This window comes from Zafaria sp. Z1313 (genome assembly GCF_050563205.1).
In the GTDB taxonomy this organism is placed as follows: domain Bacteria; phylum Actinomycetota; class Actinomycetes; order Actinomycetales; family Micrococcaceae; genus JAZDCJ01.
On the sequence record NZ_JBNWUK010000005.1, the window covers coordinates 1 to 57,447 of the forward strand.

49 protein-coding genes (1 of these 49 only partly in view) are annotated in these 57,447 nt (G+C 72.0%); 36 read left to right on the forward strand and 13 right to left on the reverse strand.

The annotated features are described in order from the left end of the window. The 5 genes from ACQ3I4_RS06775 to ACQ3I4_RS06795 form a co-directional block, all read left to right on the forward strand. Nucleotides 1-2,199: NPCBM/NEW2 domain-containing protein (locus tag ACQ3I4_RS06775; RefSeq protein WP_430633179.1), on the forward strand; the 2,199-nt coding region annotated here is incomplete at its 5' end. A 171-nt stretch (nt 2,200-2,370) separates the two neighbouring features. Continuing rightward, nucleotides 2,371-3,447 (forward strand): tRNA (adenosine(37)-N6)-threonylcarbamoyltransferase complex transferase subunit TsaD, encoded by a 1,077-nt coding sequence (gene tsaD / locus ACQ3I4_RS06780; RefSeq protein ID WP_430633180.1) that lies wholly within the window; start codon nt 2,371-2,373, stop codon nt 3,445-3,447. Then, nucleotides 3,444-5,249 (forward strand): glycoside hydrolase family 3 N-terminal domain-containing protein, encoded by a 1,806-nt coding sequence (locus tag ACQ3I4_RS06785; RefSeq protein ID WP_430633181.1) that lies wholly within the window; start codon nt 3,444-3,446, stop codon nt 5,247-5,249. The genes tsaD and ACQ3I4_RS06785 overlap by 4 nt, the downstream gene beginning before the upstream one ends. Before the next feature lie 58 nt (nt 5,250-5,307). Beyond that, nucleotides 5,308-6,129 carry a shikimate 5-dehydrogenase gene (locus ACQ3I4_RS06790; protein ID WP_329860467.1) on the forward strand — a complete coding sequence of 274 codons (822 nt, stop codon included), beginning with the start codon at nt 5,308-5,310 and terminating at the stop codon, nt 6,127-6,129. Between the two features lie 317 nt (nt 6,130-6,446). Beyond that, complete coding sequence (locus ACQ3I4_RS06795) at nt 6,447-7,409, forward strand: hypothetical protein (protein WP_329860466.1); 963 nt, start codon at nt 6,447-6,449, stop codon at nt 7,407-7,409. A gap of 647 nt (nt 7,410-8,056) precedes the next feature. Here ACQ3I4_RS06795 and ACQ3I4_RS06800 read toward each other — a convergent pair. Then, complete coding sequence (locus ACQ3I4_RS06800) at nt 8,057-9,298, reverse strand: class I SAM-dependent methyltransferase (protein WP_430633182.1); 1,242 nt, start codon at nt 9,296-9,298, stop codon at nt 8,057-8,059. A 111-nt stretch (nt 9,299-9,409) separates the two neighbouring features. On the opposite strand from ACQ3I4_RS06800, the gene ACQ3I4_RS06805 reads away from it, so the two are divergent. The 14 genes from ACQ3I4_RS06805 (at nt 9,410) to ACQ3I4_RS06870 (ending at nt 28,654) form a co-directional block, all read left to right on the forward strand. Next, nucleotides 9,410-10,006: a hypothetical protein gene (locus ACQ3I4_RS06805; protein ID WP_430633183.1), complete on the forward strand. Its 597-nt coding sequence runs from the start codon at nt 9,410-9,412 to the stop codon at nt 10,004-10,006. Nucleotides 10,007-10,026: 20 nt separating this feature from the next. Continuing rightward, nucleotides 10,027-10,512, forward strand: a complete 486-nt coding sequence (locus ACQ3I4_RS06810) for a hypothetical protein (protein WP_430633184.1) — start codon at nt 10,027-10,029, stop codon at nt 10,510-10,512. Between the two features lie 340 nt (nt 10,513-10,852). Further along, on the forward strand, nt 10,853-11,149 hold the full coding sequence (gene groES, locus ACQ3I4_RS06815; RefSeq protein ID WP_329860459.1) for a co-chaperone GroES: 297 nt from the start codon (nt 10,853-10,855) through the stop codon (nt 11,147-11,149). A gap of 61 nt (nt 11,150-11,210) precedes the next feature. Then, nucleotides 11,211-12,821, forward strand: coding sequence for a chaperonin GroEL (gene groL / locus ACQ3I4_RS06820; RefSeq protein ID WP_329860457.1), 1,611 nt, complete (start codon nt 11,211-11,213; stop codon nt 12,819-12,821). 119 nt (nt 12,822-12,940) lie between these two features. Beyond that, nucleotides 12,941-15,061, forward strand: a complete 2,121-nt coding sequence (locus tag ACQ3I4_RS06825; RefSeq protein WP_329860456.1) for an acyltransferase family protein — start codon at nt 12,941-12,943, stop codon at nt 15,059-15,061. 97 nt (nt 15,062-15,158) lie between these two features. Further along, nucleotides 15,159-16,664 (forward strand): IMP dehydrogenase, encoded by a 1,506-nt coding sequence (gene guaB / locus ACQ3I4_RS06830; RefSeq protein WP_329860455.1) that lies wholly within the window; start codon nt 15,159-15,161, stop codon nt 16,662-16,664. Nucleotides 16,665-16,670: 6 nt separating this feature from the next. Beyond that, entirely contained in the window at nt 16,671-18,002 is a 1,332-nt protein-coding gene (locus tag ACQ3I4_RS06835; RefSeq protein WP_329860454.1) for a DUF4872 domain-containing protein, read from the forward strand. Between the two features lie 75 nt (nt 18,003-18,077). Further along, nucleotides 18,078-19,226: a GuaB3 family IMP dehydrogenase-related protein gene (locus ACQ3I4_RS06840; RefSeq protein ID WP_329860452.1), complete on the forward strand. Its 1,149-nt coding sequence runs from the start codon at nt 18,078-18,080 to the stop codon at nt 19,224-19,226. 4 nt (nt 19,227-19,230) lie between these two features. Then, nucleotides 19,231-21,006 (forward strand): glycerol-3-phosphate dehydrogenase/oxidase, encoded by a 1,776-nt coding sequence (locus ACQ3I4_RS06845; protein WP_329860451.1) that lies wholly within the window; start codon nt 19,231-19,233, stop codon nt 21,004-21,006. A gap of 3 nt (nt 21,007-21,009) precedes the next feature. Beyond that, entirely contained in the window at nt 21,010-21,504 is a 495-nt protein-coding gene (locus ACQ3I4_RS06850) for a PTS sugar transporter subunit IIA (RefSeq protein WP_329860450.1), read from the forward strand. Between the two features lie 58 nt (nt 21,505-21,562). Beyond that, nucleotides 21,563-22,399, forward strand: coding sequence for an SURF1 family protein (locus tag ACQ3I4_RS06855; protein ID WP_430633185.1), 837 nt, complete (start codon nt 21,563-21,565; stop codon nt 22,397-22,399). Next, entirely contained in the window at nt 22,396-22,872 is a 477-nt protein-coding gene (locus ACQ3I4_RS06860; protein WP_430633186.1) for a DUF3817 domain-containing protein, read from the forward strand. The genes ACQ3I4_RS06855 and ACQ3I4_RS06860 overlap by 4 nt, the downstream gene beginning before the upstream one ends. Nucleotides 22,873-22,901: 29 nt before the next feature. Then, nucleotides 22,902-24,488 (forward strand): glutamine-hydrolyzing GMP synthase, encoded by a 1,587-nt coding sequence (gene guaA, locus ACQ3I4_RS06865; RefSeq protein ID WP_430633187.1) that lies wholly within the window; start codon nt 22,902-22,904, stop codon nt 24,486-24,488. A 212-nt stretch (nt 24,489-24,700) separates the two neighbouring features. Then, entirely contained in the window at nt 24,701-28,654 is a 3,954-nt protein-coding gene (locus ACQ3I4_RS06870) for a DUF4011 domain-containing protein (RefSeq protein ID WP_430633188.1), read from the forward strand. 103 nt (nt 28,655-28,757) lie between these two features. On the opposite strand, the gene cpaB is transcribed toward ACQ3I4_RS06870, so the two are convergent. The 3 genes from cpaB to ACQ3I4_RS06885 all read right to left on the reverse strand — a co-directional run bounded on the left by cpaB (nt 28,758) and on the right by ACQ3I4_RS06885 (nt 30,631). Next, entirely contained in the window at nt 28,758-29,468 is a 711-nt protein-coding gene (gene cpaB / locus ACQ3I4_RS06875) for a Flp pilus assembly protein CpaB (protein WP_329860443.1), read from the reverse strand. 114 nt (nt 29,469-29,582) lie between these two features. Continuing rightward, complete coding sequence (locus ACQ3I4_RS06880; protein WP_329860442.1) at nt 29,583-29,900, reverse strand: FmdB family zinc ribbon protein; 318 nt, start codon at nt 29,898-29,900, stop codon at nt 29,583-29,585. 110 nt (nt 29,901-30,010) lie between these two features. Beyond that, complete coding sequence (locus tag ACQ3I4_RS06885) at nt 30,011-30,631, reverse strand: 5-formyltetrahydrofolate cyclo-ligase (protein ID WP_430633244.1); 621 nt, start codon at nt 30,629-30,631, stop codon at nt 30,011-30,013. Between the two features lie 44 nt (nt 30,632-30,675). On the opposite strand from ACQ3I4_RS06885, the gene ACQ3I4_RS06890 reads away from it, so the two are divergent. From ACQ3I4_RS06890 to ACQ3I4_RS06905, 4 genes are all read left to right on the forward strand, one after another. Beyond that, complete coding sequence (locus ACQ3I4_RS06890; RefSeq protein WP_430633189.1) at nt 30,676-31,293, forward strand: GNAT family N-acetyltransferase; 618 nt, start codon at nt 30,676-30,678, stop codon at nt 31,291-31,293. 202 nt (nt 31,294-31,495) lie between these two features. Beyond that, nucleotides 31,496-32,164: a hypothetical protein gene (locus tag ACQ3I4_RS06895; RefSeq protein WP_430633190.1), complete on the forward strand. Its 669-nt coding sequence runs from the start codon at nt 31,496-31,498 to the stop codon at nt 32,162-32,164. 10 nt (nt 32,165-32,174) lie between these two features. Continuing rightward, entirely contained in the window at nt 32,175-33,434 is a 1,260-nt protein-coding gene (locus ACQ3I4_RS06900) for a phosphotransferase (protein WP_430633191.1), read from the forward strand. A 163-nt stretch (nt 33,435-33,597) separates the two neighbouring features. Then, nucleotides 33,598-34,074 carry a hypothetical protein gene (locus ACQ3I4_RS06905; RefSeq protein WP_430633192.1) on the forward strand — a complete coding sequence of 159 codons (477 nt, stop codon included), beginning with the start codon at nt 33,598-33,600 and terminating at the stop codon, nt 34,072-34,074. Nucleotides 34,075-34,168: 94 nt separating this feature from the next. Here ACQ3I4_RS06905 and ACQ3I4_RS06910 read toward each other — a convergent pair whose 3' ends face one another. The 5 genes from ACQ3I4_RS06910 to ACQ3I4_RS06930 all read right to left on the reverse strand — a co-directional run bounded on the left by ACQ3I4_RS06910 (nt 34,169) and on the right by ACQ3I4_RS06930 (nt 39,122). Then, nucleotides 34,169-34,837 (reverse strand): response regulator transcription factor, encoded by a 669-nt coding sequence (locus ACQ3I4_RS06910; protein WP_329860434.1) that lies wholly within the window; start codon nt 34,835-34,837, stop codon nt 34,169-34,171. Further along, the gene (locus ACQ3I4_RS06915; protein WP_329860433.1) at nt 34,815-36,311 is read right to left on the reverse strand and encodes a sensor histidine kinase; all 1,497 of its coding nucleotides are present in this window, start codon (nt 36,309-36,311) and stop codon (nt 34,815-34,817) included. Before ACQ3I4_RS06915 ends, ACQ3I4_RS06910 begins: the two co-directional genes overlap by 23 nt. A gap of 47 nt (nt 36,312-36,358) precedes the next feature. Beyond that, on the reverse strand, nt 36,359-36,760 hold the full coding sequence (locus tag ACQ3I4_RS06920) for a hypothetical protein (protein WP_430633193.1): 402 nt from the start codon (nt 36,758-36,760) through the stop codon (nt 36,359-36,361). 48 nt (nt 36,761-36,808) lie between these two features. Beyond that, nucleotides 36,809-38,569: a tetratricopeptide repeat protein gene (locus tag ACQ3I4_RS06925; protein ID WP_329860430.1), complete on the reverse strand. Its 1,761-nt coding sequence runs from the start codon at nt 38,567-38,569 to the stop codon at nt 36,809-36,811. A gap of 73 nt (nt 38,570-38,642) precedes the next feature. After that, a complete protein-coding gene (locus ACQ3I4_RS06930) occupies nt 38,643-39,122 on the reverse strand; it encodes an Lrp/AsnC family transcriptional regulator (RefSeq protein WP_329860429.1) in 480 nt (159 codons plus the stop codon). A gap of 157 nt (nt 39,123-39,279) precedes the next feature. Between ACQ3I4_RS06930 and ACQ3I4_RS06935 the strand changes: the two genes are divergently transcribed. Then, nucleotides 39,280-40,521 (forward strand): MFS transporter, encoded by a 1,242-nt coding sequence (locus tag ACQ3I4_RS06935; protein ID WP_329860428.1) that lies wholly within the window; start codon nt 39,280-39,282, stop codon nt 40,519-40,521. An 85-nt stretch (nt 40,522-40,606) separates the two neighbouring features. On the opposite strand, the gene ACQ3I4_RS06940 is transcribed toward ACQ3I4_RS06935, so the two are convergent. After that, on the reverse strand, nt 40,607-41,110 hold the full coding sequence (locus ACQ3I4_RS06940; protein WP_329860427.1) for an Lrp/AsnC family transcriptional regulator: 504 nt from the start codon (nt 41,108-41,110) through the stop codon (nt 40,607-40,609). A gap of 69 nt (nt 41,111-41,179) precedes the next feature. Between ACQ3I4_RS06940 and ACQ3I4_RS06945 the strand changes: the two genes are divergently transcribed. The 7 genes from ACQ3I4_RS06945 (at nt 41,180) to ACQ3I4_RS06975 (ending at nt 47,490) form a co-directional block, all read left to right on the forward strand. Then, the gene (locus ACQ3I4_RS06945) at nt 41,180-41,653 is read left to right on the forward strand and encodes an NUDIX hydrolase (RefSeq protein ID WP_430633194.1); all 474 of its coding nucleotides are present in this window, start codon (nt 41,180-41,182) and stop codon (nt 41,651-41,653) included. After that, nucleotides 41,650-42,618: an ABC transporter ATP-binding protein gene (locus ACQ3I4_RS06950; protein WP_430633195.1), complete on the forward strand. Its 969-nt coding sequence runs from the start codon at nt 41,650-41,652 to the stop codon at nt 42,616-42,618. Before ACQ3I4_RS06945 ends, ACQ3I4_RS06950 begins: the two co-directional genes overlap by 4 nt. After that, entirely contained in the window at nt 42,618-43,448 is an 831-nt protein-coding gene (locus ACQ3I4_RS06955; protein ID WP_329860422.1) for an ABC transporter permease, read from the forward strand. The genes ACQ3I4_RS06950 and ACQ3I4_RS06955 overlap by 1 nt, the downstream gene beginning before the upstream one ends. Further along, on the forward strand, nt 43,445-44,128 hold the full coding sequence (locus ACQ3I4_RS06960; protein ID WP_329860420.1) for an ABC transporter permease: 684 nt from the start codon (nt 43,445-43,447) through the stop codon (nt 44,126-44,128). The genes ACQ3I4_RS06955 and ACQ3I4_RS06960 overlap by 4 nt, the downstream gene beginning before the upstream one ends. After that, nucleotides 44,125-45,099, forward strand: a complete 975-nt coding sequence (locus ACQ3I4_RS06965; protein ID WP_430633196.1) for an ABC transporter substrate-binding protein — start codon at nt 44,125-44,127, stop codon at nt 45,097-45,099. The genes ACQ3I4_RS06960 and ACQ3I4_RS06965 overlap by 4 nt, the downstream gene beginning before the upstream one ends. A gap of 181 nt (nt 45,100-45,280) precedes the next feature. Next, nucleotides 45,281-46,501, forward strand: coding sequence for a pyridoxal phosphate-dependent aminotransferase (locus tag ACQ3I4_RS06970; protein ID WP_329860418.1), 1,221 nt, complete (start codon nt 45,281-45,283; stop codon nt 46,499-46,501). 104 nt (nt 46,502-46,605) lie between these two features. Beyond that, the gene (locus ACQ3I4_RS06975) at nt 46,606-47,490 is read left to right on the forward strand and encodes a polyphosphate kinase 2 family protein (protein WP_329860417.1); all 885 of its coding nucleotides are present in this window, start codon (nt 46,606-46,608) and stop codon (nt 47,488-47,490) included. Nucleotides 47,491-47,500: 10 nt separating this feature from the next. Here the strand turns inward: ACQ3I4_RS06975 and ACQ3I4_RS06980 are convergent, their stop codons facing one another. Both ACQ3I4_RS06980 and xseA read right to left on the reverse strand, forming a co-directional pair. Beyond that, on the reverse strand, nt 47,501-47,746 hold the full coding sequence (locus ACQ3I4_RS06980; protein WP_430633197.1) for an exodeoxyribonuclease VII small subunit: 246 nt from the start codon (nt 47,744-47,746) through the stop codon (nt 47,501-47,503). Then, the gene (gene xseA / locus ACQ3I4_RS06985; protein WP_430633198.1) at nt 47,743-49,056 is read right to left on the reverse strand and encodes an exodeoxyribonuclease VII large subunit; all 1,314 of its coding nucleotides are present in this window, start codon (nt 49,054-49,056) and stop codon (nt 47,743-47,745) included. Before xseA ends, ACQ3I4_RS06980 begins: the two co-directional genes overlap by 4 nt. 111 nt (nt 49,057-49,167) lie before the next feature. Here xseA and ACQ3I4_RS06990 point away from each other — a divergent pair, with 111 nt between their 5' ends. The 3 genes from ACQ3I4_RS06990 to ACQ3I4_RS07000 all read left to right on the forward strand — a co-directional run bounded on the left by ACQ3I4_RS06990 (nt 49,168) and on the right by ACQ3I4_RS07000 (nt 52,572). Beyond that, complete coding sequence (locus ACQ3I4_RS06990; protein ID WP_430633199.1) at nt 49,168-50,097, forward strand: hypothetical protein; 930 nt, start codon at nt 49,168-49,170, stop codon at nt 50,095-50,097. 98 nt (nt 50,098-50,195) lie between these two features. After that, a complete protein-coding gene (locus tag ACQ3I4_RS06995) occupies nt 50,196-51,290 on the forward strand; it encodes a 4-hydroxy-3-methylbut-2-enyl diphosphate reductase (protein ID WP_329860409.1) in 1,095 nt (364 codons plus the stop codon). A 79-nt stretch (nt 51,291-51,369) separates the two neighbouring features. Further along, a complete protein-coding gene (locus tag ACQ3I4_RS07000; RefSeq protein WP_329860408.1) occupies nt 51,370-52,572 on the forward strand; it encodes a hypothetical protein in 1,203 nt (400 codons plus the stop codon). A gap of 287 nt (nt 52,573-52,859) precedes the next feature. On the opposite strand, the gene ACQ3I4_RS07005 is transcribed toward ACQ3I4_RS07000, so the two are convergent. After that, nucleotides 52,860-53,969 carry a DNA recombination protein RmuC gene (locus ACQ3I4_RS07005; RefSeq protein ID WP_430633245.1) on the reverse strand — a complete coding sequence of 370 codons (1,110 nt, stop codon included), beginning with the start codon at nt 53,967-53,969 and terminating at the stop codon, nt 52,860-52,862. A gap of 371 nt (nt 53,970-54,340) precedes the next feature. On the opposite strand from ACQ3I4_RS07005, the gene ychF reads away from it, so the two are divergent. Together ychF and ACQ3I4_RS07015 are read left to right on the forward strand one after the other, a co-directional pair. Next, on the forward strand, nt 54,341-55,450 hold the full coding sequence (gene ychF, locus ACQ3I4_RS07010; RefSeq protein WP_329860405.1) for a redox-regulated ATPase YchF: 1,110 nt from the start codon (nt 54,341-54,343) through the stop codon (nt 55,448-55,450). 102 nt (nt 55,451-55,552) lie between these two features. Beyond that, nucleotides 55,553-57,447, forward strand: the 5' portion of a protein-coding gene (locus ACQ3I4_RS07015; RefSeq protein WP_329860403.1) for a hypothetical protein. 1,801 nt of this gene lie beyond the right edge of the window; only the first 1,895 of its 3,696 coding nucleotides appear in the window; it begins with the start codon at nt 55,553-55,555; its stop codon lies beyond the right edge, outside the window.

A 57,447-nucleotide genomic window follows, 5' to 3' on the forward strand; every position in this document is an offset into this window, starting at 1 on the left:
GTGCATGCGGCGAGCTCGGTGTCGGTGCTCCTGGGCGGCCAATGCGCGGTGTTCTCCGCGGTGGTGGGTGTGGACGACGAGGTCGGTTCCAATGGCTCGGTGGTCTTCCGGGTCCTCGGCGACGGGGAGCTGCTGGAGGAGACCGGGGTGTTGACCGGTTCGGATGACGGAGTGGGGCTGTCGGTGGACATCACTGGGGTCGACCGGTTGACGCTCGAGGTCACCAATGCGGGCGACAACGACTGGTGGGACCACGCCTCATGGGGCAGCGCACGCGTCGAGTGCGGCGCCGTCGATCCGACCGATCCGACCGATCCGACGGATCCCACGGACCCGACGGATCCCACGGATCCGACCGACCCGACGGATCCCACGGACCCGGGCGAGCCGGCGGAGTCGGCGTGGGTCTCCGAGCTGGAGCTGATCGACGTGTCCAATGGTTACGGGCCGGTCGAACTGGACCAGTCCAACGGCGACGCCCAGGCCGGCGACGGCGGGCCCATCAGTATCGGGGGCGCCGTCCATGAACGGGGGCTGGGCGTGCATGCGGCGAGCTCGGTGTCGGTGCTCCTGGGCGGCCAATGCGCGGTGTTCTCCGCGGTGGTGGGTGTGGACGACGAGGTCGGTTCCAATGGCTCGGTGGTCTTCCGGGTCCTCGGCGACGGGGAGCTGCTGGAGGAGACCGGGGTGTTGACCGGTTCGGATGACGGAGTGGGGCTGTCGGTGGACATCACCGGGGTCGACCGGTTGACGCTCGAGGTCACCAATGCGGGCGACAACGACTGGTGGGACCACGCCTCATGGGGCAGCGCACGCGTCGACTGCGGCGCCGTCGATCCGACCGATCCGACCGATCCGACCGATCCGACGGATCCCACGGACCCGACGGATCCCACGGATCCGACCGACCCGACGGATCCCACGGATCCGACCGACCCGACGGACCCGACGGATCCCACTGATCCGACGGACCCGACGGACCCGACGGATCCCACTGACCCGACGGATCCCACTGACCCGACGGATCCCACTGATCCGACGGATCCCACTGACCCGACGGATCCCACTGATCCGACGGACCCGACGGACCCGACCGATCCCACTGATCCGACCGAGCCGGGCGACCCCGGTTGGTTCGTCGAGACCTTGGCGCCGGTGGCGACAGGTGCGAACACGCACTCGGTGACAACGGCGGACCTCGACGGCGACGGCGTCCTCGACGTCGTGGCGGCGGTCGCCGGACTCGACGCGGTGGCGGTCGCCCGCGGCAACGGGGACGGGACGTTCGCGGCCCCGACCCGCTACTCGACGGGACCCGGCAGCTTCCCGAAGTACGCCGCGGTCGTGGACCTCGACGGTAACGGGACGCTGGACCTCGTCACGGCCAACCAGGACTCGACCGTCGGCGACGACGTCGCGGTGTTCCTCGGTGCCGGGGACGGCACGTTCGCGGAGGCCGTCACGTACGCGGCCTGCCTGCGCCCGCACGAGGTAGAGGTCGCCGACTTCGACGGGGACGGCGTGCTGGACGTGGCCGTGGCCTGCTGGGGCGGCGACGACGCGGCGCTCCTGCCGGGTCTCGGCGACGGGGAGCTCGGCGAGCCGGCGTTCTTCCCGGCGGGCAACGCGGGACACTCGCTCGTCTCGTCCGATTTCAACCAGGACGGGCAGTTGGACCTGGCGGTGGCGGCCTACGGATCCAACCGGGTGACCGTCCTGTTGAACGATGGGGAAGGAGGCTTCGCGGCCCCCGTCGAGTATTGGTCGGGGCTGGGTCCGCACAACCTGCAGCTCGTCGAGCTCACGGGCGACGGGATTCCGGACCTACTGGTCACGGCGGAGATCGGCAACGTCGTCGGCATCCTGGCGGGCCGCGCGGACGGGACCTTCGCGGACACGGTGTTCCACGACGTCGGACCGCACCCGAAGGCCGCGGCCGTCGCCGACCTGGACGGGGACGGGGTGCTGGACATCGTCACCGCCAACACCCACGGCAACTACCCCAACGGGTCGACGCCGACGAGCCTGACCGTGCTGTTCGGCACCGGCTCGGGCGGCTACGCCGAACCGCTCAGCGCGCCGGTCGGGCTCACGCCCTTCGCGGTCCACGCCGCGGACCTGGACGCGGACGGGGTGCTGGAGCTGCTGACGGCGAACTGGCACTCCGGCGACGTGGCCGTCCTGCGCCAGACACCGTAGGCGCGACGGGCCGCGCGAAGACCTTCCCGGTTCTCCAGGGCCTAGGCCGATGTGGCCCGGCGTGTCCCACCGACACGCCGGGCCGCTGGTCCGGGAACTGGGCAACCTTCCACACCGCCGTGTCGCCGACGAGGAATTCCGGCGTTGTCGCGGCGCCCTAGACTTGAAACCATGACGTCCGCAGCTCCCTTGGTCCTAGGCATCGAATCCTCCTGCGACGAGACCGGCGTCGGCATCGTCCGCGGGACGGAGCTGCTCGCGAACACGGTCAGTTCGTCGATGGACCAGCACGTGCGCTTCGGCGGAGTCATCCCGGAGATCGCCTCGCGCGCGCACCTCGACGCGATCATCCCCACGCTCAGCGAGGCCCTGCGCACCGCAGGGGTCACGCTCGAGGAGGTCGACGCCCTGGCCGTCACCTCCGGCCCCGGCCTGTCCGGCGCGCTCATGGTCGGCGTCGCCGCCGCCAAGGCCCTCGCCCTGGCCACCGGCAAGCCGCTCTACGCGATCAACCACCTCGTCGCCCACGTCGGCGTCGGCGTGCTCGACGGCGGCGAACTGCCCCCCAGGCTCGGGGCCCTGCTCGTCTCCGGCGGCCACACCGAGATCCTCAAGATCAACAGCCTCACGAGCGACGTCGAACTGCTCGGCGCGACCATCGACGACGCGGCGGGCGAGGCGTACGACAAGGTCGCGCGGCTGCTCGGCCTCGGCTACCCGGGCGGGCCCGTGATCGACCGGCTCGCGAAGGAGGGAAACGGCAAGGCCGTCCGCTTCCCGCGCGGGCTCACGCTCCCCAAGTTCGTCGGCACGCCGGAGGCGCCCGGCAAGCACCGCTACGACTTTTCCTTCTCCGGCCTGAAGACCGCCGTGTCCCGGTGCGTCGAGCAGTACGAGGTCCGCGGGCTGGAGATTCCGACGGCGGACATCGCCGCGAGCTTCCAGGAGGCCGTCGTGGACGTGGTCACCTCCAAGGCCGTCACCGCGTGCAGGGAGCACGGCCTGGAGAACCTCCTGCTCGGCGGGGGAGTGGCCGCGAACTCCCGGCTCCGGGAGCTCCTTGCGGCCCGCTGCGCGTCGGCGGGAATCGCCCTGCGCATCCCCAAGCCCAGCCTCTGCACGGACAACGGGGCCATGGTCGCCGCCCTCGCGGCCCGGCTCGTCGCCGACGGAGTGGCCCCCAGCGGGCTCGGCTTCGCGAGCGATTCCGGCCAGCCCGTCCAGCGGATCAGCCTGGCCGCTTCGTGAACCGCCCCTCCACCCCGGCGATGCTGCGCGCCGACACCCCACCTCGCTCCGGCCGGCCGCCGGCGCGGAGGACGCCTCCCGCGATCCTCCGGCTGACGGCGGCCGTCGCCGCGGTGGCACTCCTCGCCTCCTGCACGCCAGCGGTCCCGGAACCGGACGGCTCGAGTCCGGCCCCGGCGTCGTCCTCCACCGCCCCGCCCGAACCCGCGAGGACGAGCTGGGGACCGCTCGAGGACGACGTCGAGGCGGCAGGCAACGCCGTGGCGGCCATGAGCCTGGAGGAGAAGGCCGGGCAGGTCCTCGTGGGGTTCTACTCCGGCGTGGACCCGGCCGCAGAGCTCGAGCGCGCCGCCGAGCTCCACCTCGGAGGCGTCATCATCATGGGCGACAACGTGCCCCTCTCCGCGGGCGGTGCAGCGGGAGGCGGCGCGGCCGGTGAAGGGGCCGAAGGAGGCGCGAGCGGCGTCGACACGGACGAGCTCGCCGAGACCATCGCCGCATTCCAGGACGTGCTGACCACCGGCCGGGACTGGCCCGGGATCGTTGGCGTGGACCAGGAAGGCGGCCTCGTCGCCCGGCTCAAGGCCCCGCTCGTCGAGTGGCCGACGCCCATGGCCTTCGGCGCCGCGGGCGACCCGGCGCTGACCGGCCGCGCGCAGGCCGCGATGGACGCCGAGCTCGCAGCGCTCGGATTCACGATGAACTTCTCGCCCGACGCCGACGTGACGATCGGACCCGCCGACCCCGTGATCGGCGCGCGGTCCTTCTCCTCCGACGCGGACACGGTCGCCGAACACGCCGTGGCCGCCGTCGAGGGCGCCCTGTCCGCGGGCGTGCTGCCCGCCGTCAAGCACTTTCCGGGGCACGGCTCCGTGACCACCGATTCCCATGTGGGCCTGCCCGTCCAGGACGCCACGGCGGAGGAGCTCGCCGCCCGCGACTGGGTGCCGTTCGCCCGCGCGGCCGAGGCCGGGGCGCCGATGGTCATGATGGGGCACATCGCCGTCGCGGACCTCGACCCCGGCGTGCCGTCGTCCTTGTCCGCCGCCAACTACGAGGCCCTGCGCGGACTCGGCTTCGAGGGCGTCGTTGTGACCGATGCCCTGAACATGGGCGCCGTGGAGCAGTCCGCGCCCGGGGGGACGGCGGCCGTCGGGGCGCTCGCCGCGGGTGCCGACCTGTTGCTCATGCCCTCCGACTCCCGGCGGGCCCACGCCGCCGTCGTCGACGCCATCGAAGCCGGAGAGCTCGACGAGGCGCGGCTCGACGAGGCCGCCGTACGCGTCGTCGCGCTCATGATGTGGCAGGAGCGGCTCGCGGGGGACGCCGGCGCCGAAGGCTCGGCGGCCGGGGATTCCTCCGGTGCGTCGTCCGCGGCGCCGGCCTCCCGGACGGCCCACGCCGTCGCCCTCGAAGCCGCCCGCGCCGCGGTGACACAGGTCGAGGGGGAGTGCGGGGCTCCCTTGGTCGGCGAGGCGATCCAGATCGTCGGCGGCCGGGCGGAGGACCGCGACCGCCTCGCCGCCGCGGCCCGCGAGGCCGGTCTGCGCCTTGGGGCGGGCGATGTCGTCACGCTCCTCGGCGCGGGATCGAGCACCGGCAACGGCGACGTCGTCGTCGCGCTCGACGCGCCGTGGGGCCTCGCGCGCTCCACCGGGCGCACCGCGGAGATCGCCCTCTTCGGCCGCTCGCCGGAGTCCTTCACCGCGCTCGTCGAGGTCCTCACCGGTGGGGCGGCGGCCCCGGGCACGCTGCCCGTCGCCGTCGGGGACCACCCGCTCGGCCACAGCACGTGCCCGTGAGCCGGGCCCCGTCGTCGTACTCCGCGGAGCGGGGTCCCCGGACACTAGGCTTGGCACCATGCCCATCCTGAACAAAGACATGACCCTGTGCATCTCGCTGTCGGCGCGCCCCAGCAACAACGGCACGCGCTTCCACAACCACCTCTACGGGCAGCTGGGCCTGAACTGGATCTACAAGGCGTTCGCCCCGACGGACCTCGCGCAGGCGATCGCGGGCGTGCGCGGGCTGGGTATCCGCGGATGCGCCGTCTCCATGCCATATAAGGAGGACGTGATTGCGCTCGTGGACCACCTTGCACCCTCCGCCGCGGCCATCGACTCCGTGAACACGATCGTCAACGACTCCGGAGTGCTCACGGCCCACAACACCGACTACGCCGCCGTGGCGCAGCTCCTGGCCGAGAGCGGGATCGACGTCGACACACCGGTGGCCTTGCGCGGATCGGGCGGGATGGCGAAGGCGACCGTGGCCGCGCTGCGCGACGCCGGGTTCGGGCGCGTGCAGCTCGTGGCCCGCAACGAGGCCGCGGGGCGGGCGCTCGCGGGGCAGTACGGCTTCGAATGGGTCCCCGAGTACGACGCCGGAGCCCGCCTCCTCGTCAACGTCACCCCCGTGGGCATGGACGGGGGATCGGGTGAAGGGCAGTTGTCCTTTACCCGCGCCCAGATCGAGGCCGCCGACGCCGTGTTCGACGTGGTCGCCGTGCCGTCGGAGACGCCGCTCGTCGCGGCCGGCCGCGAGCTGGGCAAGACGGTCATCACGGGAGGGCAGGTCATGACGCTGCAGGCGCTCGAGCAGTTCGTGCTCTACACGGGCATCACGCCGACGCCCGGGCAGATCGCCGAGGCCGAGGCCTTCATGCGCTCCGCGGACGCGTAGGCCCTCTCACTCCTGAAGCATGGGCGGTCCCCAACGCGTAGCCCCGCCCGCTTCGAGCGCGCGGGTAGCCCCCAACGCGTGGGCCCATCTACTCCAGACGGGTGAACGGCGCCCGCGCCTGGGCAGTCCGCAATGCGTTGGCCCGCCCGCTTTGGACGCCTGCAATCCTCAACGCGTGGGCAGTTGGTGCTGTTCGATGGCCGAGGGATCCGCACTATCCGCCCACGCGTTGGCGGGCGGCGCTGAGCGTGGTGTCCGGGCGTGGGCGCCTGTGGATAACGTCGGCGGGATCGCGGGAATCCCGGCACCATGGATCCATGCCCACGCCGAAACGCGTCCCGCTGATTGCGCGCAAGTCCGCGTTCCTGCGGAATGAGGCCTTGGGCAAGGGGGCGAGCCGTTCCCAGCTGCGCGCCGATCGATACGACGTTCCCAGCCGCGGCCTGCGCATCAATACGGAGGCTGAACCTGACGTCCGCGAGTTCTTCGCAGCCTACTCGCAGCTCCACGGCGAGACGTATCTCAGCCATACGAGCGCCGCGGTGGCCTGGGGTATGTGGCTGGAACAGTCGCGGGAAGGCGTCGAGCCCATCCATCTGACCCGGCGGAGCGGAACGGCCGCGGCCCCACGACGGCGTGGAGTCATCGGACATCGCGCCCCGCTGACCGATGCGGATGTCCGGAACGTCTATGGGATGCGCCTGACATCGCCGGCCTGGACATGGACGGACCTCGCTGCCCTGGGGTTCAGCCTTCAAGAGCTGGTCGTTGCCGGAGACTCCCTGTTGCAGCGGGCCGACGGACCCAATCGCGTGGCCGGCCAGCTGGAGCGGCACCCGATGTCGTCGATCACGGAACTGCGGGGCGTGCTGCAACGCCGCAAGAACCTGGGCGGCATCCGTGTTGCTCGGGAAGCTCTCGGACTGCTGCGGGAACGCGTCGACTCCCGGCCGGAATCGATCCTCCGGCAAATCATTGTGAGTGCAGGTTTTCCGGAGCCGATCGTCAATCTACCCGTCCTGCTGCCGGACGGTAGTGAGATCGTGCCCGATCTCCAGTATCCGGTACTGCGGATCGCCATCCAGTACGAAGGCCGGCACCACGGTGAGCTCGACCAGATCGGGAAGGACATCAAGCGCGACTTCGCCTTCGAAGCCCACGGGTGGACCACAGTCAAAGCTGACCGGGCCATCCTGACCGACGCCGGACGTGCCGAGTTCCTGCAGCGGCTGGTCCGCGCTCTCGAGCGTCAGGGTGGACTGGGCGCCGGCAACGCCTGAGGTCCACGCAGTTCGTCGGCACCGAGGTGCCGTGAGTGTCGAGACGCCGAGGTGGCCGGGGCCGAGATGTCGTGATCGCCGAGACGCCGCGATGGCCGGGGCCATGGGGTGTCTCGTGGGTGGAGCCCGCGCACGCCGGGCCGGTAGTCGCTTGTGGCGTGGCCAACGCGTGGGCAGATGATGCCGGCGGCTCGGACTACGGCGGTGCGGCCTGTCCGCCCGGCCAACGCGTGGGCGGATGATGCGGTGTCCAAGGCGTCCCAATCGCAATATTCGCACACGCGTTTCCACGCGCCATGAACTCCGAGACGCCAGGGGTGCGACATGGTGGGGCGCCGTGATCGCCGAGACGCCGAGGTGGCCGGGGCCATGGGGTGTCTCGTGGGTGGAGCCCGCGCACGCCGGGCCGGTGGTTGCTTGGGGCCCGGCCAACGCGTGGGCGGATGATGCGGTGTCCAAGGCGTCCCAATCGCACTATCCGCACACGCGTTTCCGAGCGCCGGGATCTCCGAGACGCCGAGGGGCTGACACGTCGAGGGGCTGACACGTCGAGGGGCCGAGACGCCGAGGGGCTGACACGCCGAGGGGCCGAGACGCCGATCAGGCTGAGACGCCAAGGGGTCGAGACGGCGGGGCGGCAGGGCGCCTCAGACCGGCTCGACCTCGATCGCCACGCGGCGCTCGCCGATCCGTGTCAGCACGAGGGTGGCCTTCTTCCTGTTCTTCTTCCCGCTGCCGGCGAGCAGCACGCGCCGCAGTTCCTCGGGTGTCACGTCCATCCCGCGCTTCTTGATGTCCAGCGCCCCGATCCGCTCCGACTTCACCCATGCGCGCAGGGCCTTGAGGTTGTAGGGGTGCACGGCCAGGACGCGGTAGGCCCGGGCGAACGGGCTCTCGACGCGTTCCGGCGCGCAGAAGTAGGCGATGTGCGGATCCAGCAGGTGTCCGCCGACCCGTTCCAGGGCCTCGGCCACGAGCCCGGCCCGGATCACGGCTCCGTCGGGTTCGTAGAGGAACCCGGCCACGTCGCCGAGGGGGACCTCGCCGCGGGCGGAGGCACCGGCGTCGTACTCCTCGGCGCTCGTCAGCTCCGCGGAGCCGCCGGAACGCACCACGAGGGCCGAGCGCCGCACACCCGGGCGGGCGAGCGGACCGAACCACAAGGCCGCTTCCGTGACGTCGCCGTCGACGGAGACCCATTGGGCCTCGCACCCGCCGGGGACCGACTCGTGCGGCAGCCCCGGCCCCAGCTTCACGCCGACCGCGAGCCCGCGGTCCGCGAGCGCCTCCACGAAGGACAGGGGCGGGCTGAAGGCCTCGGGGTCGAAGATCCGCGCGGTCCCGGACGTCGTGGTGGTGCGCCGTGCCGGGTCCAGCCACACGCCGTCGAAGCCGTCCAGCTCGAACGCCGTCGCGTCGGCGTTGACGACGCGCGCGTTCGGCCAGGGCATGAGGTTCACGGTCGCCGCGGCCGCGGTCACGGGATCCAGCTCGACCGCCGTGACGTCCAGCTCGAGCGAGGCCATGGCCATCGCGTCCGAGCCCAGCCCGCAGCCCAGGTCCGCGACGCGCCGCACGCCCGCCGTCGTGAAGCGCCGCGCGTGCAGGGCCGCGACGTTCAGCCGCGTCGCCTGCTCGAGCCCGGCGCGCGTGAGGATCATGTGCGCGGCGAAGGGACCGAGCTTGGCCGCGGCGAGGGCGCGCATCCGGGCCTGGTGCACGACGGCGGTCGCGAGCTCCGGCGAGTGCCCCTCCTTGCGAAGCCGCAGGTTGAGCGCGAGCGCGGCGTCCTCGGTGGCGGCGGCCCCCTCGGGCAGGCCGTTGAGCAGGGCGAAGCCCTCGGGGGAGAGGACGGGCGCGAGGTCTTCCACGGAGGGTGCGGCAGGCATGGGTTCAACCCTAGCGTCTGGGCGTTGGCCGCCCTGGGGAGTCCTCCCCAGAGCGGGATCCAATCGTTTGACGATGGATTGCCCGGCGGAGGGATCCCGAAGCGGGAGACGATGCATGCGGACCTGACCGAGTTCATGGCGGCGGCCACGATGCGGGCCGTCACCACGGCCTTGTCCTCGGTGTGGAACGACCTCATCGCCTTGCAGGCCGAAGTCGCCGAGACCCGCATCGACAACGCCGTGAACGGGATGGAGTCGGCCGTGCCGGCCTTCGAGCAGGGCGACGAGGCGATGATGGAGAACGCGCAGACGCCGTGCAGCAGTATGTCAACACGATCGTCGGGGACCTGGCGCAGGCGGCCGAGGACTGCTCGTCCGCGCTCGAGGGGATCGACGCGCCGGGCGATGACGACGCCGGAGCCGGCACCGGCCGCCCGGGGCCGGGCGGGACGCCGTGAGCGCCAAGACCGGCCCCGCCTGACCGCGCTCGAGGTACGGGTCGGCGGCTTCCGGCCCAACGTGGTGGTCCGCTCCCGCCCGACCTCCGGTGCGCTTCCGGCCCTCGGTGCGCAGTCCATCGCGGGCGCCTCGGGGCACCATGCGATCGGCCGGATCACGTCCGGGGAGATGAAGGTGCAGGCGACGCACTCCGGCCACGTGTGGCGGACCATGACCCGGGAGATCGGCCTCGCCCTGCAGCTGCACTAGACGGCGGGTACGGTGGGAGCGTGGACCAGGATCCGGCCGTGGGGCCGACGCACGCTCAAGGGGCTTCCGCCCTGCCCTCGGAGGACGACGGCGGGGCCGCCCCCGGTGCGCCGGCCGACGCTGCGGTCGGGGTCGGGGAACCGGACGAGGACGCCGGCCTGCTCGGGCGCTTTCCCGAGGCCGTCGAGGCGACGCGCGCCGAGGACGAGGCCCCCAGCAGCGTGGGGGCGTCCGGAGTGGCGTTCCGCGTGCTGCTCTACGCCGGGATGGCCGTGGGAACGATCGCCGCGCTCGGCCTCGTGGCCGCTGCCCTCCTGCAGGGAATCGTCGCCGGGACGTCGATGCAGGCCGGGATCGACTACCTCGGCTCCGGGATTGACGGCGCTTTGGCCCGTGAACTGCTCGCGGTGCCGCTGGGAGGATTCATCGTGGCCGTCGTCGTCTCGCTCGCGGCGATCTGCGCGGGAGCGTACGGCGTGTTCCGCCAACGCCGGCGTCGCGGCTGACGGGGCCGCGCCGACAGGCGTCGCCCCACCCAGGCAGGACTGGCCCGGCGAACTTCCGAAAGTCGACGAATCGTCGTCCATTGGACGGCGATTCGTCGGATGGCCGCAGTGTGGCGGAGGCGTTTCGGAAAACGCGGAGACGGCGGCCCGTGATGCTTCGTGCGACGGCGTGTTGGCACTCGCCTTGACCGAGTGCCAGCCAGCTCATAGAGTCTTCATTAGCACTCGGCCCGTCCGGGTGCTAAAGCCTGAGGTACTTGCCAGCTGGCACCGCGACGACGGTTGGTCCAACCCAACGGCCCCCTTATCCATTGGTAACTCATGCAAAGGAGCGAGCCGCATGTCGGTCTCCATCAAGCCCCTCGAGGATCGTATTGTCGTTCAGCCGCTCGAGGCCGAACAGACCACCGCATCCGGACTGGTCATTCCCGACACCGCCAAGGAGAAGCCCCAGGAGGGCAAGGTCGTGGCCGTGGGCCCCGGCCGCGTCGACGACAACGGCAACCGCGTGCCGGTCGACGTCGCCGAGGGCGACGTCGTCATCTACTCCAAGTACGGCGGAACCGAGGTCAAGGTCGGCGGCACCGAGTACCTGGTGCTCTCCGCCCGCGACGTGCTGGCCATCGTCGTCAAGTAGTTTCCCCGTGTGAAGCCCCGGCCCCGGCCGGGGCTTCACGCAGTCAGCAAGGAGTTTGAGCATGGCAAAGCAGCTTATTTTCAACGACGACGCCCGCAAGGCGCTCGAGGCCGGCATCGACAAGCTCGCCAACACCGTCAAGGTCACCCTCGGCCCCCGCGGCCGCAACGTGGTCCTGGACAAGAAGTGGGGCGCGCCGACCATCACCAACGACGGCGTGACGATCGCCCGCGAGATCGAGCTCGAGGACGCCTACGAGAACCTCGGCGCGCAGCTGGCCAAGGAAGTCGCCACCAAGACCAACGACGTCGCCGGCGACGGCACCACGACCGCCACCGTCCTGGCCCAGGCCCTCGTCAAGGAAGGCCTCCGCAATGTGGCCGCCGGCGCGGCCCCGGGCGAGATCAAGCGCGGCATCGAGGCCTCCGTCGAGGCCGTCGCGGCCCGCCTGGCCGAGATCGCCCGTCCCGTCGAGGGCAGCGACGTCGCGAACGTCGCCGCGATCTCCGCCCAGAACGACGAGATCGGCGAACTGCTGGCCGAGGCGTTCGGCAAGGTCGGCACCGAGGGTGTCATCACGATCGAGGAATCGAACACGACGCAGACCGAGCTGGCCATCACCGAGGGCATGCAGTTCGACAAGGGCTACCTGTCCCCGCACTTCGTCACCGACCCGGAGCGCCAGGAGGCCGTCCTCGAGGACGCCGTCATCCTGATCAACTCCGGCAAGATCTCCACGGTGGCCGAGTTCCTGCCGCTCCTGGAGAAGGTGCTGCAGGCCGGGAAGCCGCTGTTCATCATCGCGGAGGACATCGAGGGCGAGGCCCTGTCCACCCTGGTCGTGAACAAGCTGCGCGGCACGCTGAACGTCGTGGCCGTGAAGGCCCCGGGCTTCGGCGACCGCCGCAAGGCCATGATGCAGGACATCGCGATCCTGACCGGCGCCCAGGTGGTCTCCCCGGACCTCGGCCTGAAGCTGGACCAGGTCGGCACCGAGGTGCTCGGTTCCGCCCGCCGGATCACCGTGACCAAGGACAACACCACGATCGTGGACGGCAACGGCTCCGCCGAGGACGTCTCCGACCGTGTCGCGCAGCTCAAGGCCGAGTCCGCCAACACGGACTCCGACTGGGACCGCGAGAAGCTGCAGGAGCGCCTCGCCAAGCTCTCCGGCGGCGTCGGAGTCATCAAGGTCGGTGCCGCGACCGAGGTCGAGCTCAAGGAGCGCAAGCACCGCATCGAGGACGCCGTGTCCGCGACGCGTGCCGCGCTCGAGGAGGGCATCGTCGCCGGCGGCGGCACCGCCCTCGTGGACGCCCTGTCCGCGCTCGATACCGATCCGGCCGTCCAGGCGCTCGAGGGCGACGCCGCCGCAGCGGTGGGCATCGTCCGCCGCGCGCTCGTGCAGCCGCTGCGCTGGATCGCCCAGAACGCCGGCTTCGACGGCTACGTCGTGGCCGCCAAGGTCGCCGAGTCGGACGTCAACCACGGCTTCAATGCCAAGACGGGCGTCTACGAGGACCTGCTGGCCGCGGGCATCATCGACCCGGTCAAGGTCACGCGGTCGGCGCTGCGCAATGCCGCCTCGATCGCGGCCCTCGTGCTGACCACGGAGACCCTGGTCTCCGACAAGCCCGAAGAGGACGACGAGCACGCCGGCCACAACCACTAGGAGTGGCCCGGAGCCTCCCAAGATCACCGTTTGGTAACGGAGGCTGGTAGAATGGACGGTTGAGCCGGTTGCATGCCGGTTCGACCGTCCATTCGTCGTCTACGGGAAGACCAGTCAGCATGGCCATCGGCCACCAGGAACGGCTCCGCACGCGGGAGCCGAACACCGGCGCCGCGACCGTCGCAAAGCCGGCCTACCGCCCCGAGGTCCAGGGCCTGCGCGCGTTCGCGGTGCTCATGGTCGTGGTCTACCACGTCTGGCTCGGCCGCGTCTCCGGCGGCGTGGACGTCTTCCTGCTCATCTCGGCCTTCCTGCTCACGGTCTCCTTCACCTACAAGGTCGAGGCCGGCAAGCCGCTCAAGCTCCTCGGCTACTGGCTCAACCGCGCCCGGGGCCTCCTGCCCGCGGCCATCGTCGTGCTCCTCGCGGTCCTCGCCGCGACCGTCTCGCTCCTGCCGCGCACGCGCTGGGAGGACGTCGCAGAGCAGACGTGGTCCAGCCTGTTCTACTACCAGAACTGGACCCTCGCCGACGCGGCGGTGGACTACTACGCCGCCAACCACTCCACCGCGAGCCCCCTGCAGCACTTCTGGTCGTTGTCCATCCAGGGGCAGGTCTTCATCCTCTGGCCGCTGATCCTCGCGGCCGCCGCGCTGGCCTGGGCCGCCCTGCGCCGCCTGCGGCCGACGCTCGGCTTCCGCCCCGTGCTCGCGGCCGCGTTCGGGGCCGTGTTCGCCGCGTCCCTGGCCTACTCCGTCCACGTCACCTACACGAACCAGGCGCTGGCCTACTTCGACACCCGCGCCCGGTTGTGGGAGTTCGCGCTCGGCTCCCTGCTCGTCGTCGTCCTGCCTTGGGCCTCGCGGCTCCCGCAGGCCGTCCGCGTCGTGATGGGGTGGATGGGCCTCGCGGCCATGCTCGCGTGCGGGATCGTGCTCAACGTCCAGGCCGTGTTCCCCGGCTACATCGCGTTGTGGCCCACGCTTGCCGCCGCGCTCATCATCTCCGCCGGCGCCACGGGCCACCGCTTCGGCGTAGACCGCCTGCTCTCCGCCGCCCCGCTCACGCGCCTCGGCGACATCTCCTACGCCCTGTACCTGTGGCACTGGCCCATCCTCGTCATCTACCTCACGGTCGACGGACGCAAGGAGGCCGGCCCGCTCGGCGGCACCGCCGTCATCGCGCTCTCCCTCGCCCTCGCGTGGGCCACGACCCGCGCCATCGAGACCCCGTTCCACGCCTGGCGCTGGCCCACCCAGCGCCGCCGCCGGCTGGGCCTCGTCATCGCCGTCATGATCGGGCTCGTCGCCATGCCGCTCACCGGTTGGCAGACGCGCGTCGACGCGTTCGAGCAGAAGGTCCAGGAGCAGACCCCGCAGGACAACCCCGGGGCGCTCGTGCTCGCCGGCGACTACGAGGAGGCGCCGGACCCCGACGCCGTCGTGCTGCCGCTGCCCAACAAGATGAACGAGCAGTGGGCCAACTTCGGAGGGGACTGCACGGGGGAGTACGCGCTCACCGACCCGCGGATGGAGTACTGCCAGAGCGCCGGCGACCCGGCCACCGCGTCCAAGACCGTCATGGTCGTCGGGGACTCGCACGCCCAGCATTGGACCACGGCGCTGAACGAGATCGCCGCCCAGAACGACTGGGCCTGGATCCTGGTCACGCGCCCCGCATGCCGCTTCGGCGCCGGGAGCGGGGAGCGGGAGGCCGAATGCAACGACTTCAACGCCGCGGCCACGCAGTACGTCCTGGACCACCGCCCGGACGCCGTGCTCACCGTCGCCTCGCTGACCGCCCACCACGGCAACGGCGAGGAGGGTTCCGTGCCCGCGGACAACGAGCGGATCGTCCCCGGCTATCTCGAGGGCGTCGCCCCGTTCCTCGACGCGGGGATCCAGGTCGTCGGCATGCGCGACACCCCGCGCTTCACGTTCAACGTCCCCGAGTGCGTGGACATGAAGGGCCCCGACGCCGAGGCCTGCGCCCACGGCACCGACGAGCTCATGGCCCCGGTGAACCCGCTCGACGAGCTCGAGTCGCAGGTCGACCACGGGCAGCTGCCCGACGAGCTCTCCTTCTTCGACATGACCGACCAGCTCTGCGTCGACGGGACGTGCGCTCCCGTCATCGGCAACGTCCTGGCCTACATGGACGAGTCGCACCTGACCAAGACGTTCGTCGCGACGACGGCCCCGGTGTTCGAGCGCCGGCTCAAGGAGGCGCTGGACTGGTAGGGGCTGTCGCGTTCCCCACATCGCCGGCGCGGAATGGGGTTCGCGGCGCGGGCGTTCTAGGATGTAGTCACTCCTCCCCGTGTGCGAAAGGCCCCCCGTGTCCGAGTTCAATCCCTTTGCCTTCGAAGGCCTCACCTACGACGACGTGCTCCTGCTGCCCGGCCCGACGGACGTGATCCCTTCCGAGGCGGACACGACGACGCGCCTGACCAAGCGCATCAACATCAACATCCCGCTGCTCTCCGCCGCCATGGACACCGTCACCGAGGCCGGCATGGCGATCGCGCTCGCGCGCCAGGGCGGCATCGGCATCATCCACCGCAACCTGTCCATCGACGAGCAGGCCCGCCAGGTGGACCAGGTCAAGCGCAGCGAGTCCGGGATGATCACCGATCCCGTGACGATCGCCCCGGACGCGAGCCTCCGGGACCTCGACGACCTCTGCGGCCACTACCGCGTCTCCGGGCTGCCCGTCGTGGACGAGGACCGCAAGCTGCTCGGCATCATCACGAACCGCGACACCCGGTTCGTGCCGCGCGAGGAGTTCCTGACCACCAAGGTCTACGAGAAGATGACCCCGATGCCGCTCGTCACCGCCCGGGTCGGCGTCTCCCGCGAGGAGGTCATCGATCTGCTCGGCAAGCACCGCATCGAGAAGCTCCCGCTCGTCGACGACGCCGGGATCCTGCAGGGCCTCATCACCGTCAAGGACTTCGACAAGGCGGAGCAGTACCCGCTGGCCACCAAGGACGACGAGGGCCGCCTCCGCGTCGGCGCCGCCGTGGGCTTCTTCGGCGAGGGCTACGACCGCGCGATGGCGCTCGTGGATGCCGGCGTCGACGTCCTCGTCGTGGACACCGCGAACGGCCACAGCCAGGGCGTCCTGGACATGATCGCGCGCCTGAAGAAGGACTCCGCCTCGGCGCACGTCGACATCATCGGCGGGCAGGCGGCGACCCGCGAGGGCGCCCAGGCGCTCGTCGACGCGGGCGCCGACGCCATCAAGGTCGGCGTGGGCCCGGGCTCCATCTGCACCACCCGCATCGTCGCCGGCGTGGGCGTCCCGCAGGTCACCGCGATCTACGAGTCGGCCAAGGCCGCGATCCCCGCGGGCGTGCCGCTCATCGCCGATGGCGGCCTGCAGCACTCCGGCGACATCGGCAAGGCCCTCGTCGCCGGCGCCGACTCCGTGATGCTCGGCTCCCTGCTGGCCGGAACCGCGGAGTCCCCGGGCGACCTGGTCTTCATGAACGGCAAGCAGTTCAAGGCCTACCGTGGCATGGGCTCCCTCGGCGCCATGCAGACGCGCGGCAAGAACACCTCCTACTCCAAGGACCGCTACTTTCAGGCGGACGTGCCGAGCGACGAGAAGCTGATCCCCGAGGGCATCGAGGGCCAGGTCCCGTACCGCGGCCCGCTCTCCGCGGTCGCCCACCAGCTCGTCGGCGGCCTTCGCCAGACCATGTTCTACGTCGGCGGGCGCGACATCGCCGAGCTCAAGGCGAAGGGCAAGTTCGTCCGCATCACCGCGGCCGGGCTCAAGGAGTCCCACCCGCACGACATCATGATGACCGTCGAGGCCCCGAACTACCGGTCGCGGTAGCACTCCATGGCCCAGCCGAAGCAGCTGAAGAAGCTCGCCCGCGAGCGCATGGAGCGCACCGGGGAGAGCTACACCCAGGCCCGTAACGCCCTCCTCGCCGGGAAGCCGGAGCGCGGAGGCCGTCCCGCAGCGGCCGTCGGCCAGGGCGGCGGCCGCGGCGGCCAGCGCACGGCCGGGGACCAGGGAGTCCGGGGGCGGACCCCGGGCGGCACGTCGTCCGACGGCGCCGGACCCGGCGTCCCCGGGGAAGAGGAGCTGCCGGAATACCCGGCCCCGGACAACGTGGTCCAGTACGAATCGGGCCTCTGGCACCGCGTGCTCACCCAGGCCGGGGTGACGGACCCGCACACGGGCGCCCCGTTCAGCGAGGCGATGCTGTCCGGGCTCTCGGGCGGGATCGGCTTTATGGTCTTCACCTTCGAATACGAGCAGACGACGACGGCCACGGTCGTCACCCGCGCGCACCCGGAGCCGTTCGCCCCGACGCTCTTCGCCCGCCTCGGCGTGCCGGTCCGCGAGACCCACACGGCGAGCCGCAAGCAGGCCCTGGACCACTTGGAGGCCGGGCTCGATGCGGGCCGCGCCGTCGTCGTGCGCGTGCTCGAGGGCGCGCTGCCGTGGATCGAGGACGGGGGCGATCCGGCGGAGAGCGAGTCGGTCGACGTCGTCGTCGTGGGGGAGGAGGACGGCTTCCTGGTCGACGACGGCTCCGGCAGCCTGCGCGTCCTCGACGCCACCGAGCTCGCCGACGCGCGCGCGATGCGCAAGAAGGACCGCCACTGGCAGGCGTGGGTGCCCGAGCCCGTGTCGCCGGGAGCGAAGCACCTCCGGGCCGCCGTCCGCGAGGCCGCCGCCCACACCGCGGCCCGCATGTTGGGCGCCGCCGAACTGCCGGGCCTTCCGGCGCACTTCGCGAAGAACTTCGGCGTCGCGGGACTGGACACGTGGGCGGGCAAGCTGCGAGATACCACCACGAAGCGCGGGTGGACGGCCCTGTTCGCCGAGGAGGAGAGGCTGCGCGGCGGGCTCGCCCAGCTCGCCGGCTTCTTCGATTCGGACCGCTTCTGCGGCGCGGGCGGACTGCGCGGCCTGTATGCGGACTTCCTGGAGGAGGCCGCCGTCAGGCCGGGGCTGGAAGCGCTCGGACCCGTCGCCGGACGCTATCGGGACCTCGCCCCGATGTGGGAGGAGCTGTCCGAGCTCGTGGACCCGGACGTCGACGTGGAGGAGCGCTCCGGGCTGTTCGCACGCATGGCGGACCTCGTGGAGCGGATCGCCCGGGCGGAGGAAGCCGCGGCCCGCGAACTGCAGGAGGCCGCGGGAGGGACGGCGGGCTGACCCCGCGACCGGGCGTGACCCCCGGCACGCGGCCCGGGCCCCGGCCTCCGCGGGCGGCGCTGATAGGCTGGCCGGGTGACTTACGAGATTGAAATCGGCCGCGGAAAGCGCGGGAAGCGGGCCTATTCGCTCGACGACGTGGCGGTCGTCCCCAACCGGCGGACGCGCGACCCCCGGGACGTGTCCGTGAACTGGCAGATCGACGCCTACCAGTTCGATTCGCCGATCATCGGCGCGCCCATGGATTCGGTCATGAGCCCGGCGACGGCGATCGCGCTCGGCCGCCTGGGCAGCCTCGGCGTCCTGAACCTCGAGGGCCTCTGGACGCGCTACGAGGATCCGGCCCCCGTGCTGGAGGAGATCGTGGGCCTCGGCGCCGGGCAGGCCCGCGGCGACTTCGACCCCGCGGTCACGGCCCGCCTGCAGGAGCTCTACGCGGCCCCGATCCAGCCGGAGCTCATCACCTCCCGCCTGGCCGAGATCCGCGACGCCGGCGTCACCGTCGCCGGCTCGCTCACCCCGCAGCGCACGCAGGAGCACTACAAGACGGTGCTCGCCGCGGGCGTGGACATCTTCGTCATCCGCGGCACCACGGTCTCCGCCGAGCACGTCTCGCAGAACCAGGAGCCGCTGAACCTCAAGCAGTTCATCTACGAGCTCGACGTCCCGGTCATCGTGGGCGGCGCCGCCGGCTACACGCCCGCGCTGCACCTCATGCGCACGGGCGCGGCGGGCGTGCTCGTCGGCTTCGGCGGCGGGGCCACGGGCACGACGCGCCGCTCGCTCGGCATCCACGTCCCGATGGCGACGGCGATCTCCGACGTCGCCGCGGCGCGCCGGGACTACCTCGACGAGTCCGGGGGCCGCTACGTGCACGTCATCGCGGACGGCGGCCTCGGCACGAGCGGCGACATCGTCAAGGCGATCGCCATGGGCGCGGACGCGGTCATGCTGGGCTCCGCCCTGGCCCGCGCCGAGGAGGCCCCGGGCCGCGGCTGGCACTGGGGCGTCGAGGCGCACCACGACGCCAACCCGCGCGGCGACCGCGTGCACGTCGGCACGGTCGGCCCGCTCGAGGAGGTGCTCAACGGCCCCTCGCACCACACCAACGGCACGTCCAACCTGGTCGGGGCGCTGCGCCGTTCCATGGCCACCACGGGGTACTCCGACCTCAAGGAGTTCCAGCGCGTCGACGTCGTCGTCTCCCCCTACGAGGTGGGCTGAGCCGATGCCGCGCCGGGGAGCCGCCAACACCACGGGGAACGACGCCGGAGCCGCACCCGGCGTGCTCGGGCCCGACTTCCGCCGGACCTCGCTCCAGGAGCTGCGGGAGACGGCCGAGGAGGGCCGCGAGCTCGACCTGCTGATCGTCGGCGGCGGCGTCGTGGGCGCCGGATCCGCGCTCGACGCCGCCACGCGCGGGCTGCGCGTGGGGATCGTCGAGGCCCGCGACTGGGCCTCGGGCACGTCTTCGCGCTCCTCCAAGCTCATCCACGGCGGACTGCGCTACCTGGAGATGCTCGACTTCGCACTGGTCCGCGAGGCCCTGCAGGAGCGCGGCCTGCTGATCGACCGGATCGCCCCGCACCTGGTCCGGCCCGTGCCGTTCCTGTACCCGCTGACCAAGCGCTTCGTCGAACGGCCCTACGTCGGCGCGGGGATCGCGCTCTACGACGCCCTCTCGATGGCCTCCGGGCACAGCCGCGGCGTCCCCATCCACAAGCACTTGAGCCGCCGCGGCACGCTGCGCAGCGCGCCGAGCCTCAAGGACGACGCGTTCGTCGGATCCATCCGCTACTACGACGCGCAGGTGGACGACGCGCGGCTCGTCGTGGACCTCGTCCGCACGGCCGCGCGCTACGGGGCGCTCGCCGCGAACCGGCTCAAGGTCGTCGACTTCCTGCGCGAGGGCGAGCGCGTCGTCGGGGCCCGGCTCGAGGACCAGGAGACGGGCGACGCGTTCGACGTCCGCGCCAAGCAGGTCGTCAACGCCACGGGCGTCTGGACGGACGAGACGCAGGCGATGGTCACGGACCGCGGCCAGCTCAAGGTCCGGGCGTCCAAGGGCATCCACCTCGTGGTCCCGCGCGACCGCTTCCAGTCCACCGTCGGCATGATCCTGCGCACGGAGAAGTCCGTGCTCTTCGTCATCCCGTGGGGACGGCACTGGATCATCGGCACCACGGACACCGAATGGACGCTCGACAAGGCCCACCCGGCGGCCTCGAGCAAGGACATCGACTACCTCCTGGAGCACGTGAACCGCATCCTCAAGCGCCCGCTGACGCGCGAGGACGTCGAGGGCGTCTACGCGGGGCTGCGGCCCCTGCTGGCGGGGGAGAGCGATTCGACCGCGAAGCTCTCCCGCGAGCACGTCGTCGCCCACCCCGTCCCGGGTCTCGTCGTCGTGGCCGGCGGGAAGTACACGACCTACCGGGTCATGGCCAAGGACGCCGTGGACGAGGCCGTGCGCACCATGGACCTCAACGCCCCCGACTCGTGCACGGAGACCATCCCGCTGCTCGGCGCCGAGGGCTACCGGGCCGCCTGGAACAGCCGCCACCGCCTCGCCCGCGCGGCCGGCGTGCATGTGGCCCGCGTGGAGCACCTGCTGCAGCGCTACGGCTCGCTGACCCGCGAGGTGCTGGACCTGATCTCGGCCGACCCGGAGCTCGGGGTCCCGCTGCCCGGGGCGGACGACTACCTGGCCGCCGAGGTCGTCTACGCGACGACCCACGAGGGCGCCCGCCACATCCACGACGTGCTCACGCGGCGCACCCGGATCTCGATCGAGTCCTGGGACCGCGGCATCAAGGCCGCACCCGTGGTCGCGCGCCTCATGGCGCCGCTGCTGGGCTGGTCCGAGGAGCAGACGGAGCGCGAGGTCAAGCACTACACGGCCCGGGTCGAGGCGGAGCGCGCGAGCCAGGAACAGCCCGACGACGTCTCCGCGGACAAGACGCGGATGAACGTCGAGGACATCGTCCCCGTGCGGGAGGCCTGAGCCGTGCCCGGATTCGACGAGCTCACCGCCGCCGGCCAGGAACTGACCGAGCCTGCGCTCGTGGTCCTGGACCTCGAGGCCGCCGACCGCGACGAGGCCACCGCGATCCTGGCCCGCCGCCTCGCCGATGCCGGCCGCATCGACGACTACGAGGGCTTCCTCGAAGAGGTCCGCCGCCGCGAGCACCAGCTGGCCACGGGCCTGCCGGGGGGCGTCGGGATGCCCCACGCGAGGACCCGGCACGCCGCCCAGGTGAGCATCGCCGTCGGAATCACCGCCTACGGGCACTCGCTGGACTTCGGCGCCTCCGACGGACCCGCGACCGTCGTGCTGCTCCTGGCCACGCCCGCCGACAGCTTCTCCCTGCACCTGCAGCTGCTCGCAGCGCTCGCCCGGAGCCTGTCCAAGCAGGGCTTCCGCGAATCCCTGCGCCGGGCGTACGATCCCGAGGTCATCGCCGAGCTGATCAACTCCACCGTGGACTTCGGCGCCGTCTGAGGCCCCGGGCGCCGAGGCGCATTCGGAGTTCTACAGGCAATCGAAGTAGGCTGGTACGGTGCTGCGAACCGCCCTGAAACCCCAGTGGATCCTGGCCCTCGTGGGCGCCCTGGCGGTGGCGAGCGTGTTCGTGCTCCTGAGCCAGTGGCAGTTCGACCGCTCGCGAAGCGAGGCCCCGCCGCCCGTGACCACGACCGAGACGCCCGTCGAGCTCACCGCCCACTTCGAGCCCTTCCGCCCCATGCTCGCCGCGGACGCGGACCAGGTGGTCACCGCGAGCGGCCGCTTCCTGCCGCAGGAGCAGGTGCTCGTCGCCCACCGCATCGACGAGGGCCGCGAGGGGTACTGGGTCGTGGCCCCGTTCTCCGTCGACGACGCCCCCGGGGACGCGGCGATCGCCGTCGTCCGCGGCTGGCAGCCCGATCCGACCCCGCCGGGGCCCGCCCCCGAGGGGGAGCTCGAGGTCACCGGACGCCTGCTGCCCACCGAGGCGCCGCTCGACCAGGCCCCGGTCGACGGCGCCTACGCCTCGCTCTCCGTCGCCCAGCTGATCAATCTCTGGGATGTCGACGCCTACAGCGGATTCCTCGCCGCGTTCGACGTCCGGACCGCCGCCGGCGAGGACGCCGGGGCCGTCGCGACCGGGCTCGACGCCATCGAGATCGGCCCGCAGCCGCAGGAGCGCCAGGTCAACTGGCTCAACGTGTTCTACGGGATCGAGTGGGTCGTCTTCGCCGGGTTCGCCGTGTTCCTCTGGTGGCGCCTCGTCGTGGACGACTACCGGCGCGAGCAGGAAGAGCTCGCCGACGAGGACGAGGACGACCTCGCCGCCACCACCGATCTCGACGCCGACGCCCGCCAATCCACCGATTCCCGATCCGAGGACCAGCAGTGACCCAGCCCAGCCCCGCCCCGCGCCCCGCCGGCAAGAAGCGCCGCTTCGCCGGGACCCCCGCGCAGATCCGTTCCGCCGCCGGCTTCTACAAGGTCCTCGCCTACGCCACGGGCGTGATGCTCCTCCTCGTGGTCGTCGAGATGGTCGCCAAGTACGGCTTCGGGGCCGAGATCGTCGCGGGCGGCACCACGGCCGAGGGTGCGTCGAACGTCCTGGGCTTCCTGCCCGAGGACTCCTTCACCGGCGGGGTCAACCTCTCCTCCGTGGTGCTGATCGTCCACGGCTGGATGTACGTCGTGTACCTGATCGCGGACTTCCGCCTGTGGTCGCTCATGCGCTGGCCGTTCATGCGCTTCATCACGATCGCCCTCGGAGGGGTCGTGCCGCTGCTGTCCTTCTTCATGGAGAGGCGCGTGCACGGCGAAGTCGAGCGCGAGCTGGCCGAGCACCCGCAGGCCGCCAAGCGCTACTAGGCCCCGTCCCGTCGACTAAGGTAGAGCCCGTGACCAACCCAGCTCCCGCCACCGAACACCGCCCCGTCCTGGTCGTCGACTACGGCGCCCAGTACGCGCAGCTGATCGCCCGCCGCGTCCGCGAGGCCCACGTGTACTCGGAGATCGTCCCCCACACCTTCACGACCGAGCAGATCCTGGCCAAGGACCCTGCCGCGATCATCCTCTCCGGAGGCCCCTCCAGCGTCTACGCCGACGGCGCACCGCGCGTCGGCGCCGAGCTGTTCGAGGCCGGAGTTCCCGTCCTCGGCATCTGCTACGGCTTCCAGGCCATGGCCAACGCCCTCGGCGGCACGGTCGCCAAGACGGGCCTGCGCGAGTACGGCGCCACGGACGCGAACTCCACGGGGGACTCCCGGTCCCTGCTCTCCGGCCTGCCCGCGAGCCAGAACGTCTGGATGAGCCACGGCGACTCCGTGCAGGAGGCCCCCGAGGGCTTCGACGTCCTCGCCTCCACCGCCGGCGCACCCGTCGCCGCGTTCGCGAACGAGTCCAAGCGGCTCTTCGGCGTCCAGTGGCACCCCGAGGTCAAGCACTCGGTCTACGGCCAGCGCGTCATCGAGAACTTCCTCTTCAACGGGGCGGGCCTCGAGCCGGACTGGACCACGGGCAACATCGTGGAGGAGCAGGTCGAGCGGATCCGCGAGCAGGTCGGCACCGGCCGTGCCATCTGCGGCCTCTCCGGCGGCGTCGACTCCGCCGTCGCCGCGGCCCTCGTCCAGCGCGCCATCGGCGACCAGCTGACGTGCGTGTTCGTCAACCACGGCCTGCTCCGCGAGGGCGAGGCCGAGCAGGTCGAGCGCGACTTCGTCGCCGCCACGGGCGCCAAGCTGTACGTCGCCGACGAGCAGGAGCGCTTCCTGAACGCCCTCGCCGGCGTCACCGACCCGGAGGAGAAGCGCAAGATCATCGGCCGCGAGTTCATCCGCGCGTTCGAGGCCTCCGAGGCCGCGATCATGGCCGACGCCGCCGAGAGCGGGGAGCCCGTGCGCTTCCTCGTCCAGGGCACGCTGTACCCGGACGTCGTCGAGTCCGGCGGCGGCGAGGGTGCGGCGAACATCAAGAGCCACCACAACGTCGGCGGCCTGCCCGAGGACCTGCAGTTCGAGCTCGTGGAGCCGCTGCGCACCCTCTTCAAGGACGAGGTCCGCGCGGTGGGCGCCCAGTTGGGACTGCCCGCCGAGATCGTCCAGCGCCAGCCGTTCCCGGGCCCCGGCCTGGGCATCCGCATCATCGGCGAGGTCAACGAGGAGCGCCTGGAGCTGCTGCGGAAGGCGGACGCGATCGCCCGCGACGAGCTGACCGCTGCGGGCCTGGACCAGGAGGTCTGGCAGATGCCCGTCGTGCTCCTCGCGGACGTCCGCTCCGTGGGCGTGCAGGGCGACGGCCGCACCTACGGCCACCCGATTGTGCTGCGCCCCGTGTCCTCCGAGGACGCGATGACGGCCGATTGGTCCCGCCTGCCCTACGATCTGCTGGCCCGGATCTCCAACCGGATCACCAACGAGGTCGACGGCGTGAACCGCGTCGTGCTCGACGTGACGAGCAAGCCGCCGGGCACCATCGAATGGGAGTAGGCCCGGCGTCCTGACGCCGGATCGGCCGGGACGACGGCCGCGGGAGGGGAGGGGCGCAGGCTCCTCCCCTCGCCGTTTCCCGGGACGCCGAGCCGATTGCCCGCCCGGGCGAGTGTTTCGTTCGGCCGCTCGAGGCGGCGAGTCCAGTAGTTTAGAGAGTGCGTCCGGCTAGGGCAGGCCCGCGGCGCAAGAGCTAGGAAGGCGGTATTCCCGTGCGAGGGACTCAGGAGGGTGCGTCGGCGCTGGCCGGTTGGCTGGAGAAGCTGGGGCCGGGAGCCGGGACGGACACGCTGCTGCGGTTCGCCGGTTCGCCGTCGAACAGCATCGACATCACGCACGCGCACCCCTCGGGGCTCGCGCAGTTCCTCGCGGGGCGGCGCACGCGGCTGTCCATGCTGCTGCGGGACCAGGACGTCTTCCTCGCCGGCAAGCGCACCGCGCGCGCCCTGCGCGCCAAGATCCAGGAGCTCTCCGAGGACCGCGGGATCGACGTCGGCTACCTCGCGTCCGGCCTCGTCACGTGGCGCGCGACCGTCGACGGCCGTTCCGAGCAGTTCAGCGCGCCCGTGATGCTCGGCCGGATCGCGCTCACCGCGCGCGACGGCCAGGACGACTACGAGCTCCAGCTCACCGGGCGCGCCCAGGTCAATCCGGCGCTCGTGCGGTACTTCGCCGAGGCCCACGGCCTGCGCATCGACGTCGAGGCCCTCGCCGCCGCGGCCTACATGACCGCCCGCTTCGACCCGCGCCAGGCCATGGACACCCTGCGCGAGCAGCTGTCCCCGATCCCGGGAACGGTCGTCGAGCACCGGCTCCTGGCCTCGACGTTCGCCGACCTCGCCGACCCGGCGGACCCGGACCGGCTGGATCCGTCCCACCCCGTCGTCGCCAGCCTCCTGGCCGCCGACGCCGGGGAAGAGGTCGAGGTCCCCGATCCGGGGATCACCGTGCTCAGCAGCGACGAGCGGGACCCGGCCGACGAGATGCTGGTCCTCGACGCCGACGCGAGCCAGCAGGAAGTGCTCGACCTCGTCGAGGCGGGGGAGTCCCTCGTGGTCTCCAGCCCGCCGGGAACGGGCCAGACCCAGACGGCCGTCAACGCGGCCGCCCTCCTGGCCGGGCAGGGCAAGCGCGTCCTCGTGGTCGCGGAGCGCCGCTCGACGGCCGAGGCGTTCACGGAGCGCCTCGACTCGCTACAGCTGGGCAGCCTCGCGCTGCGGATGTCGCCCGAGACCGGGCCGGAGCAGCTGCGCCGCCAGCTCACCGCCGCGATCCTGCGCAACGAGCGGGCCACCGAACCGCAGCTGGAGAAGCTGCACAAGAACCTGGTCTCGCACCGCCACGCCCTCCTGGACCACGTCCGCTCCCTGCACACCACGCGCCAGCGCTGGCGCTGCTCGCCGTATCAGGCCATGCAGGAACTCGCCCGGCTGACCGCCCTCGACCCGGCGCCGTCGACGACGGTGCGGCTGAAGCGCTCCGTGCTCGACAGCATCACCGACCGCCAGGAGACCTCGGCGCGGCTCAAGCGTGCCGCCGAGGTCGGCAGCTTCAGCGTCGAGACGACGCGCAGCCCGTGGTTCGGCGCGCGGCTGCGCAACCGCAAGGACACCGAGGACGCCCTCGGCCTCGCCCGCAGCCTGAGCGGGGACCTGCCCGGCCTGCGCACCACCATGAAGGAAGTGGCAGGGCACTCGGAGATCACCCTCGGCACCACGTTCATCGAGTGGGGGGAGCAGCTCGAGCTCCTCGTCGCGGTGCGGGGCAGCCTGGACAAGTTCGAGCCGGACATCTTCGACCGCTCCGTCGAGGACCTCATCTCCGCGACCGCGACGTCCGCGTGGCGGCGCGACCGCGGCGTCGAGATGTCCTCGATCACGCGCTCTCGCCTCCGCCGCGTCGCCAAGGAGTACGTGCGCCCCGGCGTGCACATCGCCGACCTGCACGCCTCGCTCCAGGACGTCCAGGTCCAGCGCGGGCTGTGGTCCCGCTACGCCACGAGCCAGCGCCACCCGACCGTGCCGACCGGCCTGCTGGAGCTGAACAAGGCCTACCGCGACGCCGACGAGCGCCTGCACCGCCTGGCCGACGCCCTGGCCCGCGTGGACAAGAAGGACGCCCTGCACCGGCTTCCGATCGACACCCTCGTCGAGCGGCTGCAGGCCCTCGTGGCCGACGCCGAGGCGCTCGAGGTCCTGCCCGAGCGGACGCTGCTCCAGGAGCAGCTGCGCAACCAGGGCCTCGAGGAGCTCCTCGTGGACCTCGCCGAGCGCGAGGTCGGCCCCGACGAGGTCGCCGCCGAGCTGGACCTCGCCTGGTGGCAGTCCGCCCTCGAGGCCATGATCAGCGGCGACGACTACCTGGCGATGGCCGACGGCAAGAAGCTGCGCCGGCTCGAGGCCGAGTACCGGCTGGCCGACAACACGCACATCGCCTCCGGCGCCTCGCGCCTGTGCTGGCTCCTGGCCCAGCGGTGGAAGGCCGCGCTGGCCGACCACCGGGCCGCGTCCCGGGAACTGCGTGCCATGCTCAAGGACGGCGAACCGTCCATCGAGGCGCTGTGCGGCCTCGGCGCCCCGCTCGTGACGTCGCTGCTGCCGCTGTGGATCGGATCGCCGCTGCAGATCCCCGCGGCCGTGCCGGCCGAGACGCGCTTCGACGCGGTGATCCTGCTCGATGCGGACGCGCTCTCCCTCCGCGCGGCGATCGGCTCCATCAGCCGTTCCGGGCAGGTCGTGGCGTTCGGCGACGCGCTGCTCGGCGCGCCGCGGTCCTTCCAGGTCTCGGTGGATCCCACCGCGTCGCTGCGTGGGCCGGCGGAACCGGTCTCGACGTTCACCGCGTTGGCCGGGGTCCTGCCGCTGCGCCGCCTCGACACCGTCTACCGCGGGGTCGACGAGGGCCTGACGGAGGCGCTTGGCGATGCCTACTACGAGGGACGGCTGCGCCGGCTCCCCGCCGCGCGGGGCCTCTCCGGGCAGTCGCCGGCGCTGACCGTGGAGTACGTTGCGGACGGCACGGGCCTGCCCGCGGCCGGCGCCGAGGCCGTCGAGACGACGGTCGCCGAGGTCAACCGGGTCGTGGACCTGGTCTTCGCCCACGCGCGCCGCCGCCCCGACCTCTCCCTCGCCGTCGTGGCCGGGAACCAGCGCCACGCGGCCCGGATCGCCGAGGCGATCCAGGTCCAGCTGCCCAACTACCCGTGGGCCGTCGAGTTCTTCCGCGGCTCCGGCGAGAAGTTCCAGGTCTCCTCCGTCGAGCGCGCCCACGGGCTGGTCCGCGACGCGGTCGTGTTCTCGCTCGGCTACGGGCGCACGCCGCACGGCAAGGCCGTGCACGACTTCGGCCCGTTGTCCGGGACGCGCGGCGACGAGCTGTTCGTCACCGCCGTCACCCGCTCCCGGGCCCTGCTCCACCTGGTCACCTCGCTCAAGCCCGAGGACCTCGACCCGGACCGGATCAAGGGAGGCGCGTCGCGCTTCATCGAGCTCGTCGGGCGTGTGCTCTCCGGGTCTTCCGGCGTCTCCGGCGACGGAGAGGCGCTCGGCGATCCACTCGTGGCGGACCTCAAGGCGCGGCTCGAGGAACGCGGCGCGCGCGTGGCGCAGAGCCACCGTGGCGTCCTCGACCTCGCGGCCCAGGCCCCGGACGCCGACGCCGCGGACACCCCGCCGCTCGCGATCGTCTCCGACGGCACGCAGCAGTACCGGTCCATGACCGTGCGCCAGCGCAGCCGCCTGCGCCCGCAGCAGCTCGAGGCCCTCGGCTGGCGCTACGTGCCGCTGTGGACGATCGACGTCTTCAGCGATCCGGGATCGATCGCCGACGCGCTCGCCGCGTCGCTTGACCTCGGCCCGGTGGCGGCCGACGAGCGGGAGGGAGCGGCCGTGTCCGCAGCCGGCAAGACGTCAGCAGCCGTGGACGGGACGTCCCGTGTGGGCCGCCGCGCCGCCACGGGAGGAACCTCGGTGGCGGGGACGACGGAGCCGACCGCGGTCGGATCGACTGCGGGCCCGGTCGGGGACGAATCCCCGCCGATCGGACGACGGGCGGCCGAGAGCGTGTTGCCGCGCCGCGCCGCGGAGGACGATCCCCGCGCGTGGGGGGACTCCTCCGAGGACCGCGACCGCTGGCTGCTGGAGCAGCGACCGCCGCACTGGGGCTGAGCCAGCCCACCGCGACAGCCGAGCCGCAGGCGGGCGCGGGCCCCGGGACCGGGCCGAGACCCTCGGCCCGGACGACGGGAGCCCGGACGACGGCGGCCGGAGGCTACGGCGGGCCCTCCGCGGCCACGAGGACCAGGAAGATCCTCCCGCGCGTTCCGGCGCCGGCGAGCTCAGCTGACTGTTCCCGATCCGCGCCCAGCACCACCATGCCGCCCGTGGAGGCGCCCTGCCCGCCGAGCCAGGCTCCGGCGTCGTTCCCCGTGGGCACCCAGAGCACCGGGACGCGCCGGGCGAGCACCGTGGACTCGACGGGCCGCTCGTAGCCGTTGCCCTCGCTCAGGACCACGTCCACGAGCTGTCCGGGGGAGAGCAGTGCCACCGTCTCGGGGTCGCTCGGGTGCACCGGCACCGCGACCGTTCCCGGACGCGTTCCCGTCAGCAGGCCGGGCCCCACGAGCATCGCCTCCGAGACGGGCGAGCCGGCGGCGAGCGGGACCGCGAGCTGGCTTCCCGCGACCCGCGCGGGATCCGCGATGAGATCCGGCGGCAGCGCGGCCTCGGCCAGCTCGACGAGCTCGACGTCTCCGGCGCCCACGACCGCGCCCGTCGGCAGCTCACGCGCCGCGACGACGACGGGCACCTTCTCGGCGCGCTCCGGGGCCAGCGCCGCGAGGGCGGAGGCGACCGCGAGCGCCGCGAGTGCCGCCGCGAGGGGCCGGCGGTAGACGGAGAGCAGCTCGCGCCATGAGCGACGGTAGGGGACGGGCCCGCGCGGAGCGGAGCGCAGGCCGGCGGGGGCGGGGAGGAACCTCATGCCTCCAGTGAGCCACACCCGAAACGACGGCGGACCGCCCACACCGCGTGGTGTGGACGGTCCGCCGGGACATCGGGGGTGTGGAGGGCGTTCGCCTCCGGGGCGGCCCTGCGGTCAGGAGGCCGCGGAGGCCGCCGCGGGCGCCGGGCTCGAGGACGTGGATCCGCCCGAGGGGGAGGCACCGGTGGACGGGGAGCCGGACGCGGAGGAGGCGGAGTCCGTCGTCGAGGCGGCGGGAGCGGAAGCGCTCGAGCCGCCCCGGGAGTCCGTGCGGTAGAAGCCCGAGCCCTTGAAGACGACGCCGACGCTGTTGAACTTCTTCCGCAGTGAGCCCCGGCACTCGGGGCAGACGGTGAGCGAGTCGTCGCTGAAGGACTGGACGGTCTCGAACTCGTGCGTGCAGTCCTTGCAGGCATAGGCGTAGGTCGGCATGGGTTCCTCCGGAGGCTTTGACGGTCGGACCGGGCGCGCCGCGGGGGAACCACCGGGGTCCTCCAAGGTTGGCACTCGCCGTATCCGAGTGCCAATTCTACACGAGCGTCCTACGCGAGGGGCCCGTCCGGCGGCAGCGGGGGAGCGAACCACGTGAATCCGTCGGCCGTCACGACACCGTCGACCCGGCGGTCCAGCGCGTCCACCTCGAACGAGCCGGCCGGGAGCAGCTCGTGCCGGTAGACGGACGCCAGGAGCACGGGCCGGGCCGGAAGCGCGTCGAGCGAGGCGATGAAGCGGTCGTAGTAGCCCCCGCCCTGGCCCATCCGGGCACCGCTCGAATCCACGAGCTGGGCGGGAACCAGGACGACGTCGGTGCGGGCCATCGAGCGCACGTCCTCCCGCGTGCCGATCGGCTCGTCGATCGGCGCCACGGCGCTGCGGCCCATCGGCACGCCGGGGTGCCAGCGGACCCAGGAGAGGAGGCGTTCCGGCTCGCAGACGGGCACCACCACGGCGAATCCGCGCGCGTGCAGCTCCGCGTTCAGGGGCCCCGTCGGCGGTTCCGCGCCGTAGGAGAGCACGCTCGCCACGCGGCGCCGTGGAGCCGCCTCCTCGAGCCACGGCAGCAGATGGGCCGCGATGCGCGCGGCCTCGGCGTCCCGCGCGGGTGCGCCCAGGACCCTGCGCCGTGCGCGGTAGAGGGTCCGGGCGTCGTCCTTGCTCAGCATGTCCACGAGCCCATCGTAGGCTCGGGCGCGGTTATGCTGGCCCCATGTCACGCGCAGCCCCCTGGTGGCCGGCCGTCCTCGACGGCGGCGACGTGCTGCTGCGCCCGCTGCGCCGCTCGGACCAGGCCGAATGGACGGCCGTGCGGCGGCGGAACCACGACTGGCTCAAGCCCTGGGAGGCCACGCTCCCGAACCCGGACGGCCGGCTCCCGAGCTTTTCCCAGATGGTCCGCTCGCTCAACGGGCAGGCCCGCCTCGCCCAGGCGCTCCCGTGGGTCGTCTGCGTGCGGGAGCCGACCCGCCGTGAGCCTGCGATCGCCGGCCAGGTCACGGTCTCGGGCATCACCTGGGGTTCGGCCCTGGGCGCGTCGATCGGCTACTGGGTCGATGGCGCGCGGGCCGGCAACGGGCTGGCCCCCGACGCCGTCGCCCTGGCCGCCGACTTCTGCTTCGGCACCCTGGGGCTGCACCGGCTGGAGATCAACATCCGTCCGGAGAACGCCCCGAGCCTGCGCGTGGCCGAGAAGCTCGGCTTCCGCAACGAGGGGGTGCGCGAGCGCTTCCTGCACATCGACGGGGCCTGGGCGGACCACCGGACGTTCGCCCTGACGGCCAGCGAGGAGCCCGCCCGGCACCTCCGTGGATGGCGGGAAAACGCCTGATCAGCGGACACACCGGGGACAATCCCGGGCCGCGGCGCGCACGGGACGTAACGTCGTGCGTGTGGATGTGCGAATCGAGAGCTCCGCGGTCCTCGTGGCCATGGTCGGACTGCTGGTCGCGTTCGTCGTCCCCGGACTGCTTCGATCCGCGCCCCCCGCGGAACGGCGCTCCACACGCCCAGCCCGCCCACGGAGGAAGACCATGGCCACCGCAGCACCCCGTCCCGCAGCTGCCCGGACCGCGCCCCTGCGTCTGCGCTACGACCGCCTCGCGGTCGCCGGCGCCGGAGCCGTCTCGCTCCTCGCCTTCCCCGTGACCGGGATCCTCGCGCTCGCGGGCGTCGTCTCCGGCGTCCTCCCCCTCGCCGCCCTCGCCCTGGCCGTCGCGAGCTTCGTCGCCCTGCGCGCGCTCGCCGTCCGCAGCCGCCGACGCCGTTCGCTGGCCCGCATGGAGGCGGCCTTCGCCGAGGCCATGAGCGCTGTGCCCGCGCCGGCGCCGCGGCGCGAAACCGAGCTCTTCGACGCCCAACCGGCCCGTCCGGCCGAGTCCGTGCCGACGCTCACCGAGCTGCGCGCCGAGGCCCGTCGCGTCGCCGCGGGCACCGCGTCCGCCACGTGGGATCCCGTCGAGGTCCCGCGCCCGGCCTACGTCTCCGCCGCGAAGGCCGAGCGCCCGGCCCCCGCCCCGCTGCCCGTCCCGGAGCAGAAGAAGCCGCAGCACGTCACGAGCATCCTCGCCGACACCCGCGTCAAGGTGGCCGAATCGGCCGAGCAGGCCGCGGGCCGCACGGCCGTCGCCACCGTGGCACCCGCCCGTCCGCAGCAGCCGCGCATCAACCTGGATGCCGTGCTGCAGCGCCGCCGCGCCTGATCCCGGGACCGTGGCGGTTCCGGCGCCCCGATCCTCCGGCTGGCCGGAGGACCGCCAGCTCGCGTTCCTCCAGGAACATGCCGCGGAGCTCATCGACGCCGCGCTCGCCCAGGAGCGTCCGGCCCCCGACGGACTGCCGGCCGCCTGCCCCGCCCCGCCGCTCCAGGTCCAGCTCCAGCACCGGCCCGGGGCCGGCATCAGCGCCCTCTACGAGCTGCCGTGGGAACGCGGCGGGGGCTTCATTGGGCTGACCACCGAGCCCGTCGGCCCCGTTCCCGGCACCGTGTCCGTCGAGGTGCCGGCCGGGGAGGAGTCCGACGCCGGATCGCTCACCGTGCACTTGTGGCGCCATCCGGACGATCCGCGGCTTCCGGGACTCGCGCTCGCCGCCTCGCCCGAGCGCGTGGCCGGGCACTGGGGCGCCGAGGGGCGGTTGGAGAAGATCGAGACCGTCACCTACCGGCCGCTGCGCCGCGCCGTGCTGCGGGCGGAGTTCGTCCTCCCCGGCCCCCTCTCCGTGCGCCGGCGCGTCTACCTCAAGGTCATGCGGCCGCCGCTCGCAGCCGAGCTGCACCACCGGCACACGCTCCTGGCCGCGGCGGGCCTGCCCGTTCCGCGCCCGCTCGGGGACCCGGTGCTGGACGTCGTGGCGCTCGGCGAGGCGCCCGGCGTCCCGCTCTCGCGCTCCCTGCTGTCCGACGGGGCGGCCGGCGTGGATCCGGCGGAACTGACCGCGCTCCTGGACGGCCTCCCGCCGGAGGTGCTCGAGCTGCCCCGGCGTCCCGCGTGGTCGGACCGGCTGCGGCACTACGCCTCCGCGGCCGCCGTCGCGCTGCCCGCGCACGAGGAGCGGATCGGCCGCCTCCGTTCCCGGCTCGGGCGGCTGCTCGATTCCACGGACCGCGGACCGGTGGTGCCTTCCCACGGCGACTTCTACGAGGCGAACCTGCTCATGGACGGCTCCCGCGTCTCCGGCCTGCTCGACGTCGACTCGGTGGGGCCCGGCCACCGCGTCGACGACCTCGCGTGCTTCCTGGGCCACCTCGCCGTCCTCCCGGCCGTCGACGCCCGGTATGTGCACGTGCCCGCCGCCGTGGAACGCTTCGGGGCGGCGTTCGAGGACGGCGTCGACCGGCGCGCGCTGTGGACGCGGGCCGCGGCCGTGGCGGTCTCGCTCGTCGCCGGCGCACGCACGCCGGGGACGACGGGGTGGGAGCCCTCGGCCAGGGCCCGCCTCGCCGCGGCCGAAGCGCTGCTCGAGCGCCTCTGATCCGGGGCGTTCCCCGGGACTGCCGCCGCGCGCCGGGCGCCGCGGCTCAGATGAGAGCCTTCTCATCCGGTTCTCCTCTTGCTCTCATTCCCGCTCTCCACACTGGAAGGGAAGCAGAAGCCACCACCGGCCCGCAGGGGCCGGACGGATCACGGAGGACATCATGAAGAACCGCAGTTTCTGGACCATCACCGGGGCGCTCGGTGTCGTCGCCGTCGGAGCCGGGGCCGCCGTGGCCGACACCGACCTCTTCAACGGTACGCAGGACCTCGGGTCCGGCATCCAGGTCGCGCCGGCCGCAGAAGGTGGAACGGCGACGCAGCCCGCCCGCGAGCCCGCCGCCGAGATCACGCCCGCGACCCTGAAGGACAGCGACTTCACGCAGCGCGGCGCCTCCGCCGCCTCGCCGGCCAGCCCCGGCTCCCCGGCCAGCCCGGCCAGCCCCGGCTCCCCGGCCAGCGCGCCGAGCCCGGCCAGCCCGGCCAGCCCCGCGTCCGCCGCGAGCCCCGCCAGCCCGGCGTCGGCGGCGAGCCCGGCCTCGCCTGCGAGCCCCGTCTCCGCAGCAAGCCCCGTGAGCCCGGTGTCCCCGGCCTCGGCAGCCTCAGCCCAGAGCGCCCCCAGCGCAGGCTCCGCCGACTGATCCCCGGACACCCTCCCGCCGCGGCGGCCCGGTTCCTCCCCCCAGGGAACCCGGCCGCCGCGGCCTTCGTGCGTGGGGGAGGAACCCGGCCGCGTCAGGCCTTCGAAGCGAGGCGGTAGCCCATGCCCCGGACCGTCTCGAAGCGGTCGGCACCGAGCTTGTTGCGCAGGTAGCGCACGTAGACGTCCACGACGTTCGAGGCCGGGTCGAAGTCGTAGCCCCAGACCCTCGAGAGCAGCTGCTCCCGGCTGAGCACTTGTCCCGGGTTGCGCAGGAACGCCTCGGCGAGTGCGAACTCCCGGGCGGAGAGGTCCACGCCCTGCCCGTCGGCCTCCACGCGGCGGGAGCGCAGGTCCAGGACCAGGCCCTCGTGCTCGAGCCGGTCTTGTCCGGCCCCGTTGGCCTCGGGGCGCAGGCGCAGCCGGACGCGCGCGAGCAGCTCCTCGAAGCGGAACGGCTTGGCCATGTAGTCGTCGGCGCCGTTCTCGAGGCCCTGCACGGTGTCGTCGACGCTCGAGCGGGCCGTCAGGATGACCACCGGCACGTCATTGTGCCCGGCGCGGATCTGCCGCAGGACCTCGAATCCGTCGAGGTCGGGCAGCCCCAGGTCCAGGACGACGAGCTCGAAGTCCCCGGTCTGTGCCAGGTACAGCCCTTCCTGCCCGGTCTCGGCCACGGTGGGCTGGAAGCCGGCGGAGCGCAGCCCCTTGGATACGAACGAGCTGATGCGCTGCTCGTCCTCAATGATCAGGATCTGGCTCACGGGCCTGCCTTTCGGTCTCCGGTGCGTCGCTGCCGCCTGCGGGCAGGTCCAGGTAGAAGGTCGAACCGACGCCGGGCGTCGACTGCACGCTCACGGTACCGCCGTGCGCTGCGGCGATGGCGTCGACGATGGTCAGGCCGAGGCCGGACCCCTCCGCGCGGCTGCCGTTGGAGCCGCGCGCGAAGCGCAGGAAGATCTCCTCGCGGTCCTCGGGGCGGATGCCCACGCCCTCGTCGCGGACCCAGAGCCGCAGGGTGTCCCCGAGCAGCGCTGAGCCGAGGGCCACGGTGGAGCCATCGGCGGAGAACTTCACCGCGTTCTGGCACAACTGCAGCATGGCCTGGGTGATCCGGCGCGGGTCCAGCTGCACGGTGCCGTGGCCGCGCTGCTCCACGATCCAGCGCCGCTCGCCGAGGGCCGCGGCCTTGTCCACGACGTCGTCGAGCAGGTGGTCCAGCTCCACCGTGCCGTGTTGGACGAAGTCGGCGCGGTCGGACTTCGCGAGCGTCACGAGGTCCTCCACGAGCAGCCCCATGCGGTCCAGTTCGTCGAGCGCGATCGCCCGGCTCTGGGCCACGTCCTCGGGATCGTTGTTGTCCTGAAGCTCGAGGTGGCCCTGGATGATGGTGATCGGGGTGCGCAGTTCGTGCCCGACGTCGTCGAGCAGCTGGCGCTGGGAGCCGAGCGCGGCCTGGAGCCGGTCCAGCATGTGGTTGAAGGTCCGGGACAGGTCGGCGAGGTCGTCCGTTCCGGAAACCGTCAGCCGCCGGTCGAGGTCGTGCTCCGTGATGTTCTCGGCGGTGGTGCGCAGCTGCCGCAGCGGCTGCAGCAGGCGCGAGACCAGGAAGCCGCCGAGCAGGGTCGCGAGCATCAGCGCGGCGATCCCGGCGCCGAAGAACACGGCGTAGGACTGGTTGAGCTCGGCGAGCTCGGCTTCGGAGTCGTAGGCGAGGACGAACAGCATGGGAGCCTCGTCGCCCTCGAGCTGGACGGGCAGCACGACCAGCCGGTAGTTCGTGGCGGTCGTGGTGAGGTTGTGCAGCGTCACGCGCTCGGGAGCCCCGGCGCCGATGACGGCGTCGACGAGCTGCCGGTCCTGCTCGAGCCGCAGCGACACGGACTCGGGGGCCTGCCAGCGCACGCCCGTGGGGTTCAGCGCCATGAGCCCCTCGTTGGCGGCGGGCAGCGTGCGCTGCATCGCGAGGTAGACGAGGTCCTCCGCGAGCGTGAACGGCTGCCCGGTCTCCGGTGAGACGCCGCCCTCGGCGAGTACGCGGAACTCGCGGACGGAGCGGGCGAGGGAGTCGTCGATGCGCGCCGCGACCTGGCTGCGCTGGAGGCCGTAGGAGGTGGCCCCGGCGACGACGAGCGTCAGGAGCGCCAGCAGGATCATGGACGTCAGCAACCGCGCCCCCACCGAGCCGCGGACGAGCATCGAATCGCCCCGGCCCCTGCTCCGCGCGCGCTCAGGCATCGGTCCCCGCGCATCCCCGGCGGGAGGACGGGCCCTGCTGGGGCCGGTCAATCGTCGTCATCGTCATCGTCATCGTCATCGTCATCGTCGTCGTCATCATCGTCGTCGTACTCGACCGGCGGCGCGGGCCGCACGGGGACGGCGGTGCGCGGGGGCGCCGGGCGCTGGGTCGTCGGTGCGGGCGTGGGAGGGGCCGAGCTCGAGGGCGACGGCGAGGGGTCCGGGGTGCCGGAGCCGGTGGCGGAGGACGACGGGGCCGGTGCCTCGGTGGACGACGGCTCCGACGGGCTGCCGTTGCCTCCCCCGGCGGGGGCGCCGCTGTGGTTGACCGCGGGGCCGAGGTCCACGGGACGGGGATCGGCGAGCGTGCTGCCCAGGATGAAGCCGACCGCGAGGACGGCGACGGCCACGATGGCGGTCAGGTAGGGCTGGATGCTGCGCGGGGCCATGGACATCATTAAACGCACCGCACATGAGATGAAGATGAGAAGCGCACGCTAGGCCTCCGGCCCGTCCCCGGGGGCTTCCACTCCGGCGTCCCGCAGCGCCTGCTCCGCGGCCTCCCGTGCCTCGCGCGCCTGGACGGGCAGGCCCATGGCGGCGAGGACGTCGGCCAGACCGCGCTGCGCCGCGTAGACGTGGGCCACGCTCTCGTGGTGCTCGGCGGCCGTCAGCCGGTACAGGCGCACGGCCTCGTCGTTACGTCCCGTTCCGCCGAGCACGTGCGCGGCGAACAGCTCGGCATTGCCCGAGGCGTCCGGGTCCCCGGCCTCCTTGAACAGGTCCGCGGCCTCGAGCGCCGCGGCGACGGCCTCCGTCCCGTGCCCCAGAGCCCACAGGCTGCGCGCCCGGGTGTCGCGGAAGTCGGCCGCGTGCCATTGCGCCCCGTGGGCGTCGGCGAGCATCACGGCCTCCTCGAGGGCCGCGAGCCCGTCGGCGTCCCCGGTCTCGCAGAGTCCGTGGCCCAGGGCGTGCAGCGCCTGCGGAAGAGCCCCGGGATCGTCCTCGCCCGCGCGGCGGGCCAGGCCCACGGCGCGCTCGAACGAGGCCAGCGCGTCCCGCACGTCGCCGTCGCGGGAGACCAGGGTCCCGGCGGTCAGGGCCGCGCGGGAGGCCTCGCCCTCCTCGCCGTTGCGCTCGAAGAGCCGCTCCGCCCGTGCCCAGGCCTCGAGCGCCTCGGCGCCGCGCTCCTGGTGGCGCAGGCAGTGTCCGAGCGACATCAGGGCCCGGGCCTGGTCCGCCGGGCGGTTGACGGCCTCGAGCGAACCGGCGAGCGAGGAGAGGACCTCCTCGGCCAGCAGGAACTCCTCGGCCTCCAGCAGCTGGTTGCCCAGGGCCAGACGCACGGCCCACGTCTCGTCGAACTCGCCGCGCTCCGCCTGCTCCACGGCGATCCGCCACGCCAGCACGGCCGCCTCGGTGTCCCCGGACTGCGAGGCCAGGTTGGCCACGAGGGCCGCCGCGGAGACCGCGCCCTTGCGCACGCCGGCCCCCGCGTACAGTTCGAGCGCGCGCACGGCGCAGCCCTCCGCCTCGAGCTCGTGCCCGAGCTCGGAGTGCGCCGTGGCCTTGACCATCCACACCGCCCCGCGCATGGCCCGGTTCGCCTCGAGCCGCAGCAGCTGCTCGGCCGAGCGCAAGGCGTCGGAGGGCCGGCCCTGCTTGGCGTAGCCGTGGGCCAGGTACAGCAGGGCACCGGCCTGGCTCTCGGTGCGGCCGCCGGCCGCGTAGGCATCGACGCAGTCCTCGAGTTCCGCGGCCGCCTCCGGGTCGCCGCGCTCGAAGCGGACGACGGCGAGCGGCAGCCTCACGTCGGCCAGCACCTCGGGAGGGGCCCCCGCGGCCTGGTGCGTGGCCAGGGCCGCCTGCAGCAGCGGCAGCTCCGGTTCCTCGGGCTCGCGGAAGAGCAAGGGGCCGAGGTCTGCCTCGAGGTCGGCCTGGGCGTGGCGTCCCGCGCCCCGGAGGAGACCGAGCCGGCGCTGCGCGGCGGCGGTGGCCCCGGCGTCGTCCCCGTCCATGTGCCGTACCGAGGCCGCGATGCCCCACAAGGCCAGCACGGTGTCCAGGATGCCGGGATCCGGTGTCCCGGGGTGCCGGGCGAGGCCCGCCTCCGCGGCCGCGACCGCGCCGGCGTGGTCCTCCGCGTAGGCGCGTTCGTAGGCGAGCTCGAGCCAGCCCCGCGCGGACTCCGGAGCGGAGAGCGGGTGCGGCGGAGGCGAGGACAGGATGCCGTTCAGGCGACCGGCCAGTGCGGACACTACGGGGCGCCTCCTCAAGGATCGCGCGGTGGTCGCGGGGAGCGGAGGGCTCCCCGCGGGACGTTTTTCCAGCCTACTGCCTGCCCCCGTCAATCAGCTGGCGCAGGAGCGGGCGGGCCCGGTAGGGGATGTGCTCGCTGAGCGCGAGCGAGGTCTCCGTGCGGATCACGCCGCGCAACCGCAGGATCTGCCGCAGCACGGTCTGCAGGTGGTGGGTGTCCCGCGCCGCGACCCGGCACCAGATGTCGCCGCGACCCGAGATCTCGTGGACCTCCAGGACCTGTTCGATCCCGCGCAGCGAGGCGACGACGCCGTCGAGCTCCCGATGGGCGACCTCGATCGTGATGAACGCCAGGACGTCGAAGCCCAGGACGGCGAGGTCCACGTCGCGTCCGCCGTCGCGCAGCACTCCCGCGCGCTCGAGGCGGCGCAGCCGGGACTGCACGGTGTTCCGGGCCACGCCGAGCGCGGCGGCCAGCTCGCCGATCTGTGCGCGCGGCTCGGCCAGCAGGGCCAGCAGCAGGCGCAGTTCGAGGTCGTCCCACGTGCTCATCGTGATTCCCCTTGCGTCACATTCGGTGCCGATTCTGATCACCATGATCAATCCTGCCATGCAGTGCGCCGCATCGTCGTCAAGCGAAGCGCACACTGGACGTTGTCGCGCGCACGGAGGATCCCGGGCGCGGGCGAGCCACCGAGGAGGACCCACCATGACGGTGATCAACGAACTGCGCATGCGCGCCGCGGAGCAGCCCGCCGAGCGCGGCGCCTGGGACGCAGGCGTCCGCACGCGCCTCGTGCTCACCGGCACCGTGATGGCCCTGCTGCTCATCGGCGCCAACCTCGCCACGCCCGTCTACCCGCTCCTGCAGGCCCGGCTCGGGCTCGGCCCGCTCGCCGTGACGCTCGCCTTCTCCTCCTACGTCCTGGCGCTCATCGCCGGCCTGGTCCTCTACGGGCACTGGTCCGATCACATCGGACGGCGGGCGGCCCTCGTCCTCGCCGTGCTCGGAGGCATCGCCGGCGGGCTCGTCTTCGCGTTCGCACCCTCCCTCGAGGCCCTCGTGGCCGGGCGCGTGCTGCAGGGCGCCGCCGTCGCCCTCGCCACGGGCGCCAGCAGCGCCGCCTTGCGCGAGCTGCTGCCGCGCCACCCCGAGTGGGCGGGCCGGCTGACCCTGCTCGCCTCGGCCGGCGGCGTCGCCGCAGGCCCCGTGGCCGGCGGGCTGCTCAGCCAGTTCCCCGCCCCGACCACGACCCCGTTCCTCGTCCATTCCGCCGTCCTCGCGGCCGTGCTGGCGCCGCTGTGGCTGCTGCGCGCCCGCCCCGCGCTCGAGCCGGCCCCCGGGCGGGCCGCCCCGCGCGTGCTGCGCCCGCGCCGGCTCGTGCTCTCCGCCGAGGCCCGCCCCCAGTTCTGGACGGCCGCCGTCACCGGCTTCCTCAGCTTCGCGCTCTTCGGCTTCAGCCTCTCGCTGGCCCCCGGATACTTCGCCGCGCTGTTCGGGATCGAGGCACGGCCCGCGACGGGCCTGCTCGCCGCGCTCGTGCTCGCCGCCTCCGCGGCCAGCCAGCTGCTCGGCACCGCCCACCGGCGGCTGCTGCCCGCCGCCCTCGTGCTCATGGGGCTCGGGACCGTGCTGATCGCGCTCGCCGGAGCGCTCGCCTCGCTGCCGCTGCTCATCGCGGCCAGCCTCCTCGCCGGCGCCGCCCAGGGGGCCGCGTTCCGGGCCGCGTTCAACGACGTCGCAGCGGCCGTACCGGCCCGCCAGCACGCGCAGGTCGTCAGCACGGTGTACGTCGTGACGTACCTCGGCAGCGCGCTGCCCGTCCTGGGGCTGGGCCTCGCCGCCGGGATCGTGGGGCTGCCGTCCGCCGTGGCCTGGTTCGCCGGCGCCATCGGGGCCGGATGCCTCGCCACCGCGGCGGCCGTCGCGTGGCGCCGCCGCGGGCGGTAGCATCCGGCCGGTAGACCTCGTTCGGTAGCGCACGGCCGGTGGTGCCCGGCCGGTGGTGCCCGGCCGGTGGTGCTCGGCCGCCGAGCTACTCGCCGGAGGGCCCGGACAGCGGCCCGTCCTGGCCCTTGACGTGGTCGAACACGAGCGTCGTCTCGGTATGCCCCACGGCCGCATCGGTGGCCAGGTTGTCCAGGACCCAGTCGCGCAGGGCCTCGGTCGAGCCCACGGCCACGTGGAGCAGGTAGTCCGTGGCTCCGGAGACGTGGAACATCGAGAGCACCTCCGGCAGGCGCGGCATCTTCGTGGTGAAGCGGTCGATCTCCACGCGGTCGTGGATGCGCAGCTTCACGGCGATGAGCGCCTGGACGCTGCGGCCGACGGCGGGCAGGGAGACCTCGGCGTGGTAGCCGCCGATCACGCCGCGCTCGACGAGCAGCCGCGTGCGCAGCAGGGCGGTCGACGGCGCGATCCCGGCCCGCTGGGCGAGCGCCGCGTTGCTGATGCGCGCGTCGGCCATGAGCTCGGCGAGGATGCGGCGGTCGACGGCGTCGAGCGGGACCGGGGCCGGGGGCTGGTGCGGGGCAGGCATGGGGATATTCCACCACAGCCCGGTCCGCTGCGCCCCCGGGCGTCGGTACCGGCGGGTACGCTGTCGTCCATGACTGGGAAACCACCGTCTTCCCGGCGGGCCTTCGATACGCGGCTGGCCGCGTACTGCGTCGTGGTCCGCGACGGCTCGATTCTCCTGGCCCTGTGGGACATGCGCTCCACGCGCCCGGAGTTCGCACCGCGCTGGACGCTGCCCGGCGGCGGCGTGGAGCTCGGCGAGTCGATCGAGGACGGGGCGGTGCGCGAGGTGGCGGAGGAGACGGGGTACGAGGTCCGGCTCACGGGCCTGCTCGGCGTCGACTCGGGCCACGTGCCGGCCGCAGCGCGGCTCGGGCGCGAGGGGCGCCCGCTGCAGACCGTGGCCGTGATGTACTCGGCCCAGATCGTCGGCGGAGGGCTGCGGCACGAGGTCGGCGGGACGACGAGCGAGGCCGCGTGGTTCCCGCTCGAGGAGCTGTCGCGGCTCGAGCGCACCTCACGCGTGGACCAGGCCATCGCCCTCTACGAGGGGGCCCGCGGATGATCCGCTTCACGGACGTGGAAAAGCGGTACGACGCCGGTGCCCCCGCCGTCTCGGGCCTCACCCTCGAGGTCCCGGCGGGTCGGACGACGGTCTTCGTCGGGCCGTCCGGCTGCGGCAAGACGACCTCGCTGCGGATGATCAACCGCATGGTGGACCCCACCTCGGGCACGATCGAGGTCGATGGCCGGGACGTGTCGCGGACGGCCCCGCACGAGCTGCGCCGCTCGATGGGCTACGTCATGCAGCAGGGCGGGCTCATGCCGCACCGCACGGTCGCGGACAACGTGGCCACCGTGCCGCGCCTGCTGGGCGCGTCGAAGGGCGAGACGCGCAGGGCCGCGGCGGGCCTGCTGGAACGCGTGGGCCTGGACCCGGCGCTCGGGGCCCGCTATCCGGCCCAGCTCTCCGGCGGCCAGCAGCAGCGTGTCGGCGTGGCCCGGGCGCTCGCCGCGGACCCGCCGATCCTGCTCATGGACGAGCCGTTCAGCGCCGTCGACCCGGTGGTCCGCGCCGAGCTGCAGGCGGAGCTGCTGCGGCTACAGCGGGAACTGTCCAAGACGATCGTGTTCGTCACCCACGACATCGACGAGGCCACCCTGCTCGGCGACCTCGTCGCGGTCTTCGGGGCCGGGGGAGTGCTGCACCAGTTCGCCCCGCCGGAGCAGATCCTCTCGGCGCCCGCGGACGGGTTCACGGCCCGCTTCGTGGGCCGGGACCGCGGCTTCCGGGCGCTCGCGTTCCGCGGCGCGGAGGAGCTGACGCTGCGGCCCGTCTCCGGGTACGACGCCGGGGCGCTCGCCCGGGTGCCGCGCCTCGCGCGCGGCGCGTCCCTGCGTTCCGTCCTCGACGCCCTGCTCGCCGAGCCCGCCCGGATCGCCGTCGTCGAGGATGCCGCCGGGCGCCCCGCCGGCGTCGCGACCCTGGCCGACGTCGCAGCGGCGCTCGACGCGGAGGCCGGCCGCTGATGCAGTGGCTCGGCCGGAACTGGGACCGCGTCGCGGAGCTCTCCGCGGCGCACCTGGCGCAGGCGGTGATCCCGCTCCTGCTCGCCGCGCTCGTCTCCATCCCCGTGGCGCGGATGATCCGCTCCGACGGGACGCGCCGCCGCCGCGCGGCCCGCAGCACCGTCATCCAGTTGAGCGGGCTGCTCTACACGATCCCCTCGCTCGCGCTCTTCGTGGCGCTGCCCGCGGTCCTCGGCACGCGGATCCTGGACCCCCTGAACATCATCGTGGCGCTCACGCTCTACGCGATCGCGCTCCTGGTCCGCAGCGCCGCCGACGCGCTCGAATCCGTGGACCCGGCGATCCTCCGCGCCGCCGACGCCCTGGGCTACCGGCCCGTGCGCCGTTTCCTCGCCGTCGACCTGCCGCTGTCCCTGCCCGTGCTGTTCCCCGCCCTGCGCGTCGTCTCCGTCAGCAACATCTCTCTCGTCAGCGTCGGCGCGCTCATCGGCATCGAGAACCTCGGGACGTTGTTCATGGAAGGGCTGCGGAGGAACTACCCGGAGCTCATCGTCGTCGGGATCGCGGCCACCCTGGTCCTCGCCCTGGCCATGGACCTCGTCCTCGTAGCGCTGCAGCGGCTCCTCACGCCCTGGGCCCGCGCCCGCAGCGGCCCCGGGCCGGGGGCCGCGACCGCCGCGACCGCCTCGGTCATGCCCGGCGCGACCGCCTCGGGAGTCTCCCGCGCGACGGTGGCGGGGATTCCAGGTGCGGAGGGGGCACCAGGCGGCCCCGGCGTGCCCGGCGACCCCGCCGCGCCGGGCGGACGGCGGACGGGGCCCGCGGCATGAGCCCGTGGGCGCAGTTCCTCGACTGGCTCGCGAAGCCCGGGACCCTCAGCGGTCCCGGGAGCATCGGCGCGCGCGTCGCCGAGCACCTCGCCTACACGGGCCTCGCGCTCGCCCTGTCCCTCGCCATCGCCGTGCCGATCGGCCTCTACGTGGGCCACACGGGCCGCGGCCGCGTCGCCGTCGTCGCGCTCGCCGGCATGCTCCGCGCCCTGCCGACCCTCGGCATGGTGACCCTTTTCATCCTGCTGTCCGGCACGCTGGGGATCATGCCGCCGATCTGGGCGCTCGTGCTCCTCGCGGTCCCGCCGCTGCTGGCCGGGACGGCCGCCGGGATCGCAGCGGTGCCGCATGCAGTCGTCGACGGCGCCCGCGCCATGGGCCTGACGGAAACCCAGGTGCTGTTCCGCGTCGAGGTCCCCAACGCGCTTCCCGTGCTCATGGGTGCGCTGCGCCTCGCCGTGCTGCAGATCATCGCGACCGTCGCCGTCGTCGCCGTCATCAACCTCGGCGGCCTGGGCCGCTTCCTCATGGACGGGCTCGCCGTGCGCGACTACGGACAAGTGCTCGGGGGTGCCCTCGTCATCGCCGTTTTGGCTATGGTGGTGGATGCAGTGCTGGCTGCGATCCAGCGGCTGGCCGTGTCGCCAGGACTGGCCACCACCACAGGAGGAAGAGCATGAACCGCAACGTACACCACGGACCCGCCACGGGGGCCGGGCGCCGGCGCCGTACCCTGCTCGCCGGCGCCTCCGCGCTCGCCCTCGCGTTCACGCTCGGGGCCTGCAGCGGCGGCGACCCCCTCGAGGGCGACGGCCCCCAGGCCACGGGCTCCGGCGTCGACCGGCCGCTCGTGATCGGATCCGCCGACTTCACCGAGAGCCAGATCATCGCCGAGCTCTATGCCGGCGCGCTCAACGCCGCGGACATCGAGGCGACGACCACGCCGGGCATCGGCGCGCGCGAGGCCTACGTCGGCGCCGTCCAGGACGGCAGCGCGGACGTCGTCCCGGACTACTCGGGCAACCTGCTGCTCTTCTTCGACGCATCCGCCACGGCCGTCGCCGCGGACGAGATCATCGACGCGCTCGGCGGCGCCCTCCCCGAGGGCCTCGGCGTCCTCGAGGCGTCCTCCGCCGAGGACAAGGACGCGCTCGTCGTCACCCAGGCCACCGCCGAACGGTACGGACTGACCTCCATCGAGGACCTCGCCGCGGTGTGCGACGAGCTGGTCTTCGGGGCCCCGCCGGAGTTCCAGGAACGCGCCTACGGCCTGCCCGGCCTCGCCGAGAAGTACTCCTGCACCCCCAAGTCCTTCGAGCCGATCGCCGACGGCGGCGGCCCGCTGACCGTGCAGGCGCTCATCAGCGACCAGGTCCAGGTCGCGGACATCTTCACGACGAGCCCCTCGATCGCCGAGAACGCGCTCGTGGTCCTCGAGGACCCGAAGAACAACTTCATCGCCCAGCAGGTCCTGCCGCTCGTGAACACGGAGGTCATCGGGCAGGAGGCCGCCGACGTGCTGAACAACGTCTCGCGCCAGCTGAGCACCGAGGACCTCCTCGGGCTGAACTCGGCCGTGTCCGGCGACGCCAAGCTCGAGCCCGCCGAGGCCGCCGAGGAGTGGCTGCGGGAGAAGGGCTTCATCCAGTAGCCCGACGGCGGCCGGCGCCACGAGCGCGCCGGCCGCCCCTGCGTCGTACCCCGCCCCGGAGCCGAGCTCCCGGGGGCCGTCCGGGACTCGTCCCTTGGCACGGGCGCCGTCCGCCCGCCCCGGCGTGTCGCATTCGCCACAGCTCTCCGGCGCCCCCGGGACGCTGTGAGAAGCTAGGGGGATGCCCCAGTACAAGCAGTCCTCCAAGCTCCACAACGTGCTCTACGACATCCGTGGACCCGTGCTGGAGCACGCCCAGCGCATGGAGGCCGAGGGCCACCGCATCCTGAAGCTGAACATCGGCAACCCCGCCCCGTTCGGCTTCGAGGCGCCCGACGCGATCCTCGTGGACATGATCCGGAACCTCCCGCACTCCCAGGGCTACTCCGACTCCCGCGGCATCCTCTCAGCCCGCACCGCCGTCTCGCAGTACTACCAGACGCGCGGCATCCAGACGATCGGCGTCGACGACGTCTACCTGGGCAACGGCGTCTCCGAGCTCATCACGCTGAGCCTGAACGCGCTGCTGAACAACGGCGACGAGGTCCTCATCCCCGCGCCCGACTACCCGCTGTGGACCGCCTCCGTGTCCCTCGCCGGCGGTACCCCCGTGCACTACCTCACCGTCGAGGAAGAGGGGTGGCTGCCGGACCTGGAGGACATCGCCGCGAAGATCACCCCGCGCACCAAGGGCCTCGTGATCATCAACCCGAACAACCCCACCGGCGCCGTGTACCCCAAGCACATCGTCGAGGGCATGCTCGAGCTCGCGCGCAAGCACTCGCTCATCGTCTTTTCCGACGAGATCTACGAGAAGATCCTCTACGACGGCGCCGTGCACTACAACACGGCCGGGCTCTCCGACGATGTCCTCGTGCTGACCTTCTCCGGGTTGTCCAAGGCCTACCGGGTGTGCGGATTCCGCGCCGGCTGGATGGCGATCTCGGGGCCGAAGCACCAGGCCGCCGACTACATCGAGGGCATCAACCTCCTCGCGAACATGCGCCTGTGCGCCAATGTGCCCGGGCAGAACGCCATCCAGACCGCCCTCGGCGGCTACCAGTCCATCAACGACCTGATCCTGCCCGGCGGGCGGCTCCTGGACCAGCGCAACATGGCCTACAAGCTGCTGGGCGACATCCCCGGCGTCTCGGTCCAGCAGGCCATGGGCGCCATGTACCTCTTCCCGCGCCTGGACCCCGAGGTCTACCCGATCCGGGACGACGAGAAGTTCGCGCTCGAGCTGCTCAAGCAGCAGAAGCTCCTGATCACCCAGGGCACGGGCTTCAACTGGATCGCCCCGGACCACTTCCGGCTCGTCACGCTCCCGGCCGTCCAGGACCTCGAGGACGCCATCGGCCGGATCGCCGAGTTCCTCGAGGACCTGCGCGAATCCGTCTGAGCCCGGCAGACCCTGTCTGAGCCCGGCGGATTCTGTCGGACGGCAGCGCGATGCGTCCGGGTTCCTTCCACCCGCGGCGGCGGGGCCGGTGGCATGATGGGGCCATGGCATCCACAGACACCGACCAGGACGGCAACGGATCCGTCGACTTCGAGGTGGGCCCCGGCCGCGCCCTGCGCGTGGGGGAGGGCTTCCGCCTCGCCGACGTCGACCCGGACTCCAAACCCGGCTACCCCGGCGGCAAGGCCGAGGGCCAGGCGAGGCTCGCGATCGAGGACGGGCAGCTGGGTGATCTGCAGGAACGGCTCTTCGCGGCCTCGCGCACGGGCGGGTTCACGGGCAGCGTCCTCCTGGTCCTCCAGGCGATGGACACCGCGGGCAAGGGCGGGATCGTCCGGCACGTCATCGGCGCCGTCGACCCCCAGGGCGTCAAGCACCACGCGTTCAAGGCGCCCACCGAGGAGGAGAAGCGCCACGACTTCCTGTGGAGGATCGAACGCGAGCTGCCCGGGCCGGGGATGATCGGGGTCTTCGACCGCTCCCACTACGAGGACGTGCTCATCCACCGCGTGCGCGGCTTCTCGTCACCGGAGGAGATCGAACGCCGCTACGGCGCCATCCGGGAGTTCGAGGCCGGGCTCGTCGCCGGCGGCACGAAGCTCGTCAAGGTCATGCTCCACCTCTCCAAGGACGAGCAGCGCGCACGCCTCGCCGAGCGGCTGGAACGGCCGGACAAGTACTGGAAGTTCAATCCCGGCGACATCGACGAGCGCGAGTACTGGGACGACTACATGGACGCCTACCAGATCGCGATCGAGCGGACCCACACGGAGGACGCCCCGTGGTTCGTGGTCCCCGCGGACAAGAAGTGGTACGCCCGCATCGCCGTGCAGCAACTGCTCATCGACGCGCTGACCGAGCTCGACCCGCAGTGGCCGCCCGCCGACTTCGACGTCGAGGAGCAGAAGGCCCGCCTGGCGGCGTCCTGAACGGGCCGGGTCAGGCGTCCGCGTCGTTCTGGGCCCGTGCGGCCTCGAGCCGCTGCCGGGCGCCCTCGAGCCACGCCTCGCACCGCGCGGCCAAGGCCTCGCCGCGCTCCCAGAGGGCGAGCGACTGCTCGAGGCTCGCCCCGCCGGCCTCCAATTGGGAGACGACGGCGACGAGCTCCTCGCGCGCCTGCTCGTAGCTGAGCTGTGCGACGTCCGCGTCGCGGTCGTCGGCGGAGGACTGCGTGGATTCGGTCATGAGGGGTCCCCTTCCGAGGGATCGGTGGTGGTCGGTGCCGGCGTGCTCGCCTCGACGGCCGCGGTGAGCGAGCCGCGTGCCAGGCGCACGCCGACGTGGGTGCCCGGCGGCGCCTGGCCGGCGTCGCGGACCACGGTGCCTTCGGCGAGCTGGAGGACCGCGTAGCCGCGGTCCAGGGTCTGTTGCGGGGACAGGGCCCGGACCTGCGCACGGAGGTGCGTGACGGCGTCGTACCCCCGGACCACGGCGGACTGGATGCAGGAGAACGCCCGGCCGCGCAATCGTTCCACGTCCTCGGCGCGGACCTGCACCATGCCGTCCGGCTGGGCCATGACGGGGCGGGAGCGCAGCGCGTCGATCCGCTGGGCCTCCCGCTCCACGAGGTGGTTCACGGCGCGGTCCAGCCGCTCGCGGGCGTTCTGGATGCGCTGGCGCTCCTCGGCGACGTCCGGCACGATCCGCTTCGCCGCGTCCGTGGGAGTCGAGGCGCGCAGGTCGGCGACGTCGTCGAGGATGGGGCGGTCCGCCTCGTGGCCGATCGCGCTGACGACCGGTGTGGAGGCCGCGGCCACCGCGCGCACGAGCTCCTCGGCGCTGAACGGCAGCAGGTCCTCCAGCGCGCCGCCGCCGCGGGCGATCACGATGACGTCGACCTCCGGATTCGCGTCCAGCTCGCGCAGCGCGGCGATGACCTCGCGGACCGCGTTCACGCCCTGGACGGCGGTGTTGCGGACCTCGAACTCGACGCCGGGCCAGCGCAGCGCCGCGTTGCGCAGCACGTCCTTCTCGGCGTCGGAGTCGCGGCCCGTGACGAGCCCGATCCGGTGCGGCAGCACGGGCAGCGGGCGTTTGCGCGCCGGATCGAAGAGCCCCTCCGCCTGCAGCGCCTGCCGCAACTTCTCGAGCCGCACCAGCAAATCGCCCAGCCCCACGGGGCGCACGTCGGAGGCCGTCATCGACAGGCGCCCCGTCTTCAGGTACAGGTTGGGCCTCACGCGCGCCACGACGCGCGCGCCGACCTCCGGACGGTCCTTGAGGGTGCGCATCACGGACGCCCACACGTTCACGGACAGCGAGTACTCGACGTCGACGTCCCGCATGGTCAGGTACGCGTGGCCGTTGCGGACGTTGGCCTCGAGCAGCTGCCCCTCGATCCAGACCTCGGGGGAGCGCTCGATGTGGGCCTTGAGCTTCTCGGAGAAGACGCGCAGGGGCCAGGGGTCCTCCGGCGTCGTCTCGGCCGCCGTCGCCGGCAGCACGCGCGGCTGCCCCGGGCCGTCGCCCACCGTGTCCGTCGCGCCAGAATCCACGTTGCTCCCGTCCGGGCCGTGCGGCCCGTATCAGCTATCCCGCCATCATTCCTATCAGTAAGGTGGGACAAAACGGGCGATGCACCCGCGCCGACCCGGAAGGAAGCCGCCATGCGTACCCTTTTCTCGCTTCTCCTGACGCTGATCGCGGCGGTCCTCGCGGCGGTGGCCGTCCTCGGTTCGGGCATCGACCGGGCCGCCAACACCCCGGAACCGGTGCGCCGGCTGGCGGCCGACCTCGCGGCCGATCCCGGCGTCCGCGCCGAGCTGCCGGGCCGGCTCGTCGACGTCGTGCTGGACCAGCTCCCGGTCCAGGTCCAGATCCCCTCGCTCCTGCAGCCCGCCGTCGAGGGGGCGGTCGAGGACGCCGTCTCGGGGATCCTCGACGATCCCGGCTTCACCGACGCGTGGGTCGAGGCCGCCGACGCCTCGCGGGCGGGCTACGTCGAACGTCTGAACCAGGTCGGGGCGGGCGAGCTCGATCAGGCCGAGTTGCGCTTCGAGCTCGGCCCCCTGGCCTCGCTAGGCGTGGAACGGCTGCAGGCCGCGGCGGAGGGGTTCCGCCTCGGCGGGCTCCTCTCCGGGCTGGACCCCGAACCCGACGTCGGAATCGACCTCGGAGTCCTGGGCCAGGACCAGGCGCGGCCGCAGACCACGGCCGAACAGCTCGCCCTCGCCGAGTCCTGGCCGTGGGCCGCCGCCGTGGCGGGACTTGCCGGGCTCCTGGGCCTCCTGCTCGCGCCGCCGGGCCGACGCGGTGGTGCCCTCGTCGCCGGCGGACTGGCGGGAGCGCTCCTGGCCGCGGGACTCGCGTGGTGGGCGTCCACGTGGCCCTCCGCCTTGGCCGGGGCTGTGGGTACGACGCCGGACGCGGACCTGGGTGCCTCCCTCCTGCGGGCCGTCGGGGCCTCGCTCGGGGAACAGGCCACGGGGCTGTTCTGGCAGTTCGGCGCCGCCGCCGCTGCCGTCGCCGTCGTGGGGTTGCTGTGGGCCGCGGGCTCCCGGATCGCCGAGCGCCGTGCGGCGGGCACGGCCGCGTAGCTCCCCGGTCCACCCCAGAAGCCTGCCGGTTCAGCCCAGAGCGTGGACGTGATGCCCGTCCTGCCTCGACCCCGGCCGGAACGGCTAGAATCGAAGGCATGTCTGCCAGTACCACGGTCCCCGTCGCCCTTCCGCTGCCCAGGGTGCCGCGCCGGCGTCGTACTCCAGAGGAGATCGCCGCGGCCGTCCCCGTCGAGGGACCCAAGCGCGTGCTGCTGGCGGCCCCGCGCGGCTACTGCGCGGGCGTCGACCGCGCGGTCATCGCCGTCGAGAAGGCGCTCGAGCACTACGGCGCTCCCGTCTACGTGCGCAAGCAGATCGTGCACAACAAGCACGTCGTCCAGACGCTCGAGGAGCGCGGCGCCATCTTCGTCGAGGAGACGGACGAGGTCCCCGAGGGCGAGCTCGTGGTCTTCTCCGCGCACGGGGTGAGCCCCGCCGTCGTCCGTTCCGCCGAGGAGCGCCAGCTGCGCACGATCGACGCGACGTGCCCGCTCGTGACCAAGGTCCACCGCGAGGCCGTCCGCTTCGCGAAGAACGACAACGAGATCCTGCTCATCGGGCACGAGGGGCACGAGGAGGTCGAGGGCACCTATGGCGAGGCGCCGGAGGCCACGACCATCGTGAACAACCCGGCGGAGGCGCGGACCGTGCAGGTGCGCGATCCGGAGAAGCTGATCTGGCTCTCGCAGACCACGCTGTCCGTCGACGAGACGCTGGAGATCGTGGCCATTCTCCGCGAACGTTTCCCGAAGCTGCAGGATCCGCCGAGCGACGACATCTGCTACGCCACGTCCAACCGGCAGGCGGCCATCAAGAAGATCGCCCCGCAGGCGGACCTGGTGATCGTCGTCGGTTCGGCGAACTCCTCCAACTCGGTGCGGCTCGTCGAGGTGGCGCTGGAGTACGGGGCGAAGGCCTCCTACCGCGTGGACTTCGCCGACGAGGTCGACGAGGCCTGGTTCGAGGGCGTGTCGACCGTGGGCGTGACGTCCGGGGCCTCCGTGCCCGAGGTCCTCGTGCGCGACGTCCTGGCCCTGCTGTCCGAGTACGGCTTCGGCGAGGCCGAGGAGGTCGTCACGGCCGAGGAGGACATCCTGTTCTCGCTGCCCAAGGAGCTGCGCGCCAAGCTCAAGGAGAGCGGCGACCCGCTGAGCGGCCTCGGCGGCCGCGGCTCCCGCCCGAACAACTAGGGGCCCTTCCCGCGCGGCCCGGCTGGCCCCTCCCGCGAAACTGCAGGTACTCGACGGATCGTCGTCCGATGGACGCGGTTTGGTCGAGATGTTGCAGTTTGTCGAACGAGATGTTGAGAGACGTTTCACTGGGGGACTTGTCCTCCACAGGCGGCGGATTCGGAGTGTCTTCCACAACGGAAGGCCCTCGCCACGGAGGGGCTCCGGAATCGGCGACGCTGGATGCATGGGTAGGGCACTGGCGCTGTGGAACGGTCATCGGCTCCTGACGGAATCGCCGCGGAAGCTGGCCCGTGCGTATGCGGAGGAGCGTCTCGTCAGGGTTCGGCCCGGCTACTACTTTCCGGCCGACGAGTGGTCGGGGCTGACGGCGTGGGACCGCTACGGGTTGTCGCTGGCTGCCCACGCGGCAGCCCGGCCGGACACTGTCTTCTGCGGCCCAACGGCGTTGTTCCTCTGGAAGGTTTCGATGATGACTACGCCGACCGCCCTCCACGTCATGACCTCGCGTCCTACGGGCGGGAGGACCACGCCGGGGTTGGTCTCCAAAGCCCGTCTGAGTCCTCAGGCGAGACTGGCACTGGGCGGCGCGGCCGAGGTCAAGCGCCACTTTCGGAAGCACGCCGTCGAGGATGTCGACGGCTTCGCCGTGGCTGCACTCGTTCCAACGGTGGTCGAGCAAGCCGCCACCCAGGAGCTGCCCGGGGCAGTGGTTGTCCTTGACTCGTTCCGGCGTCGTTACGACGAACTGCGGGCGGGGGACCGGGGACTTCCGGAGGCCTTTGGAGTCTTGGTCGATGCGGCCGATTCGTTGGGTTCGCCGACCGCGAGGGACAGGTTTCGGGATCGCCTTGCCTTGTCCAGCGGCCTGGCCGAGTCGGCCGGTGAATCACTCAGCCGCGTCGGGATTCGGGAGCTTGGCTTCGAGACGCCGGTGGAGCAGCACGAATTCACGTTGTCCGACGGATCAAAGGCGCGGACGGACTTCTATTGGCCACGGGCCCGCCTCATCGGCGAGTTCGACGGCCAAGTGAAGTACTCCGAGCCCTCCATGATGAGCGGGCGGAGCGAGGCCGAGGTCCGGCGGGAGGAAAAGCGCCGTGAGGAGTTGCTGAAGCGGAGCGGGCTCCATGTGTTCCGCTGGACCTGGACGGAGGCGATGAATCCCGCGACCTTCGAGAACATCTTGAGCGGGAATGGTGTTCCGCGGCGCTCACGCGGTAGTGCCGTGGACGTGCCGGGACGAGCGACGGCGTCCGGCCCGTCGGCCCGGAGTGCTTGACCGATCCCAATCGTCCGCCCTTCGACGAATCGACGTCCATTGGACACGGTTTCGTCGACAAGCTGCAGTTTCTCCACCGGAAGCTGCGAGCCGGTAGCCGAAGTGGTGGGCGGAGTCGGGCGGGCGTGGTCAGGCGGCGTCGGCGGAACCGGGGCCGCTGGTGGTTGCGGTGGTCGGCGCGTTGGACGTCCCCGAAGCTACGAGCGCCGGACTTCCCACGGCGTCGAAGTGTGGTCGAGTGCAGGCGTGGACGGAGGTGGTGGGGGCCGCAGGGCCCGCGGGCGCGGTCAGGCGGTGGCCGCGGTTCCTGACTCGTCGTCGGCCAGATCGTCGGATGTCTGGGCGCCGGAGATCTGGGCGTCAGATGTGTGGGCGTCGGAGAGCTGGGCCCCAGATGTCTGGGCGCGGGGCGTGGACGGGGCCGGGCCGGTCGAGGCGTTCTCGGCCAGGTGTTGGGCGTCGAGGAGCTCTGAGGCGCTGAGGACGCGCGGCGTGGACTCTACGGGGGCCAGCGCGAACAACTGCTGTCCCGCGGCCGAGGCGCCCAGGCCGGGGTCGAGGTCCTGGATGCGCCGCGCCGAGGGCAGGACCCTGGACTCGAGGGTGCCGATGAGCGAGTTGTAGCGTTCGACGCTCGATTTCAAGGAGCCGCCCAGCTTGGTCAGGTGCCCGCCCATGGTGCCGAGGCGCTCGTAGAGTTCCCTCGATTGCTCGAACAGCGCACGGGCGTTGTCCGTCAGCAGTTCCTGGCGCCATGCCACGGCGAGTCCCTTGAGGATCGAGAGCAGCGTCGCCGGTGAGGCCAGAACGACGTTCTGGGAGAACGCGTGGTCCATCAAGCTGGAATCGGCCTGCAGGGCGGCGGCCAGGAACGACTCGGCCGGCAGGAAGCAGACGACCAGTTCGGGGCTGCCCGGCAGACCCTCCCAATACTTCTTCGACCCCAGTGCGTCGACATGCGACCGCAGGGCCTTGGCGTGCGCGGTCAGCCGTTCGCGCTGGCGGTCGCGCTGCTCGGGAGCGGACTCCGAGGACAGTTCCTGGGCCTCCAGGTAGGCGCCCAACGGGACCTTCGAGTCCACGGCGACCGATTTCCCGCCGGGCAGGTTGACCACCATGTCCGGGCGCTGCCCACTGGCGGAGACGACCTGCTCGGAGAAGTCCACGTGCGCGAGCATGCCGGCGGCCTCCACGACCCGGCGCAGCTGCACCTCGCCCCAGGTGCCCCGCGTGGCGTTGTTGCGCAGCGCGCCCGCAAGCGAAGAGGTGGTCCGCAGCAGCGCGGCGTCCTGCTCCGCCGCCGTCGCCAGCTGCTGGCTCAGCTGGCCGAACTGTTCCACCCGGTCCCGCTCGAGCACGGAGACCTGGTGCTGGACCTGGCGCAGCTTCTCCGCCACCGGGGCCAGAGCCTGCAGCAAGGCCTGGTCCTCGAGTTCGCGTTCCCGGTCCTCCGCGGCGCGTTGGCGCAGCAGGCGGGACTCGGCCTGGGCGGCGGCCAGCTCGCTGGACGCGGACCCCAAACGGTGGGCTACGTCGTCGTTCTCCTCGCGCAACGTCTCCAAGCGGCCGCGCAGCAGCCACCAGGCGCCCGCTGCGCCCGCAACGGCGCCCAGCAGCAGGGTCAACACCGGGACCAAGAACGTGGAATTGTCCATGCCCCCACTGTGCCAGCCGCCACCGACACTTTGGCGCAACGCCCGGTGGAGATCGCTCACATCCCGCCCGCCGGATCGCGAGGTGCCGCGGTAGGCCGGTAGAATCGACTCCCGTGGCTCTTACTATCGGAATCGTCGGACTGCCCAACGTCGGCAAGTCAACCCTCTTCAACGCCCTGACCCGCGCGCAGGTGCTCGCGGCGAACTATCCGTTCGCGACCATCGAGCCGAACGTCGGCGTCGTGCCGCTGCCGGATCCGCGGCTGAAGGTTCTCGCGGGCATCTTCGGCAGCGAGCGCATCCTGCCGGCCACCGTGTCCTTCGTGGACATCGCCGGCATCGTCAAGGGCGCCTCCGAGGGCGAGGGGCTGGGCAACAAGTTCCTCGCAAACATCCGCGAGGCCGACGCGATCTGCCAGGTGACCCGCGCCTTCGAGGACTCCGACGTGGTCCACGTCGACGGGGAGGTCAGCCCCGCCTCGGACATCGAGACGATCTCCACCGAGCTGATACTGGCCGACCTGCAGACCATCGAGAACCAGCTGCCGCGCCTTGAAAAGGACCTGCGCGCGAAGAAGATCGAGGCCTCATTCATCGACGTGGTGAAGCAGGCGCAGAAGGTCCTGGAGTCCGGTGCCACACTCTACGCCGGCGCCGCGGCTGCGAAGATCGACCTCGCCGAGCTCGCACCCCTGCAGCTCATGACCACCAAGCCCTTCATCTACGTGTTCAACACCGACGAGGCCGGGCTGGCCAACACCGAGATGCAGCAGGAGCTGGCGGCGCTCGTGGCCCCGGCCGAGGCGATCTTCCTCGACGCGCAGTTCGAGTCCGAACTGGCCGAGCTGACCGAGGAGGAAGCCGCGGAGATGCTCGAGGACGCCGGCTACGAGGGGTCGGGGTTGGACAAGCTTGCCCGCGTCGGCTTCGACACGCTGGGCCTGCAGACGTACCTGACCGCCGGTCCCAAGGAAACCCGAGCCTGGACCATCCACCAGGGCGACACCGCGCCGCAGGCCGCCGGCGTCATCCACACCGACTTCCAGCGCGGCTTCATCAAGGCCGAGGTCATCGGGTTCGAGGATCTCGTCGAGGCCGGTTCCGTCGCGGCGGCCAAGTCCGCGGGCAAGGCTCGGATCGAGGGCAAGGACTACGTGATGAAGGACGGCGACGTCGTGGAGTTCCGTCACGGAATAACCTCTGCGAGCCAAGGCAAGAAATAGGTCAGAGAACCACCTGATATCCAGCTTCAGAGGCGCGCCCGATCGCGCTTCTGAAGTGGGGCACTGATTACGTCGAAGGCTTTTTTTTGGGGAAGAGGAACCGTGGCCGAGGAACGCCCGAGCCACCCGGGGGCACCGGGGCAGCCGATCAAGCTGAGCAGCCTCGCCCCTGAGTTCAAGGGCGGCCAGCACGAGATCTACGTGCGGCACCTTGAAGAAGCGGTCCTCGACAAGAGGAACCGCAACATCGCCCTCACCGGCCGCTACGGAGCCGGCAAGTCCAGCGTGCTGGATGCCTTTCAGGAGAAGCACCAGCAAACCACGGTCCGCATCAGCATCAACACGCTCGGCCCGGATAAGGACGACGAGGACCTGACCAACCGGATCCAGAAGGAACTGGTCAAGCAGCTCGTCTACCGGCTGAAACCAGGTAAGATCCGTCGATCCAGGTTTGCCAGGCCTAAACCCCTGACCAGGGGCAAGGCCTTCGTCCATGCCCTCTGTGCGAGCGTGGTCAGCCTAGGGCTTCTGTGGGTGCTTGGGGTGCGCTCCGGACCTGGCTGGCCGGACCCGGCCGCTGACCTGCCCGGGTATATCATCCGGGCAGGACTGCTGTTTGGCCTCGTGCTGGTGTCCCTGTGGGCAGTTCGCTGGATCATCGGCGACCGGATCGTCTCTGAAGTCACGACCGCCGGCACCAAGATCGCCCTGGGCGAAGGCCCGACTACCTACTTCGACAGCTTTCTCGACGAGATCGTTGCATTCTTTGACACCGTCAAGCCGAAGTATGCGATCTTCGAGGATCTGGACCGCTTCGAAGACCCGCAGATCTTCGACTCGCTCCGCGAACTGAACACCCTCATCAATGCTTCCGCGAACTGGCAGGCCAGCGACGAGCCTCTGCGGTTCATCTACGCCATCAAGGACAGCCTGTTCGAGCAGCTCGGCAAGGAGACGGAATCCAAGGACGGAGAGGAAAAGTCCAAGGACGGCGAGGCCAAAACCAGTGACAACCAGGACAGCCCCAAGGCCAGCGCGAAGCCTCGGCTCGACATCGCTACAGCTGCAGTCCGGCGTGCGAACCGGACCAAGTTTTTCGAAATCGTCGTTCCCATGGTGCCGTTCATATCGCACCGCAACGCCCGTGACCTCCTCGTCGGTGAGATGATGAAGCTCGGTTTCGCCGAAGACTTCGTGTCACGGCCGCTTCTCGATCTGGTCGCACGGCACACCACTGACATGCGCTTGATGAAAAACATCTGCAACGAGTTCGTGGTATTCGCCGAGCACCTGCTGTGGACGAAGAACCCCGCGCCCGGCATGACAGCAGACCATCTTTTCGCACTTGTCGCGTACAAAAACTTCCACCTCGCCGACTTCGAAGCCATCTCGCAGCGCACGAGCACGCTTGATGAGCTCGAACGGCTCCATCGCGACGAGGTCAGGGCTCTGATCGAGGGTCTGCAGGAGCAGCGACGCAAACGGATGAGGACCGAGGAGCAGCGCGAGCGGAAAGAGGCCATCGCGGTGGAGCTGGGGAACAGGCTCCGCCACATCAAGGACATGTTCCCTGCCCATAATCGCTGGCCCTATGCCTCGGTCACTGTTGGTGGCCAGAGCTATGCGTTCGATGCCGTCGATAAGGTGGAGTTCTGGGAAGACGTCGCCAAGACGAAATCATTCTCTATCGTCCAGCAACACAGCGGAACTACGGTGACACTCAATACCGAACGTATCAGCCGCGTCTTTCCTGAGGTCATGGCTTCGGAGCAGTGGCTCGATCCGGCCCCCACCGAGCTCGAGCGCCTGCTTCGTCAGTACGACCAGGACATCGCGATGCTGCGGGGTGCTGACTTTGATGGGTTGGCCCGGTACGAGCGCGTGCCGAAGGGACGGATGAGTTTCGACCGGCACATCACGGACGTGCTTGAGTCGGAGCTGGCGCGCGACCTCGTGCGGCGAGGCCTCATCACACGCAACTACGCCGAGTACTCCGC

Coding starts and splice junctions, on each gene's coding strand:
- groL (WP_329860457.1), top strand. CDS start 11,211: ATGGCAAAGCAGCTTATTTTCAACGACGACGCCCGCAAGGCGCTCGAG.
- cpaB (WP_329860443.1), bottom strand. CDS start 29,468: ATGAGGTTCCTCCCCGCCCCCGCCGGCCTGCGCTCCGCTCCGCGCGGG.
- ACQ3I4_RS06960 (WP_329860420.1), top strand. CDS start 43,445: ATGAGCCCGTGGGCGCAGTTCCTCGACTGGCTCGCGAAGCCCGGGACC.
- ACQ3I4_RS06970 (WP_329860418.1), top strand. CDS start 45,281: ATGCCCCAGTACAAGCAGTCCTCCAAGCTCCACAACGTGCTCTACGAC.
- ACQ3I4_RS06955 (WP_329860422.1), top strand. CDS start 42,618: ATGCAGTGGCTCGGCCGGAACTGGGACCGCGTCGCGGAGCTCTCCGCG.
- ACQ3I4_RS06880 (WP_329860442.1), bottom strand. CDS start 29,900: ATGCCGACCTACGCCTATGCCTGCAAGGACTGCACGCACGAGTTCGAG.
- ACQ3I4_RS06885 (WP_430633244.1), bottom strand. CDS start 30,631: ATGCTGAGCAAGGACGACGCCCGGACCCTCTACCGCGCACGGCGCAGG.
- ACQ3I4_RS06950 (WP_430633195.1), top strand. CDS start 41,650: ATGATCCGCTTCACGGACGTGGAAAAGCGGTACGACGCCGGTGCCCCC.
- ACQ3I4_RS06915 (WP_329860433.1), bottom strand. CDS start 36,311: ATGCCTGAGCGCGCGCGGAGCAGGGGCCGGGGCGATTCGATGCTCGTC.
- ACQ3I4_RS06990 (WP_430633199.1), top strand. CDS start 49,168: ATGCGTACCCTTTTCTCGCTTCTCCTGACGCTGATCGCGGCGGTCCTC.
- ACQ3I4_RS06975 (WP_329860417.1), top strand. CDS start 46,606: ATGGCATCCACAGACACCGACCAGGACGGCAACGGATCCGTCGACTTC.
- ACQ3I4_RS06825 (WP_329860456.1), top strand. CDS start 12,941: ATGGCCATCGGCCACCAGGAACGGCTCCGCACGCGGGAGCCGAACACC.
- ACQ3I4_RS06905 (WP_430633192.1), top strand. CDS start 33,598: ATGAAGAACCGCAGTTTCTGGACCATCACCGGGGCGCTCGGTGTCGTC.
- ACQ3I4_RS06930 (WP_329860429.1), bottom strand. CDS start 39,122: ATGAGCACGTGGGACGACCTCGAACTGCGCCTGCTGCTGGCCCTGCTG.
- ACQ3I4_RS06920 (WP_430633193.1), bottom strand. CDS start 36,760: ATGGCCCCGCGCAGCATCCAGCCCTACCTGACCGCCATCGTGGCCGTC.
- ACQ3I4_RS06795 (WP_329860466.1), top strand. CDS start 6,447: ATGCCCACGCCGAAACGCGTCCCGCTGATTGCGCGCAAGTCCGCGTTC.
- groES (WP_329860459.1), top strand. CDS start 10,853: ATGTCGGTCTCCATCAAGCCCCTCGAGGATCGTATTGTCGTTCAGCCG.
- ACQ3I4_RS06940 (WP_329860427.1), bottom strand. CDS start 41,110: ATGCCTGCCCCGCACCAGCCCCCGGCCCCGGTCCCGCTCGACGCCGTC.
- ACQ3I4_RS06845 (WP_329860451.1), top strand. CDS start 19,231: ATGCCGCGCCGGGGAGCCGCCAACACCACGGGGAACGACGCCGGAGCC.
- ACQ3I4_RS06835 (WP_329860454.1), top strand. CDS start 16,671: ATGGCCCAGCCGAAGCAGCTGAAGAAGCTCGCCCGCGAGCGCATGGAG.
- ACQ3I4_RS06895 (WP_430633190.1), top strand. CDS start 31,496: ATGGCCACCGCAGCACCCCGTCCCGCAGCTGCCCGGACCGCGCCCCTG.
- tsaD (WP_430633180.1), top strand. CDS start 2,371: ATGACGTCCGCAGCTCCCTTGGTCCTAGGCATCGAATCCTCCTGCGAC.
- ACQ3I4_RS06890 (WP_430633189.1), top strand. CDS start 30,676: ATGTCACGCGCAGCCCCCTGGTGGCCGGCCGTCCTCGACGGCGGCGAC.
- ACQ3I4_RS06995 (WP_329860409.1), top strand. CDS start 50,196: ATGTCTGCCAGTACCACGGTCCCCGTCGCCCTTCCGCTGCCCAGGGTG.
- ACQ3I4_RS06965 (WP_430633196.1), top strand. CDS start 44,125: ATGAACCGCAACGTACACCACGGACCCGCCACGGGGGCCGGGCGCCGG.
- ACQ3I4_RS06805 (WP_430633183.1), top strand. CDS start 9,410: ATGCATGCGGACCTGACCGAGTTCATGGCGGCGGCCACGATGCGGGCC.
- ACQ3I4_RS06980 (WP_430633197.1), bottom strand. CDS start 47,746: ATGACCGAATCCACGCAGTCCTCCGCCGACGACCGCGACGCGGACGTC.
- ACQ3I4_RS06935 (WP_329860428.1), top strand. CDS start 39,280: ATGACGGTGATCAACGAACTGCGCATGCGCGCCGCGGAGCAGCCCGCC.
- ACQ3I4_RS06790 (WP_329860467.1), top strand. CDS start 5,308: ATGCCCATCCTGAACAAAGACATGACCCTGTGCATCTCGCTGTCGGCG.
- ACQ3I4_RS06945 (WP_430633194.1), top strand. CDS start 41,180: ATGACTGGGAAACCACCGTCTTCCCGGCGGGCCTTCGATACGCGGCTG.
- ACQ3I4_RS06800 (WP_430633182.1), bottom strand. CDS start 9,298: ATGCCTGCCGCACCCTCCGTGGAAGACCTCGCGCCCGTCCTCTCCCCC.